Here is a 57,671-nt window from a genome sequence, read left to right as displayed (position 1 = left end):
AGGGCTAAAGATTATGCTATGCGAATGGAAGGTAAAACCTACCTGGAGATAGCGCAATCGGGTGGTGGCATCTGGGATTCAGTAACACAAACCCGCGCGGCTGATGTGGCCACGCTAACTGGTCTGTTAATAAAACGGGTACAACGCCATGTGGCCGAGGGGGTTACCACTATTGAGATTAAAAGTGGGTATGGTTTAAACATCGATGCGGAATTAAAACAGTTGCGGGCTATAAAGGCCGCGGCAGATATGACGCAGGCCAGCCTGGTATCAACCTGTTTGGCGGCACATATGTTACCTAAAGATTTTGATGGCGATCAACAAGCGTATCTTAACCATGTACTGCATGATCTGCTCCCTGTTATCAAACAAAAGGGACTTGCCAACAGGGTTGATATTTTTATTGAACAAAGCGCTTTTAACACAAGCGATGCACTCAACTACCTGGCTAAGGCCAAGCAAATGGGTTTCGAGGTAACTATACATGCTGATCAGTTTACAACCGGTGGCAGCGATGTGGCCGTTAAAGCACGTGCATCATCTGCAGATCATTTAGAAGCAAGCGGTGATTATGAGATAAAATTATTGGCCGGTTCTGATACCGTAGCTGTAACTTTACCCGGTGCCTCGATGGGGTTGGGTATGCCATATGCTCCTGCCCGTAAATTGCTTGATGCAGGTGCCTGCCTGGCAATTGCCAGTGATTGGAACCCAGGATCGGCACCAATGGGCGATTTGCTATTGCAAGCTGCTGTAATGGCCGTTTCAGAAAAGCTATGCGCCGCCGAGGTTTTTGCAGGATTAACGGGCAGAGCCGCGCAGGTCTTAAAACTAAACGACCGGGGCATGTTATCAAAAGGTAAGCTTGCCGATATGCAGGCGTACCCATGTGATGATTACCGGGAGATATTATACCACCAGGGGAAATTGAAACCTGAAAAGGTATGGATTGCCGGATCATAAAGAAATAAAAAGCGGGGATGGTGCGATTCCCTTCACACGAGGGAAACTTGAAATGTTAATACCAATGAACTAATAAACGTTGAACTAATGAACCAACTAATAGAATGCGTACCCAATTTTAGCGAAGGAGTAAACTTTGATATCATTAAACAGATCACCGATGAGGTGGAATCGGTGGAGGGAGTAAGGCTATTGAATGTTGACCCCGGTAAGGCGACAAACCGCACTGTGGTAACTTTTGTTGGTGAGCCATCAAGCGTGATTGAGGCTGCATTCCTCGCCATAAAGAAAGCCGGTGAACTAATTGATATGAGTAAGCAAAAGGGCGAGCATCCAAGAATGGGGGCAACGGATGTGTGTCCGCTGATACCCATTAGCAATATCAGTATGGAAGAGACTGCCGGGTACGCCCGTCAGCTGGCTAAGCGGGTGGGTGAAGAATTGCAGATCCCCGTTTATTTATATGAGAACGCGCAGCCAGATAAAACCCGTAGCAACCTGTCTGTAATAAGGGCCGGGGAATACGAAGGCTTTTTTAAGAAGATAAAACTACCGGGATGGGCGCCTGATTTTGGTCCGGCGGAGAATGATGTAAGGCGTGGTGCTACGGTAATAGGAACCCGTGATTTCCTGGTAGCTTACAATGTAAACCTCAATACCACCTCAACCCGCAGGGCAAATGCCATTGCCTTTGATGTACGGGAGGCCGGGCGTGTATTGCGGGAGGGTGACGCCACTACAGGTAAAATTATACCGGATGAAAATGGTAAACCCAAATCCATCCCCGGTTCACTGAAGGCAGTAAAGGCCATTGGCTGGTATATTGAGGAATACGGCGTGGCCCAGATTTCCATGAATCTTACCAATATTGAAATTACCCCGGTACATAAAGCCTTTGATGAGGTTTGTATAAAAGCCAATGAACGCGGTATTCGTGTTACAGGCAGCGAACTGGTGGGGTTGATACCACTAAAAGCCATGCTGGAAGCCGGTAAGTATTTCCTTCGCAAGCAACAGCGTTCTGTTGGGGTAAGTGAAAAGGAGCTGATCAAGATCGCGGTGAAATCGATGGGATTGGATGAGCTTTCGCCTTTTAAACCCGAAGAGCGAATTATAGAATACCTGTTGAAAGATAAGGCCGATAGTAAACTGATTAGCATGAGCCTTACCGATTTTGCCGACGAAACGGCCAGCGAAAGCCCTGCTCCAGGTGGTGGCTCTATTTCTGCATATATAGGTTCTTTGGGTGCTTCATTGGCTGGCATGGTTGCCAACCTCAGTTCGCATAAAAAGGGGTGGGATAGCCGTTGGCAGGAATTTAGCGATTGGGCGGAGAAAGCGCAGCTGTACAAAAATGAACTATTGCGTTTAGTTGATCTGGATACAACTGCATTTAATAAGATCATGGAATCTTTTGGTTTGCCAAAATCAACAGATGACGAAAAATCTGCCAGAAATCAAGCTATACAGGATGCCACCAAATATGCTATTGAAATTCCCTTTAAGGTAATGCAGACCGCGCTGGATAGTATGGAAGTAATTATGGCGATGGTGAAGATTGGCAACCCCAATTCTGTAACCGATGCCGGCGTTGCAGCACTTTGTGCCCGCACGGCGGTTTTAGGCGCTTTTATGAATGTGAAAATCAACGCTTCGGGTTATAAGGATAAGGATTTTGTGGTAGATGTTATTTACCGGGGTAATGAGATTGAGCGGAAAGCTATTGCTTTAGAAACAGAGATTATCGAGCTGGTGAATGAGAAGATAGGGTTGTAAAATCTGCACTGTATTGATAGCTGGGGTGTTGCACCGGAACGGGTGGAACATGTGGATCGGGTCGAACACTATTTGTGTTGATAGTGAATGCTTTAAGCTTTGTTAAAAATATAGGGTGGAACATTGTTTGTGCTGATAATCAAATGCTTGGAATTTTGCTTGTAAGAAGCTCTACACATCCCTGAGGCATAAAATCCGGAGAACACTAAAGGTGAAATGACGTTTGGAAAATTTGTCATCCTGAACGGAGTGAAGGATCTATTCGCAGACTTTACAGGGCGAAGAAGCATGGCGAATAACAGATCCTTCACTACGTTCAGGATGACAAAAAGTTTTTTTGAAGACACGTCATTGCTTCGTGCCAATGACGGTCGTGGTTATTCATTCATTTTTAGACAGCTTCTAAGTGAATGTTCTGACGATGGCGTCCACTTTAAAACATCAATGCTTTTTTCCAAGTTACAGACTCAATCGCGGTTTTCCAAACCTTTAAACTTTTTCCTGAATTACATGTTTCTTTGCAGATTGTTCAAGTCTGCGGGTATAAATTATTAGCATATAACGTTAAAATAAAAAAGGCGATGAGTTTTTACGCCCACCGCCTTCAAAGTCCATAGACTAATATTAGAATCGGTATCTTACAAACGCTTCCATCGCTTCATATTCAGCTAAACCTAAACGGTCATAACGCTGGGCGGTATCGCGTGTTCTGTCTTCAGCCCTCACCCAAAACTCGCGTGCATCATCACCCGGGAACACCGGGCGGTCCTTTTGCGACTGGTGTTTGAAGATGGCGTTCCGCTTGCGGATCACCTCCTCGGGTGATAAAGGCACCGACATTTCAATCTCGTGGGTCTCAAACTCGTGCCATGCCCCGCGATACATCCACAGCCAGCAATCCTTTACCCAGTCCTCGGTTGCTTTCAGGCGGTTAAGGGCGGCCAGGATAATGTTGAAACACACCAGGTGCGTACCATTCGGATCGGCAAAATCACCGGCAGCAAAGATCTGCTGCGGTTTTATCTTTTGAAGCAGGTCGATGGTTAACTGAATATCTTCCTCGCCAACCGTGTTTTTCTTGGTTTTGCCCGTTTCATAAAAAGGCAGGGCCATAAAATGAATATGGTCATCACTTAAACCCGCATAACGGGCACCCGAGATGGCCTCTGTTTTGCGGATAAAGCCTTTCACATCCCGGATCTCGCGGGTATCGATCTGGTTAGGCTGTTTCTGCGGGAAAAAGGCGCGCATCTCTTCGTATAAGGAAGTCAGATGACCGTTATCCTCGCCAATGCTATGGGTAAAGTCGATAGCGAATTCCATGTAACGCAGTACATCATCATCCCAAACGGCGGTATTGCCCGATGTCTGGTAAGCCACATGCACATCATGCCCCTGGTCCACCAGGCGGATAAAGGTACCCCCCATGGAGATCACATCATCATCGGGATGCGGGGAAAAGATGACCGAGCGTTTCTTGGCCGGCAAGGCCCTTTCCGGGCGCTGGGAATCATCCGCATCCGGTTTGCCACCCGGCCAGCCGGTAATGGTATGCTGGATCTGGTTAAAAATATCAATGTTGATGTTGTAAACGGGTCCCTGCTCCACGGCAAGCTGTGCCATGCCATGGTTATTGTAATCCTCTTCGGTGAGTTTCAATACCGGTTTGCCGATGGTATCGGCCAGCCAGATCACCGCTTTTTTCCTCAGAACTTTATCATCCCAGGAACAATCTTTCACCAGCCATGGGGTATCAAAACGGGTAAGTTCCGAAGCAGCGGCCTCGTCCAATACAAACTCCACATGATCAGAGAGCTGCAGGTAGGTAGCCGGTACTTCGCCCGAGATTTCGCCTTCCACGGCTTTTTTGATGATGGGCGCTTTCTTGGCGCTCCAGGCCATCAGGATGATCTCGCGGGCTTTAAAAATGGTACCAATGCCCATGGTGATGGCTTTGGTAGGCACATTGGCCTTGCCGCCAAAATCACGGGAAGCATCATTCCGGGTCAGGTCATCCAGGGTAACCAAACGGGTGCCCGAGTTGGGGGCAGAGCCCGGCTCGTTAAAACCGATGTGGCCGGTACGGCCAATCCCCAGGATCTGGAGGTCCAGGCCACCCAGTTCCTCAATCTGGTGCTCATAAGCCAGGCAGAAAGCGGCCACGGCATCTTTATTCAGCGTACCATCGGGAATATGCACATTGGCGGGCTCAATATCCACATGGCTAAATAAATTCTCGTACATGAAAGTAACATAGCTTTGGGCGGCATTGGGCTTCATGGGATAGTACTCATCCAGGTTAAAGGTGATGACATCCTTGAATGATAAACCTTCCTGCTGGTGCAAGCGCACCAGTTCGGCATACACGCGCACGGGGGTTACCCCGGTAGCCAAACCCAGCACCGCTTTTTCGCCTTTGCTTTGCTTGTCGCGGATCAGCTTTGCTATCCTTGATGCTACCGCAATTGATGCTTCCTGCTGGTTGCCATAAACGGTTACCGGCAGCTTCTCGTACCGGGTTTCTTCCAATAAATTTAATCGAGCCATAATTTTTTAAAGAACCTTTGTTATATATATGTTGAATTAAAAAGATCACAATACAAAAAACCCCCGCCGAAGCGAGGATTCTATCAAACCAATTAACAAAACCGTTTTAACCTCACCGACATAAGGCTAAAATTAATTCCATTTAATAACAAGTTGTGCATTACTGGTACAAACATAATAAAACTAATTTTCAAATAAAAGAACTTTTTAAATTATTTTAATAAGTTATTTTAATGTTTCCAAAAGGTTAACTGCAAATAAAAAAAGAGCTCCTGATGGGCAGGAACTCTAATTTAACCAATTATAAAACATAAATATGAGAAGAGAAGATGCAGGGGATGGAATCGAACCATCCCGCTTTGCTGCCAAATCAGCGCCCTGCGTTATAGTTGTTAAATGAACCCCATTTGCAAACTATCTGCCACAAATATATAATTAATTCTATTATGTCTATGTATTTAGTAGAATAAATATAAATTTATTTTTATTGTATCAATCGCCGGTTACTCAGAAATCATCATCTGCACTTATGGTACGTTCGTCGATACAAAACTACTCTCTGTCGATACACGTTTTATTAGCTACAATTTAAGCTGAAAACTTGCCGTTAAGCTGGTAATTAATTAAAAGTTTAACATTCAACCTGCTTAACGCTTGCCCAACTAAAAATTAATTTTTATGATCATACTACTTTGTGGACTATCCGGCGCCGGAAAAACAACCCTTGCTATAAAGGTTAAAGAATGGCTTGGCCGGGCCCAAATTTTAACAGAGGTAATTGATGCCGACGAATACAGACAGGAACTTTTTCCTGATCTGAAATATTCAAAAGACGATCGCTTTGAAAACATCAGGCGGCTGGGTTTTATAGCAAGTAAATTCAGCGTGCTAGGTATTGTTCCCATCATTAGCGCCATAACGCCTTATGAAGCCATGCGCCAGGGTTTGGTTAATGCATATGACGATGTTAAAGTAGTGCATGTAGATTGCCCGATGAGCGTTTTAAAGCTTCGCGATACCAAAGGGCTATACCATAGGGCGCAACTACCCCAGAACGATCCTCAGCGGGTTTGTAATTTAACAGGGGTAAATGATCCCTTCGAGGTGCCGCAGGCCCCCGACCTATATATCAATACCCATACTTATGATATTGCCAGATGTACAGACAGGCTCTTCGCCTTCATAGAATATCAACACTTTTTATCGCGCCAAAAATCCATATTTTTTGTTAAACAGCCCCCGGTTAAATCACAATTAAACTAACACTCATGCAACATCAAACATTAATAATAGCCGGTATGCACCGCTCCGGTACCTCGTTAATAACTAACTGGCTTAACCGTTGCGGCCTGGAAATAGGCGAACGCCTTTTGGGGAGCGGTACTGGCAATGTAGATGGGCATTTTGAGGATATAGAGTTTTTAAGGCTTCATAAAGATATATTAGATAACAACAGCCTCGATGTATCTGGCCTGGTTGATGCTAAAAAGATCGAACTTTCGGCATATCAGTTGGGCAAACTGGAAACTATTATTAAAATAAAACAACAACTGTATGAGCAATGGGGCTGGAAAGACCCGCGTACCTGCCTGTTCCTGGATACTTATAACAAACTACTGCCCGAGGCCAAATACCTGGTTATTATGCGCGATTATAACGCGGTGATCAATTCGTTGCTTAAACGGGATTTTGCTGTTATTGATAAAAAATACCTGGCCCGCAATTATTTTTCAAGGCAAGTGTGGGTATACCTGAGGCGTAAACGTAGGGTAGCAAAATTTTATGCAGAACATGCCGAAACCTATTTAAGGGTGTGGATAAATTATAATGAAGAAATATTAAGAACGCTTAAAAAACTGTCTGTTGATGATTACCTTGTGGTTAACTACGAGTTGTTACTGGAAAAGGATGAGCAGATCATTAATTTTTTGAAAGAAAAATGGCAGTTTAACTTAAGCTATTTTGATTTTAACCAGGTATATAAAGGCGATTTAATGAGCCGCGCAAATGATGTCGATCCCTTTATCAATACCAAAACTTTACTGATAAAGGCGCAATACCTGCAGCTGCGTTTAAATCATTTTGTAAAGCTGGGATAGGGGGGATTTCGATGTGCAGATTACAGATGTGCAGATTTTAAATTATTTTCTGAACCGGAATGAAGCGGATTTTTGAGATTTTGATTTTTCAACTTACCGCGGTCATCCAGGTAATCCCTTAATCAGACAAATCCAGGTTCAGACAATCATCTGCACAACTGTAATCTGAAATCTGCACATTAATTTTTATCTTTACCCATCCAAAAGTTTTTTAGCATATAATGAGTGAAGATCTGAATCAAAACGAGATACCAGCCGATAATAACGAAACATTACATAACGTTACCTCACTCGACGGTTTATACGAAAACTGGTTTCTTGATTATGCCTCCTACGTAATTCTTGATCGTGCGGTACCGCACATCAACGATGGTTTAAAGCCCGTACAACGCCGTATCCTGCATTCCCTAAAAGAAATGGACGATGGGCGTTTTAATAAGGCAGCCAACGTAATTGGTAATACCATGAAATACCACCCGCATGGTGATGCATCCATTGGGGATGCCATGGTACAGATAGGCCAGAAGAACCTGCTGATTGATTGCCAGGGAAACTGGGGCGACCCTGTAACTGGCGACTCGGCAGCGGCACCCCGTTATATCGAGGCCCGTTTATCCAAATTTGCTTTGGATGTTGTTTTTAATGCCGATACCACCGTTTGGCAGGCCAGCTATGATGGCCGTAACAAAGAGCCTATAACGCTGCCTGTAAAATTCCCTTTACTACTGGCCCAAGGGGCCGAGGGTATTGCCGTAGGTTTGGCTACTAAAATATTGCCGCATAATTTTATTGAGCTGATTGATGCATCAATAGCTGTATTAAAAGGCGAGCGACCTAATTTATTACCCGATTTCCCTACCGGGGGTATGGCCGATGCTTCGGCTTATAATGAGGGACAACGCGGCGGTAAGGTAAGGGTAAGGGCTAAAATTATGGAGCGTGATAAAAAAACGCTGGCCATTACCGAAATACCTTTTACTACCACAACCGGAGGCTTGATTGATAGTGTGATATCGGCCAATGATAAGGGTAAGATCAAGATTAAAAAAATTGAAGATAATACGGCGCAAAATGTGGAGATCATTATCCACCTGGCGCCGGGCATCTCTCCCGATGTAACTATCGATGCGCTTTATGCCTTTACCGATTGCGAGGTTTCCATATCACCCAATACCTGCGTAATTCAGTCTGATAAACCGCGCTTTATGAGCGTGAATGATATGCTTACCGAGAGCACATTTTTTACCAAAGAATTGCTTAAGCAGGAGCTGGATATCAGGCTTAAAGAATTGATGGAGAAGATATTTTTTAGTTCGTTATTAAAAATATTTATCCAGGAAGGGATGTATAAAAATCCCGAGTACGAAACCTCCGGTAATTTTGAAACGGTACTGGAAGTACTTAACCGTTTGTTTGAACCCTTCTTTCCGCTGTTTTACAGGGTGATTTTGCCCGAAGATTATAAGAAGCTGATTGATAAGCCGATGAGCAGCATCACCCGTTTTGATGTTAAAAAAGCGGATGAGCAGATGAAGACGCTTGAAAACGAAATTAAAGAAGTAAAACATCACCTTAAACACCTTACCGATTACACCATTGCCTGGTTTAATAAACTGAAGGAAAAGTATGGTAAGGACAGGCATCGTAAAACCGAATTGCGCACGTTTGATAAGGTAGAAGCTGCCCAGGTAGCATTGGCCAACATCAAATTGTACGTGAACAGGGTGGATGGCTTTGTTGGCTCGGGCCTTAAAAAGGATGAGCAGGTGGAGTATGTTGGCGATTGCTCTGATATTGATGAGATCATCGTTTTTCGATCAGACGGTAGGTGCCTGATCACTAAAGTACAGGATAAGGTTTTTGTAGGTAAGGATATTATCCACGTAGCCGTATTTAAAAAGAACGACGAGCGTACCGTTTATAACATGATTTACAAGGATGGCGAAAGCGGTATCGCCTATATCAAACGATTCTCGGTAGTGGGGGTAACCCGCGATAAGGAGTATGATCTTACCAAAGGCACCAAGGGAACCAGGGTGTTGTATTTTACAGCTAACTCCAATGGTGAGGCCGAAATAGTAAATGTGCAGCTTAAGCCGCATTCTAAATTGAAGAAGCTTCAGTTTGATGAGGATTTTGCCATGATAGCCATTAAAGGCCGTGGATCGATGGGTAATATCATCACCAAATACCCGGTTAAAAAGATAATGCTGAAAAGCAAGGGCGTATCTACCCTGGCCGGAAGAAAGATCTGGTATGATGACATCCTGAAAAGACTGAATGCCGATAGCCGTGGTAAATACCTGGGCGAATTTGATGGCGACGACCGCATCCTGAACGTACTGAGTAACGGTGTTTATGAACTCACCAATTTTGATTTAAATAATCATTTTGATGATAAAATGATCCTGATTGAAAAGTATGATCCTAAAAAGGTTTATTCGGTTATCCACCTGGATGGAAAATCGAAAAACTATATGGTAAAGCGTTTCATTTTCGAGAATATCGCTATCGGTAAACAGATCAGCATCATCAGTGATGAACCTGGCTCAAAACTGGTATATATTGCTAAAGCAAACCAGCTGGTTCAAATAGTGCAGCTGAGAGGCAAAGAACAAACCCCCGAAACAATTGAAGTAAATCTTGCCGATTTAATAGATGTAAAAGGCATGAAGGCTATGGGTAATCGCCTGTCGCAATTACCTATAAAATCTGTTGAGCTTATTGTTACCGAGGATGTTGTTGAGGAGCCTGAGGAAGAGGTAACGGAGGCAGAATCAGATGAAACTGTGAATACTGAGGAGGAAACAACTACTACAGTTGATGAAATTGAACCTGCCGATTCGCAGGAAGCTGAATCAGTGAAACCTAAAGCTGAACCGGTAGAACCGCCTGCTAAGCCGGCGCAATCCCCACCAAAGAAAGTGGATTTCGAGATCACCAATCCCGACGATATTGATATTGACGATAAAGGTCAGATAGGGTTATTTTAATATTCGAAGCCACCAGGAACGCTAAACCCTGGTGGCTTTTTGCTTATACATCAATCAATAAAAATGAAACGAATTATTATTGCCTGCCTTATGCTGATGGCAGCTTTTACATCATTAAACGCCCAAACAGCTAAACATACCTTTGCCCTGGGCGATTCTGCCTTTATGCTGGATGGAAACCCCCTGCAGTTAATTTCGGGCGAGATGCATTGCTACCGTGTGCCCCGCGAGTACTGGCGCTCGCGCATGAAGATGGCTAAAGCGATGGGCTTAAATACCATTGGCACCTACGTTTTTTGGAACGCGCATGAGCCTGTACAGGGTACCTATGATTTTACGGGTAATAATGATATAGCCGAGTTTGTTAAAATAGCTAAAGAAGAAGGTCTTTGGGTAGTGATGCGCCCAAGCCCGTACGCCTGCGCCGAGTGGGAGTTTGGCGGCTACCCCTGGTGGTTGCTCAAGGATAAGGATTTGAAGGTGCGTGGTAAGGATCCTAAATTTTTGCAGGCCTACAAAAACTATGTGATGCAGGTAGGTAAGCAGCTTAGTCCGTACCTGGTAACCAATGGCGGTAATATTTTAATGGTGCAGATTGAGAACGAATATGGCTCATACAGCAACGATAAAGAATACCTGGATATTAACCGCAAAATATTCCGCGAGGCGGGGTTTGATGGTGTATTGTTTACCTGCGATGGTCCATCGCAATTGCCTGCCGGTTATTTGCCGGGTTACTTACCTGCGGTAAATGGGCTGGATAACCCTAAAGAGGTAAAAGCGCTCATTAATAAATATCATGATGGCAAAGGCCCATATTACATTGCCGAGTGGTACCCGGGTTGGTTTGATAGTTGGGGCACGCCGCATGCTACCACAAAGGCAGATGAGGATGCTAAAAAGCTGGATGAAGTTTTAGCGGCAGGGATCTCTATCAACATGTACATGTTTCATGGTGGTACTACAAGGGCTTTTATGAATGGGGCAAACATGAGCAAAAAGGATCCATACTCGCCGCAAACATCAAGTTATGATTATGACGCGCCACTTGATGAATCAGGTAATCCTACGGCTAAGTTCTACAAGTTTAGGGAGGTGATACAAAAGCATTTACCCGCAGGTGTAACATTGCCACCTGTGCCTGCGAGTAGTAAAACTATCGCTATCCCAAACATAGCCCTATGGGATAGAACGCCGTTATTCGCCAATTTAGGTAAACCTGTGATAAACGAAAAGCCACTTTGTTTTGAGGATTTAAACCAAGGTTATGGTTTTGTTTTATACCGAACGACGCTTAAAAGTGCTGCCGAAGGTTTGCTAAAGGTTAAAGAAATGCGTGATTATGCAACTGTTTATTTAAACAACAAACGTATTGGGGTTTTAGACAGGCATCTTCGTTTAGATTCATTACAACTAAATGCTGCTAAGAAAGGTGATGTGCTTGATATACTGGTTGAAAACAATGGCCGCATCAATTACGGCCCTTACTTAACTGATAATCGCCAGGGAATAACAGAAACGGTAACGCTGAACGGTGAGGAATTGTTAGGTTGGAAAATGTATAAGTTTCCGTTTGAGTCAACTGCCGGGTTTAAATACGCTAACAATAAAGATATTTATGAACTGGAACCTGCTTTATATAAGGGCAGGTTCATGCTAACCAAAACCGGCGATACCTATTTAGACCTAAGCAAATTTGGTAAAGGCTTCGTGTTTTTAAATGGGCGTAATATTGGCAAATATTGGAACGTTGGTCCGCAGCAAACCTTGTACATACCAGCCGGCTGGTTAAAAAAAGGATTGAATGAGATAGTGGTTTTTGATGAATTGAAAAACGGCCATACCCAAATTGTTGCGCTTGATCATCCTATCTTAAACCAGGTTGTAAAAGATTGATTTTTGAAATAATAAAATACCATCAAAAGCGGTATTTTATTATTTTTGGATTACATATATAATCCTATATCTTTTTACAATATGAATATGCTTTTCGGCGGCGGCGGTTTGTATTATATCCCACTTATTTTGGAAGCTATTTGCGCTATCCATTGCCTGCGCAGGGGTACACAGCAAAAGTGGCTGTGGATCATCATATTTTTACCTGTTATTGGCAGCCTTATTTATATTTATTCCGAAATATTAACCAATCGCTCTGCTTTGCGGGTACCAAAGCTTAATGTAGGCGCTGTACTCAATCCGGGGGCTAAACTCAAAAAGCTGGAAGAGGACCTTCGCTTTACAGATACCTTTGCCAATAAAGTAAAGCTGGCTGATGCCTACCTTGAGGCTGGTTTTACCGATAAAGCTGTGGACCTGTATGAAACCAGTCTTACAGGGGCATTTGCCGAGAACGAACACGTAATGGCCCAGCTTATTATGGCTTACTCCAACCAGGGCAGATACGAAGAGATTATTCCTATTGCCAAAAAACTGTATAAGTTGCCCCAGTTCGCCCGTTCAAAAGCGCATATAGGTTATGCTATAGCTTTGGAAAATACCGGGCAGGTTGAGTTAGCCGAGGCTGAGTTTAAAGCCATGAAGGGTCGCTATTCGTACTTTGGGCCACGTTATGAGTATGGTATGTTTTTGGTGAGGCAGGGCCGCGATGATGATGCTCACCAGGTTTTTAACGATATCCTGAACGAAGTGCCGCAGCTTAGCGCCATGGAACGTAAAGCAAGCAAAATTTGGTTTGCTAAAACCAAAGATGAGGTAAAGAAGCTATCGGTACAGAAAGCAGTTTAGGGAGATTTCTTTTATGCCCCATGTCATGCTGAGTGGTAAAATCTGGTGGCCTCTGAAGGGGAAGTGGCGTTAAAAAGGTTTGTCATCCTGAGGAACGAAGGATCTATTTGCAAACTGTACAGGGCGAAGAAGCATGGTGGAGAGTAGATCCTTCGTTCCTCAGGATGACAAGAGAAATACGTCAGGCTGAACTTGTTTCAGCACCCCACATGCTAGGTGTACTTCAAGCAGTCCACCTGTCCTGTGGGATCCTGAAACAAGTTCAGGACGACTTCAGTTTTATAACTTGTCATACGAGGCACTCGTTGTTATTGGGTGTCCGTCCGTCCGTAGGTGTCCGTTACCTGTCCGCCCGTTAAAGGCTTATAAAAAACGGCGCTTCAAACACATGGCCTGCATGTAACTTTTGGATCAATTCTTTTTTGCTGATGTCTTTTTGCTCACCTTGTGTATCGGCACAGCCCAGCCATGGTTCAATACACACAAAATCGGCGCCGGGTTTGGCCCAGATGCCCAGGTAAGCAAAATGAGGGAACTCAACCGATAGGGTTTGATCGTGTTTGTTGCTTTTAATGGTTACCATTCTTGACGATAGTTTTTTTAGTACCAGCGCGTCGGCATCAAAAAGGTGACGGGTTAAATGCAGTTTATTGCCCGGAGTAGGCACCGGATGACTTTCGCCGGTGAAAAAACCATCGCCCGATAAAAGCTCCGTTTCCAGGTGTTCGTCCGTTTCAAACTCTATGTAGTAATCCTCATAATTTTCGCCCTTGTTAAAGGGGATATTAAAGGCCGGATGCGCACCTACCGAAAAGTAGATGGTTTTCTTATCCAGGTTGATCACTTTGTAGGTAATTCTGAGGGAGTTATCAATAAGGGTGTATAATACCTGGTAGTCAAACTTGTAGGGGTAAACCTGCAATGTTTTATCGCAGTAAGGCAACGAAAAACTGGCCGAAACATCATCTGCATTCAGTAAAACAAATTCCGACTGCCGCGCAAAGCCGTGCCTGCTCATGGGATATTTTTGCCCATCAACCACAAGCTCGTTATTAATTAAACCACCCACAACCGGGAATAAATTTGGCGCATGCCATGGCCAGATGGATTCATCGGCCTGCCACATATGTTCAGTTCCGGTTGCCTTGTCAATTAATGAGCTTAGCTGTGCGCCTTTAGCATCAATTTGGGCTATCAGGTATTCATTTTCAATGGTAGTCATAGAAATTATGGTTATGCTGAACCGAATTTATGGAATTATGTGAATTTCACGAATTTTTATCTCAAAAGCACATATTCCCTAAATTAAAGAAGCATATAAATTCCTTAATTTGACAAATTCAGTTCAGACAATAGTAATTCCGGTTCAGACAAAATCAATCGTCATCCTGTTCTTTTTTCTGCTCTAAAATTACAAAAGCGCTGCGTTTTGGTGCAGGCATTACAGCAGTTTCGCCTTTAACAAATTTCCATATTACTTCGTTAAGGTCGATATCAGGTGCAGCGTCTTCTTTAGCGAAATTAAACAGTTCAGATCGTTTACTGCTTTCGTTTACCGCCATGTTGCGTTGCTCCAGGTCAACCTGGGCTTGTTTAGCTATGTAAGGTGTAAGATCGGGTTTGCTGGTAAAGCAATCATACAATGGCATAGCGGCGGCATCATACTGGCTCATCGGCGGGAGGCCTAATATCAGCTCGATGGTGCGCAATACGCCCGATGTGGAATACATACCATGGATAACCGCATTACGCTTTACATAAGGCCCTGCAACAAATACCGGCGAACGGTGTGCATCAATATGGTCGGGACCATTCTGGGCATCATCTTCTAAAATAAACACTACCGATTCTTTCCAGATTGGGCTTTTTGAAAGGTGCTCGATGAACTGGCCTATAGCCAAATCATTATCGCCGACGGCGGCTGTAGGTGATATGGCACCCTTCCTTTGTCCGCTGGTATGGTCATTGGAGATGCGTACACTGTTAAACCTTGGTACAGCATTTATAGTTAACAGGGAGTCGAAATCATGGGCCCAGATAGCAACCCGTTTCACGTCCTTCACGTTGAGGTCAAAGCCGGGAGCTTGTTTACAATAGTGCCCTTCCAGCGATTTTAAGTTCGCTTTGCCGGAGTTGCCGTCACTCACAAACTCACCATAAGTGCGATAGCTTATACCGGCACGTTTACAATAATCCCATATAAAGCCGTCACGCGGGTAGGCTGCCTTGCGGGTTCCTTCAAAATCATAATTACCACCGCGACTGCCATAGCTGGTTGGCCAGGTTTTCTCCACAAAATCGGTAGCGTAGGCTGCCATGCTCCAGTTATGGCCATCGGCACTTACTTCGGCATCTACATAAAAGTTATCCAGTAAAACAAACTCATTGGCTATAGCATGGTGGTTTGGCGTAGTTTTTTTACCGAAAATGCACAATGAAGTATCGCCGTTACCTTGTGGCATATCGCCTAAAACCTGGTCGTAAGTGCGGTTTTCTTTGATGATATAGAACACATATTTAATAGGCGATTTTTCGCCCATACGCCTCGGGATAGGGTTACCCTGCTCGCCGTGAGCTGTTTTAGCAATTTTATTACTGAAGGGCGTGTTGGCATAAACCTGTTTGGTATAGGCCTTAAGCTGCTCTGCTCCGGGTGTGTTGATTAATGATAACGCACCTTTAAACAGCCCGCCGATATATTGCTCACGGCTGTTTGTTGCTCCCTGCTTGTAACCGCTATTGTCGGTTTTAAGGATGGGTTGAGGGCCTTTAGGGTTCGGCATTGATGTAAAACCCTTGCCATTGGCAACCAGTATTTTTTTGCCCAGCACTTTTACATTGGTAGGGTACCAGCCTACCGGGATAAAGCCCATACTGCGGCTGCTGCCGGGTTTAGTAACGTCAAATACTGCCAGGCAATTATTATCGGCATTGGCAATGTACAGCGTTTTTTGATCGGTTGATAAAGCCAGTCCGTTGGTTGTGGAGCCGGTTAGGCGGGTAGGGTATAAGGCTGCTGCTATGGTTTCTATTATTTTATGACTGGCGGTATTTACTACCGAAACAGAATTATCATTCGCATTGGCCACATACAGGTAATTGCCCTTTTTGTTCAAAAGCAGTTCGTTAGGGTGGCTTTCGGTTTTTATGGTACTAAGGGTTTGGGTTGCAATGTTGTAAAAGCCTAGTTCATCGCCGCCCCATAAAGAAATGTAAAGCGTTTTTTCGTCGGGAGATAACAGGCAGCTATAGGCTTCGGCCGGGAGTTTTACCTGTTTTACAATTTTCTTTGCTGCCGGGTCTACAATGTATAAAGTGCTGTCCTCTTTTGTAACGGTATACAGGCGGGTATCACTTTTATTAATAGCCATCCCGGTTGGGCATACCTTATTGTTAGGCCATGACTGGGCCGCCAGCTTAATGGTATCCGGTGTGCCAAGCTTATTATTGTTTATATTGAAAACGTAGATCCAGTTATCATTACCACCTGATGCGTACAGTTTCTTTTCATCGTGACTAAAAGTGAGACCATACCATGATTTGCGTACTACCTTTTCGTCCAATAGCTTTTCGTTCTTTGGATCGATAAGTTGAACCGACTGCGTGCTTTGGCCGTTATTGGTAACCGCCAGCAGCTTGCCAGATGTGGATAGCTGGATGTTTAAAGGCAGATCGCCAAGGGGTAAAGAGGTGCCTGCGGGGCTAAGTTTCCAGCCGTTGGGTAATAATACCTGCCCGGTTTGGGCTATTTTACCCGGCGTTTGGGCGTAGGTAGTTAATGAGGTTGCTAATATTGCTAAGCAAATGAGTAGCTTTTGTTTCATGATAGTAATGATTGTAGTCAAAATTACATAATCATTTACTGTTGATGGAGTTGTTAACAAAAACTTAATATAAAAAAGACCCGCTGGTGGGGCGGGCCGTTATATTGTAATAGCTTTTTTACTTCAATAGGTTTCTCCAGCTCACCTGGTCGCCAATGATCTTATCCAGATCGGCAGATGCTACACGCTCCTGGGCCATGGTATCGCGATAACGGATGGTTACGGTATCGTCTTCCAAAGTCTGGTGATCAACCGTGATACAGAAAGGTGTACCAATAGCATCCTGGCGACGGTAACGTTTACCAATAGCATCTTTCTCTTCATACTGTATGTTGAAATCAATCTTCAGCCTATCCATAATTTCGCGGGCTTTCTCTGGCAAACCATCTTTTTTGGTTAGTGGGAAAATAGCAGCTTTAACCGGTGCAAGGCAAGGGTGCAGGCGCAGTACGGTACGGCTATCCTGTTTCTCTTCGGTGCTCAGGTCTTCCTCCTCAAACGCGCTGATCATGGTTAACAGGAACATCCTGTCTAAACCTATAGAGGTTTCAATTACGTAGGGGATATAGTTACCATAAGGTTTGCCCGTTTCAGGATCAACCTCTGGATCAAAATATTGCAGCTTTTTACCCGAGAATTTCTGGTGCTGGCTCAGGTCGAAATCTGTACGGCTATGTATTCCTTCTACTTCTTTAAAGCCAAACGGAAAGTTAAACTCAATATCAAAAGCAGCATCGGCATAGTGGGCCAGTTTTACGTGTTCGTGGTAGCGGTATTTGGCAGCATCGGTACCCAGGGCAAGGTGCCATTTTAAACGGGCTTCTTTCCATTGGTTAAACCATTCTTTTTGCGTGCCAGGGCGTACAAAGTATTGCATCTCCATTTGTTCAAACTCGCGCATGCGGATAATGAACTGGCGGGCAATAACCTCGTTACGGAAAGCCTTACCTATTTGCGCAATACCGAAAGGGATTTTCATCCTGCCCGATTTTTGCACGTTAAGGTAGTTTACAAAGATACCCTGAGCAGTCTCCGGGCGAAGGTAAACCACATCCGCATCATCAGCTACAGCGCCCATTTGGGTGCTAAACATCAGGTTAAACTGGCGTACATCTGTCCAGTTGCGGGTACCGCTTACGGGGCAGGCAATGTCATGCTCAATAATAAGTTCTTTTAAACGGGGCAGATCCTCATTTTTAAGGGCCTCATCCATATCGTGCTGTAAAGCTTCGGCTTTATCAGTCTTGCCATCTTTATCGTAGCGGTCAATCTTATCTTCCAAAAGCTGATCGGCACGGTAACGTTTTTTTGAATCCTTGTTATCGATCATCGGGTCGCTGAAACCATCAACGTGGCCGCTGGCTTTCCAAATTTTGGGGTGCATAAATATGGCACTATCAATACCAACAATGTTATCATGCATTTGCACCATGGCTTTCCACCAGTAGGTTTTAATGTTGTTCTTTAATTCGGCGCCATTCTGGCCGTAATCATAAACAGCGCTTAAACCATCATAGATCTCGCTGGAAGGGAAAACAAAGCCATATTCTTTGGCGTGCGATATAACATTTTTAAAAAGTTCGTCGGTTGATTTGCTCATAATAGCTGCAAAGATACAATTTAGGCGGAAAGGTAAAAGGTAAAAGGCGAAAGGTGTGTTTTGGGGGTTTAGCTCAATATGTCATTGCCTCCTGTAGAGACGCATAATTGCGTCTCCGGCATGCAAATCATCCTTGAAAATTATGAATGTCCTGCGGGAGACGCAATTATGCGTCTCTACAGAAAGAACTCAGCTGCGGTTATCGACCCAAAGTGTCCGTCCGTCCGGTTCCAGGTGACCATGTTTTGCGGACGCTTTGCGGACACCGCTATCTATATAAATTACAGCCCAAAATATCAGCTTATGATACACTGATTTTTTGAAGGCGCTTAAATATGCGTGGTAATATAATGCTGAACATTTTAAAGCAAAGCAGCAGTAGTATTATAAACACAAATGTTAAGGTTATACCTATCGGATTAAGGCCGATAACCCGTTGTCTAGGAATTGTAAAGCGTGATGTTAACACAAATATGATGAGTTGCAATATCGCTGATACCAGTACGTAACTAAATATTAAATTATAAACAATCAGTACCCATTTCGGGATCGTTTTTTTCATATTATTAAGCTTCAGCCTAAGATATTCAATATCGGGAAATATAAAAGTCATCCATGAAATATTTTGGGCAATGTCATATTTTTAAATTGATTTTATTCTTTATTTTAAAGAAATTTCTGTATATTTGAAAGGGTGTTGTATGTTTTATACAAAGCCAGGTGTCCACAAAGTGTCCGGTTACATGGGCTTCCCCGGACGGACGGACAGGCAGACAAACAGATGGAAAGGAACTCAACCCTGTCCGCAAGGTGTCCGAAACTGTCTCACTCCCCTTTGCGGACGGACACCCAAACAAACCAACATATTCTACAGGCAGGGTGCATCCGTACACAGTCAAGGTCACATATATATATACTAATATATATATAGGCTATTGGATAAGTATTTTTAAAAAACGCGGTTTTTAAAAATTACATCAGCAAAAAAAAATAAGGCAGACTATTCAATTATTTTATTTAGCATTTCTCTTGCTATACTTCGTAGTGTAACTATGTTTATAGATATGGCAATAATATAAAATGCAACAAAAAACAATGGGGCATAGTATTCACCCTCGTGTATTAAGGTGATTGATAGGGCAGTCAGTATCAACACTGTTGCCATTAAGTTTTTGTACCAGGTAAAGGTTATCAATGCCTCGTTGTTTAACATGCTGATTTCAAATTTGCCACCATCTAATCGTTTCGCTGCCTCAAAATTCCACATCAATTTCCAGGGGTTTTCATCAAATTCAACGCTGCTATCGGTTACGTGGTTAACCCTGTATTTACCATCATCCAACAGCGATACTATTTTGCCGGTTATAATTTGAGGATGGAGGTTAGTTGATTGGCTTATTTTAAACTTTAATTTCATTTGCGGTAAGGGTAGGGTGAAGTTAATAAAGATAGTCTCATTAACGGCATCGATGTTTCTTTACCAAACTCCCAATTTCCAACTCCCAAATCTCACAAACCTGTCCGTCCGTCCGCAGGTGTCCAAGCACTACTGAACGGACGGACACCTGCATGTTTGCCAAACTAAAATGATCAAATCCCAAATCCCAACTCCGAAATCCCAAATCCAACAAAGGGTGTCAGTCCGTCCGCAGGTGTCCAACACCTCCAGACGGACGGACACCTGCATGATCAATCTCCAATCCATTAAAAGAGTTAAAACTAATTGATAAAAACACACTTTTATTAGTTAGCTTTAAATAACTGATAAGCCCTATGGAAACCATTGTAAAGATTATCTCAACCCGGTACGTAACCCATAATGTTAAACAATTCCGGCTGGAAAAGCCCGCTGGTTTTACCTTTACACCGGGGCAGGCAACAGAGCTATCCATAAATCAGGATGGCTGGAAGGATAAAAAGAACCCCTTCACCTTTACCTGCCTTACTGATGACCCATACCTCGAGTTCACCATAAAAATATACCCCGATAGCGACGAAGGCGTAACCAACCAGTTGAGCAAATTAGCTGTTGGTGATGAATTGATCCTGCGTGATGCCTGGGGTGCTATAGAATACAAGGGCCCGGGTTACTTTATTGCCGGCGGTGCTGGTATTACCCCCTTTATAGCCATTTTAAGGCATTTAAATAAAGAGGGGAAGCTTACAGGCAACAAGTTATTTTTCAGTAACAAAACAGATGAGGATATTATTTTGGCCGATGAACTCAAAAGCATGCTTGGCCCCGATGCGCTGTTTTTAATAAGCGCCCAAAAGGATAGCATTCACGATACCCGCCGCATCAACGAAGCCTTTTTAAAAGCTGAAGTAAGCGATTTTACCAAACACTTCTACATCTGCGGTCCCGACCCAATGGTGGAAGCCATTAACGTTATTTTAACCGGCCTGGGTGCAAGTGCAGATTCGGTTGTGTTTGAGCGGTAGGGGCGGCAATAACATCGCCACAAATAATATCGGTTTGTTGTGAAAATAACCTACTTTTGGCGCACTTTATCACATGGTTAGGTTATTTATGCGGTCGTTTATTTCTGCTTGGTTTTCAGCTGTATTACTGGTTGTTTTATTKATATTTAATACACAGTACATATATGCCCAGGCGCCGTCAATAAAGTATACAACTCCGCATGTTTATGTAATTAACAAGCCCATAACGCCTTTGGCACCTGCAAATACAGGCGGCGCAGTCCCTGCAGTAGCTTATGGTCTGGTAAGTACCCTGGCCGAAAGGGGGGGATCTGGTTCCAATAACGGCTCCATATCAATAACTCCTCTTAACGTCACCAAGGATGTGGCTGTCGATGCACTTGGCAATATTTATTTAGTAGGAGATAGTAGAATTTGGAAAATTACCCCGGCAGGTAAATTAGTACCTGTTGCTGGCGTTAACGGCGCTGGTTTTGTGGATGGGGTAGGCACGGATGTTGGATTTAATAATCCATGGAGAATAGCTGTTGACGTTTCGAACAATGTTTATGTTTGTGATAATTATAATAATGCGATAAGAAAAATTACCCCGGAGGGATCCGTAACTACGGTCGCCGGGCACCGTATTCCTGGCTTTTTGGACGGCAGAGGTGTGGCTGCTGCTTTTTATACCCCGTGTGGAATTACTGTTGATGCCAATGGAATTGTTTATGTGGTAGATCAGTATAATTTTAGTATTCGTAAAATTGATCAGTCGGGGCTTGTCACAACGTTGGCCGGTACGGGATTTTTCGGGCCAAAAGATGGCCAAGGGAAGGCTGCATCATTTAGTGAGATGTATGATATTGCCGTAGATGCAGCCGGCAACTTATATGTTGCTGATGGTGGAAATTGTAAAATAAGAAAGATTACCCCAGCCGGTTTGGTTACTACTTTTGCTGGCAAAGGTTCGCCGGGCTTTGCTGATGGGGTTGGCAAAGCTGCTGTATTTGAGTTTCCAACCGGTATAGTTATTGATAAAATTGGTAATCTATACGTTGCTGATGGTTACTTCAATCAGCGTATCAGAAAAATAACGCCGACGGGGGTGGTTACTACCCTAGCCGGAAATGGAAACATCGGGTTCAATAACGGTATTGGTACCGAAGCAACTTTTTCAGATCCTATAGGTATAGGTATTGACAATGCCGGATATGTATATGTTGCTGATTATGGAAATCATGCATTTAGAAAGATAAGCATATGGGGATATGCCATTGATAAAGCCTTGCCGGCCGGTCTTAGTTTCGACGGCAGAACTGGAGTCGTTTCCGGCAGTTCCACCCAACTTTCGCCGGCAACAGACTACATTGTAACAGCCTATAATGGTGATGGTAGCAGTAGTACTGTTGTAAATATTGAGGTAGCACTGAGCATTGTGCAAAAACCATCGGTAATTACCTTCCCCCCTCCGGTAAAAATTAAAATTGATGCTGATAATATTTTACATCCCGAGGCTACCAGTACCAATAACGAAACCCCAATAACTTATACCAGCAGTAATCCAGCGGTTGCTTATTTAGGGGCAGACGGACAGATTCATGTAATTGCACCGGGAATTACAATTATTACAGCAAACCAGCAAGGTAACGAGAATTATAGTGATGCCGCCCCTGTATCGGTGCCCTATACTATAACTCAGGACCAGGTTATCGTGTTTCCGGCTATAGCCATTAAAAAGGTATGTGATGCTGATTTTTTTGCTGGTGCTGTAAGCTCAAATTCAACTATTCCACTTACCTATATTAGTAGTAATCCTGCTGTTGCTACCGTTTCACAAGTAGGGGATATTCATATTGCGGGCCCTGGTAGTGCTACTATCACTGTTTCGCAAGGTGGGAGTAATTTATATAATGAAGCTTTACCGGTTTCGCAAACGTTAACGGTAAACCCTCTGATAACGCCATCGGTAAAAATCAGCCCCGATTTTTATAGTAGTTGCGATGGGCTATTGCTAGCCTATACCGCAACGCCCACAAACGGCGGCAATAACCCAACTTATCAATGGAGGCTGAACGGTAATAACAGCGGCGATAACAGTGCGGTTTACACCAGTACCACCTTAAAAACCGGCGACGTGATTACCTGTATAGTTACCAATAATGATCAATGTACGCCGGTTTCATCGCCGGTATCAAACCCGGGTTCGCTCAGTGCCGATCCTAATGTTACTACAGAGTTGGTTATCACATCATCGGCAACAACGGTTGATATAGGTACACCTATCACCTTTAAGGCAACGGCGTCTGCCAATGTTCCGATTGTACCGGCATATACCTGGATGGTGAATGGGCAAATAGCAGGCACCAACAGTGACACTTTTACTTCTAACACCTTATCAGATGGCGATGTGGTTACCTGTGGTATTCTTATTGAAGGCAAATGTATTGTTAACCCATCGGTTACATCCAATAGCATAACCGTTTCTGTATTAATACCCGTAAAAATAATTGTACCTAATGCCTTTACCCCAAACGGCGATGGAAGTAACGATACCTGGAATATTGCAGCATTACTATCTTATCCTAATTGCACGGTAAGTATCTACAATCGCTATGGCGCGGCTGTTTATCAATCTAAAGGGTACCAATACCCCTGGGATGGAAGAATGAACGGTAAGCAACTACCAGCCGGCACCTATTATTACATTATAGACACCCAAAAGGATAACCAAAAGCTGTCGGGGCCGGTAACTATATTGAGGTAGTTGTTAATTGCCACTGTCCCGCGGTAACGGACACCTGCGGACGGACGGACACCCCCAATCTAAAATAAATCCGAAATCGAAATTCCGAAATCCGAAATACTCTTCTAATTTTACGGCATGAGTATCCGGGTAGAAGCATTGACAAAAGTTTACGGCGATCAAAAAGCAGTTGATGGTATTAGTTTTACTGCCGGGCCCGGCGTGCTGGGTTTCCTGGGGCCAAATGGCGCGGGTAAATCAACCACCATGAAGATACTTACCTGCTTTATACCACAAACATCGGGTACGGCATCTGTATGTGGGTTTGATGTAGTGAGCCAGTCGCTTGATGTACGCAGGCATATTGGCTACCTGCCAGAGAGTAACCCGCTTTACCTGGATATGTATGTAAAAGAGTCGATGGCGTTTATTGCAGGCATCCATAAAATGCAGGAGCCCGAAAAACGCATAGCCGAAGTTATTGAGCAAACCGGCCTGGGGCCCGAGCAGCATAAAAAAATAGGGCAGCTATCTAAAGGCTATCGCCAGCGTGTGGGGCTTGCCCAGGCAATTCTGCACAATCCCGATGTGCTGATACTGGATGAACCCACATCCGGCCTGGATCCTAATCAGCTTATCGGCATTCGCCAGTTAATTACCGATCTGGGTAAAACCAAAACCATTATCCTATCTACCCATATCATGCAGGAAGTTGAAGCTGTATGCGATAAAGTGATCATTATTAACAAGGGAAAAATAGTAGCCGATGATACCCTGAAAGGCTTGCTGGGTAAAAATAATAAAAGTACGCTTGAAGGTATTTTTATTAGTCTTACCAATTGATAAATGAATTTAATCAGCTAAGTTTGCGCCACTTAACCTTATTATAATCATATGAAAAAAAACTTACTTGCATTAGTTGTTTTATTATGCGCTGTAGTTAGCGCCAACGCCCAATCTTTTGGAGGCGATGCAGACCGTACACCCAGATTAAGCGCTGGTTTTGGAGCCGGTGGCACAATAGGATCACACTCCGGCGATTATCCCGCAGCGGGCAGTGTAGATGTAAAGCTTGAATTTCCTATAGCATCAAGCCCGGTAAGTATCACCGCTTCGGCAGCTTATACTTTTTTTGTATCAAAAGATGGTTACTATTTTGGCTACAATAGCAATGAAGGTAATTATAGCAGCGGTTCACTGGCATCATTTGCTCCCGTTATGCTGGGTGCCCGTGTATACGCCGGTAAACTGTTTTTTGAAGGTGCAGCCGGCGCTTCCTTTAACCTTAACTCCAACCACAGCGATTATACCAGCAAAACTGTTGCATTGGTTCTTTCGCCAAGCATAGGGTATGGTTTCAGGTTTGGCTCGTCTCAAAAATTTGGTTTAGATCTTAGCCTGGCCTATGAAACCCGTTTGGAAAGCAACAAAAGTATTATTTTATATAACGATGGCATGGGTAACTCCTACACTGCGGGTGGTTATGGTAATTACAACCAGATTGCTTGCCATGTGGCTTTTAGCCTTGGTTTGTAACCAAATTAAAAAAGTATTGATGAACCCTGGTATTACATACCGGGGTTTTTTATTAAATATTTACAAGGCACATATTATTTTACCCGGTTTGTTGCATTTGTAAACTTGTTAACGTAAAGATTTTAAAAGCCTTAACCATGAATAACCTTATCACTTATATGAAGAAATTATTGCTTGCAATGGCAATTTTAACTGGCTTTGCAGTTGATGCCCATGCGCAAACAAACTACAACACACAGCCACGCGTTAGCGCTGGTTTTATATATGGAGGAGCATTAGGCGCTGCCGCCGACAACTATACCTACGCCAGCGGATTTTTAGTAAAGTATGAATTACCTGTTAAATCTATTCCACTAAGCCTTACGCTTACATCAGGGTACAGCTTTTTTATTCCCCAAACAAGGTTCTACTCTTACATTAATCCTGGCAATGGTGGTGGTACGCATGTTAGTTATTCGGCCGCTGCCTTTGTTCCGTTAGAAATAGGTGCAAGGGTTTATGTAGCCAACAAGCTATACTTTGAGGGTAATATCGGGGCATCACTAAATGTAAACTCACCCCATGAGTATTATACCGATAAAACGGTTGCGTTACTGGTTTCGCCTAACCTGGGGTATTCTTTTCGCTTTGGCTCATCGGGTAAAGCAGGCTTAGATTTAAGTTTAGGCTACGAAAATCGTTTCGAGAGCGCGAGCTTAAATTATTACCAGGGCAATTATGGCAGGCTTGCATTAAGCGCTGCATTTAGTTTGGGGTTGTAATTTCATTAAACCTAAATACCAGGGCTCCGGGCATTTTCCGGGGCTTTTTTTATTGCGATGATTTTTTATTGCGATAAAAACGGTTAGGTTGATACCAGCACCTTCCTGATGATATTTTAGTAAAACTAAAGGCGTCAAAGACCACTTTGAGAAAGGGAAAGTCAGCCCACTAAATAATTTATGAAAATAATTAATATCCTGTAATACAGATCATTGTAATCAGATGTAATTATCACTACATTTATCTACTATTACAATCTGCTATTTCATTTTATAGCTAATAATCCCGGTTTTGATGATAAGTTTAAAGCCTGGAAAATGTTGCCAGGCCTTTAAATAACCTAAAAATAAAATATCATGAAAACATTATTAATTGTATTAGCAAGCATTAATGGTTTGATGTCATTATGCAGCTGCAGTAAACAAATCCATTCCCATAAACAGGTTATGGTAAGCTACCACACCAAAGATGATGTTATGAAACAATTTGGCGTTCCCGACGAAAAACGAGAAGCAAACCATCTTACCGAATGGCTTTACAATTGTGATACTTCATCCAACCTTTATCATTCACAAACAAAAGTGGGAATCGATGGAACATATAATACCGTTTACGGCAGTTTAAATCATAATACGGTAACTACTGATAAATTTACACCCTTTAACAAATACGTAAAATTCACCTTTGATGAGCAGGGTAAGGTTGTAAATTGGGATTCAGATCATGTAAATTTTGAGGAGCGAAAAAAGAAACCCGGCGCTACAATAGCATTGGTAGTGGGTTGTGTAGCGGCGGCAACTCTTTTTGTTGTTAGTTTGGTTGCTGTAAATGATTTTAGTAATTGGGGATATTAAGTTTTATTAAAAAAAATAAAGTAAATATCCTTGCATGAGGTCCCGGTATTATTTAGCGGGACTTTTTTGTTATGGCGATTTTTAAGTTTTATAATTCAAAAGTACACCTTTGCTTTAGTGTATTATTGTTGTAATTTCGGCGTTTCAGCATAAATATACGGCAGTGCTTAGCATCTTAAAAAAAGAAATAATATCATACCTCAGTTCGCTGGTAGCCTATGTAACCATTGGCGTATTTTTATTGGTGCTGGGTTTATTCCTGTGGGTGTTTCCAGATTCCAGCATCCTGGATTATGGCTATGCCGGGCTCGAAAGCCTTTTCAGTACCGCTCCATACCTGTTCATGTTCCTGATACCGGCTATTACCATGAGGTCCTTAGCTGAGGAACGTAAGGAGGGTACTTTCGAGTTGCTGTTTACACGCCCCTTAAAAGATTGGGAAATAGTGCTGGGCAAATACTTTGCCTGCCTGCTTATTGTACTTTTTGCGCTGCTGCCTACATTGGTCTATTATTTTTCGGTAAGTACACTGGGCACTCCGCAGGGTAATATTGATAGTGGAGCAGTTATAGGATCATACATCGGCTTGTTTTTATTAGGCGCGGCATTTGCTGCTATTGGTCTGTTTGCCTCATCTATCACCAAAAATCAAATCATAGCTTTTACTGTAGCTGTTTTCCTGTGTTTCTTTTTCTATAGCGGTTTTGATTCTTTAAGTCAGCTATTATCACTGCAGGAGCTTGGTTTGCAGAGTTTGGGCATAACGCAGCATTACCAGTCTGTAAGCCGCGGTGTACTTGATACCCGCGACCTGGTTTATTTTATCCTGTTAGCGGGGATATTTACCTGGCTCACCTTATTTGTGCTTATAAAGCAGCGGCAAAAAGAATTGCGCGGTACAATCATGATCGGTCTGTTAGCGGTGTTTATTGCCCTGGGTGTACTATCGCAATATGCCTTTACCCGGATTGATTTTACTACCGAGAAGCGTTTTACCATATCATCAGTAAGCAGGCAGATCATGGATGGCCTGCCGAAGCCGGTAAAGGTTACTGTTTACCTGCAGGGCAATGGTTTGCCTGGCGGGATGAAACGCCTGCAAAATGCCACAAAGGATATGCTTAGTGATTTAAGCGCCTATAGTCATCATCGCCTGCAATTTGAATTTGTGGACCTAATTGCATCTATCAAAAACTTATCTCCCGATCAGCAAAAACAAACCTACGAGGATTTAGGAGCAAAAGGTGTGGTGGGACAAAAGCTAAGTTTTAAAACTGATGACGGCGTATCTGAAAAATTGATATTCCCGGAAGCTGTTGTAAAAACGGGCGACAAGGAAGTAGTAGTAAATTTAATACAAACCCGGATAGGTTCATCAGAAGAAGAACAATTAAATAATTCTATTCAGAATTTAGAATACGCCTTTTCATCGGCTATAAAAAAAGCGGTAAGCGGTGGCAAGCAACAAATTGGTTTTACCGAAGGGCATCATGAATTAACCGATCTGCAATTGAATGATGCTATGAAAGCTTTATCAGATGGGTTTGAGGTTGGCAGGCTAAACCTGGCAACTATTCCATTTAAAGCATTACAAAACATCAAGCTACTGGTGATCCCTAAACCCGACAGGAGATTTACCGAACTGGAGAAGTTTAAGCTCGACCAATATATTATGCGTGGTGGCCGTGTACTATGGACTATTGACCAGGTAAGTGCCGAACTGGATAGCCTGCGCGGGCATGGCGGCGAGCAACTGGCCTTTGCAAAACAATTGAATCTTGATGATCAGCTTTTCAGGTACGGGGTACGGATCAATTATGACCTTATAGCAGATATGAACTGTTCGCCAATACCGGTAAGTACCGGTAATGTTGGTGGGCAGGCACAGATCCAGATGCTGCCCTGGTTATTTAACCCCTTGTTTATGCCGGTTTCAAAGCATCCCATAGTAAAAAACCTGGATGCTATTCACAGTGAATTTGTAAGCACAATTGATCTGCTCGAAACCAAAGACATTAAGAAAACAATCCTGTTAACATCATCTCCTTATAATAAAAAGATGAGTGCGCCCCATGTGCTGTCCTTACAGGCGCTGGAGCAGGAACCAAATCCTAAGGATTTTCAAAGTACACCAAAAACTGTTGGTGTGCTTTTGGAAGGTAAATTTATATCAAACTGGCGCAATCGCCCATTACCTGATAGTTTAAAGGAGCAGGTGAGTATACTGCCAGAAAGCAAGCCCACAAAGATGGTAGTGATAAGCGATGGCGATATTTTAAAGAACCAGGTAGGAGGGGATGGCTCGCCTTTTCCGTTGGGATATGACCGTTATACACAACAAACCTACGGCAATAGAAATTTGCTGCTCAATATTGCCGATTATATGACCGACGATTCTGGCCTTATTGCGCTGCGTACCAAAGAGATAAAGATTCGCCTGCTGAACAGGGCACGTATCCGTAACGAAAAATTGTACTGGCAACTGGTAAATACAGCAGGCCCACTTGCTTTAGTGTTAATATGTGCTATTTTTCAACATTATATCCGCAAGCGAAAGTATGCCCATTAAATTTTATATTTTTGATAGATTAATTAGACCCATATGAGATTTATTGTTTCTACCACAACCTTACTCAAACAACTGCAAGCGGTAAGCGGCGCGTTAAGTAACAGCACCGTATTGCCTATATTGGAAAACTTTTTGTTTGAGATAAAGGAAGGAAACTTAACCATTTCTGCTACCGATCTGCAAACCAGCATGACCACCTCCTTAACTGTTGAAGCAAAAGAGAATGGCCGAATAGCTATACCATCGCGTATTTTGTTAGAGACCCTAAAATCATTACCAGAGCAGCCTGTAGCTTTCTCTGTTGATGATACTACCTTCGCCATTGAAATAAATGCCGGCGACGGTAAATACAAGCTGAGCGGCGAGAATGGTGAAGATTTTCCGAAAATACCTGTTGTTGAAAATGCATCATCAGTAAACTTACCTGCATCGGTTTTAGCCGAGGCGATTAATAAAACCATTTTCGCTGTAAGTAATGATGAATTGCGCCCTGCCATGACAGGCGTTTTTTGCCAGTTAAGCCAGCAACATCTAACATTTGTGGCTACTGATGCGCATAAGCTGGTACGTTACCGTCGTAAGGATGCTAAGGCTGCAAGTGCAACATCATTCATATTACCTAAAAAGGCATTAACGCTGCTTAAATCATCGTTACCAAGTGATGATGTAAATGTATCTGTGGAGTATAATTCAACCAGCGCATTCTTTAAGTTTGGTAATATCAACCTGGTTTGCCGTTTAATTGACGAGCGTTACCCTGATTATGAGGCTGTTATTCCACAAAATAACCCTAATAAATTAATAATAGACAGGCTTACTTTCCTGGGATCGTTAAACCGTGTGGCTATTTATGCCAACAAAACAACCCACCAGGTAAGGCTTAAAATTAACGGCAGCGAGCTGAACATATCATCAGAAGATATTGACTTTGCTAACGAAGCGCACGAGCGTTTAAGCTGCCAGTATGAGGGCGAAGACATGGAAATTGGCTTCAATGCACGTTTTTTAATAGAAATGTTGAAGAATTTAAGTTGCGAAGAAGTATCTTTGGAGATGTCAACACCTAATCGTGCGGGCTTATTGCTGCCACAGGGTGGTGATGAAAATGAAGATGTGCTGATGCTGGTTATGCCGGTTATGCTCAATAGTTATGCTTAAGTGTTAACTTAAATTATAAATCCAAAATCGAGTCCGGCTTTAAAAACCGGACTTTTTTGTTCGCCGGTGATAACAAAAATTACGGTAAACAGTTATATAGCTTATAATTAATATGGATACCAGGATAAAAGCTTTGTTTATGATTGTGGCTGTGGCATGTTGGGCATCCTGTAAAAAAAATAGCGATGCACCCACCGCAACAACCGCCACCCGGGTTAATCTGATAAACGCATCAAACAATAATATTAATTTTTATTTGAACGGCACCCGCATTAATAATACCACCACCTATTACCCCGGCGGAACATTGGGTTATGTTGCTGTTTTGGCCGGAGCGCAAAATTACTCGGTTAAGATTGGTGGTAGTTCGGTGCCGTCGTTTAGTAAATCGCTTAATTTTAGTAAAGATTCGGTTTACTCATTGTACGTATCGGGCACAACCGAAAATGATATATTTAAAACTGCCGATGTATTGGTTGCTGATACCAGTGGTTTGGCAAAAGTGCGGTTTGTAAATGCCTCACCCGATGCTGTCGCGCTTAATTTGAAATTTGAGGGTACATTAAACGAGGTGAAATTTACCGGCGTAAGTTATAAAACAACTACTCCTTACGTATTGGTTAAGGCAGGCATAGTTGATTTGGCTATTTATCAGTCATCGGTGCCGTTAACCCCGGTAGTACGGGATACGGTTACGCTTACAGCGGGGGGCATATATACCTATTATGGCTATGGCAGTATAAAAAATGCAGCAAGCTTTGGTACCGGCTTTATAACAAACAAATAAAAGTACATTAATGGTTAATCAAAATAAAAGCGGTTTATTGGTTTCATTATTTACGTTTGCCGTAGTAATTATGTTGCTTCCTTTTATAGCATCGTGCGGTAAATCAACTAACATATCGAACTCAAACACGCAGATACAGATCATCAATTTAAGCTCAGATGTGCAGCCATTAAATTTATATCAAAACTCTTTAAAGCAGGGTAATGGAGTCACTTATACTTATCCCACTAATTCTGGTTACTTTTTTTTGTCAACCATTACCCCTCCATTACAATTCAGAACAGCTACGGCGGCGGCATTAAATATTCCTTTTCAAATTGATACGGTATTAAGAGCCAACGCCAAATACACGCTTTTTTTGACAGGTTTCCTGAAAGATAGTACCATTAAAAATTCTTTACTATCATTAGATACCGCAACCCTGCCACCAATTGGAAGGGCTAAAGTGAGGTTTGTACACACATCACCCACATCGCCAACGCTTGATTTGCGGGCTAATGACACACTGGCATTTAGCAATCGGTCGTTTAATACCATTTCGCCATATATCAGTATACCTACAGGTAATTATAATTTTACCATAAACGTGCATAGCACCCCATCAAAAGTAGAATATACGCTAAAAAATGTGACGCTTTTGGATGGTCGTGCGTATACTATTTACACCCAGGGTATTGTGGGGCGTACAGATTCTGTTGCCTTTGGCGCAGCGGTTTTAACTAATAATTTATTGATAAAAGCTACCCAATAGTGGCAATTCTTTTTATATTTCTATTTTTGGGCAAAATTTAAAAAAGTGGAAGTAATAAAAAGTATCATCGATTTTATACTGCATATTGATAAGCACCTGGTACAAATAACCAGTGCATACCAGGGTTGGACGTACCTGATATTGTTTGCCATCATTTTTGCGGAAACCGGTTTTGTTGTTACTCCTTTTTTACCCGGCGACTCATTGTTGTTTGCAGCAGGCGCCCTTATAGCCGGCGAAAAATCGGGCCTGGATATTTATTTATTGACTATTATATTGATTGTAGCCGCGTTTGCCGGCAATACGGTGAATTATTTGTTGGGCAACTTTTTGGGCCCAAAAGTATTTAAGGAACACAATAAGATATTAAAGCTGGATTACTACTTAAAAACTAAGGCCTTTTTTGATAAGCATGGTGCAAAGGCTGTTATTTTTAGCCGGTTTATGCCTATCATCCGTACCATTGCTCCATTTGTGGCGGGTGTTGGCCGGATGCCGTTTTTAAAGTACAGCTTGTATAACATTGTTGGCGGGGCTTCATGGATAGTTGTTTTCTTGTTTGCGGGATTATGGTTGGGCAAGGTTCCGTTTTTTGAAAAGAATTTCTCACTGGTTGGCGTAGCCATCATCCTGATATCTATTATTCCGCCAATTTATGCAGCTGTAAAAAGCCGTACTGTTAAACGTAAAAGGCAAACAGCATAATATTAAACTTTATTAAAAAAAACCTACTCTTTTGCCGCTGTTGGTAAACGGGGTGGTGTTTTAATACTGATGGTAACCGAAGGGAGATCGGGCTGCCCGGCATCAACCCATGCCGAATACCAAAAACTACCAACCGAGAGGATTGACGCCCGCATTCGCCGTTCAACCATGCCTTTCAATATTTTTTGATAGGCCAGGGTATAGGCTGGCGAATAATCTTTGATCTCTTTTTTGCCATGCAGTACCATGCTGTATTTCTTATCAGCCGGGAAACTTCTGGTCAAAATTCTTTCAAAACGCAATACGGTATCCACACTTTTAAAGGATGTGCGGCAGATCCTGAAGGCCTCGGCCAGTGGATTTTCAATGTAATGCGCCTTCCCAACCTTTAAATTATACTTATCTCCGCAAAGCTCGGGTATACGGCTTTCCCATAAAGCATGTATGCCGGTTTGAGCGCTTAACTGGCCGTTATAGTTTTGGGTAAGATGCAGCGGCACATGAGCATCGGCAATGTAATGACCAAGGTTGGCTGATGTGTTGAGAATGGCGGTGGTATCATGAGCCTTAAACGCCCGCACCAGTTAATAATACTGGTATTGTATGGTCCATGGAACGGTGCCATACTTATCCAATGTATCTGCCGAATATTTGGCTGCCGCATCGGTCCATTTCTGGGGCATCGCCGCCCATGGGTGTTTGCCATAGTGGTCGGCATCAAAAAAATGTCTGGGGGCTTCTGTAGAATCAACGTAACGGCGTTTATCGGCGCTTACGGCATGCTCAACAATGTAGTTGATGTTGGCCTTGTAAAAAGGCGCCATGCCCTTGGGGAGGGTGTAAACGGCCATGCGGTTGATGCGATAATGGGCAAAGAAACCCCATGACGAGCAGAGTATAATTAAACCGATGCCTGATAAACCTAAAACGATACTCCGCTTCATGAAGTAAATATGGGTTTAAGTTTTGAGTTTTAGGGCAGAGGAACTATAATTTTCCTACATAAAGCTTGGTATCATAATTAATGGTGATCATATCATTTTGTTGGTGTTTATTAAAAAGATTTTTTAAGTGGGTCATCATTGATTCATACCCTGTTTCATCTTTTGCGGGCATATACGACGAAGAAAGTAACCGACCGGCCAATCCATCAAAATCAAATATCTGCTTGTTTTGAAATACTTCCAGTTTAACTGGTTCGGGAGCAAAAAAAGCACCGATATGTTCCTTATCAATATTACGATGGTCAACTTTAACATAATCCTTACCATGTTTTATAATGAGTTGATCATACTCTTTTTCAAAATCCGATGCTGTTTTTCGTTCATTCCATATCAGGGCTATAAAACCACCAGGCTTTAATATTCTTTTAAACTCAGTCCGTGTTTTTACAGCATCAAACCAATGGAACGCCTGCCCGGCTATAACCGCATCCAAACTGCCCGATTCGAGGCATGTATTTTCGGCAGTGCCATTTATCGCTTTAAATCCGGGAAAAAGATTCAACAGTTCTATTGATTTTTTCCTCATCTCCAGGTTGGGCTCAACGGCTATTACTTTATAGCCGGCAGTAAGGAATAGTGCTGTGGATATCCCCGTGCCTGCCCCGATATCCGCAATTAGTTTATCTCTGGTCAGAGCATAATTATCCTCCAAAAATTCAACAATTGTTTTGGGATAGTGGGGCCTGTACTTCACATAATCATCCACCCGATTACTGAACCTGGTTGTGCTGTTGCTTGTCATGTTGCGTTGGTTGACTATTGAAAAAAGCAGCATTAGGTTAAATTTGTTTTCAATAATTTAACCCGATGGGTTTAATAGTTCCCAAAACGAGCTAAGCAACTGAATTTAACTTAAAAACTAAAATTAAAAACAACTTGCATATTTAAATTTATCGCCCTATATTTGCAGTCCTTAAAATAAGTAGAAAAAGAATAACAAAGCTATACGATGGCAAATCATAAATCATCTTTAAAAAGAATCAGATCAAACGCTGCGAAGCGTCTGCGCAACAGGTACCAGGCTAAAACAACCAGGAACGCTATTAAAAAATTAAGAGGCACTACCAGCAAAGCTGATGCAAGCGCTCTATTAACTAAAGTGATCTCTATGCTGGACCGTTTAGCTAAAAAGAACGTTATTCACAAAAACAAAGCTTCAAACAATAAATCGAAGCTTACTAAATTTGTAAATACTTTAAGCTAACATTAGCTTCTAAAAATATTAAAAGGGATTTTACCATTGGTATCATCCCTTTTTTTGTTTGCAAGGTTTTTCATACTTTAATGCCGTGGAAAACTACGATAACAAGATCGGTATAAAATCATGGGCCGAAGAAGATCGCCCGCGCGAAAAACTGAGCGGACAGGGTAGACGGGCCTTAACCGATGCCGAACTGATTGCCATCCTCATAGGCTCGGGCAGCCGAAACGAAACTGCTGTTGAGCTCAGCAAGCGCATCCTGCACCATTACGAGAATGATTTGAATAAGCTGGGCAAAGCCTCCATTAGCGAATTATCTAAATTTAAAGGAATAGGAGAGGCCAAAGCCATATCCATTATTGCCGCATTGGAGATCGGCCGCAGGCGTAACGACAGCGAAACTAAAGCGGTAGATACCATTGGCAGTAGCCGCGATGCTTATAATATCATGCGCCGGCACCTGGTGGATCTGAATCACGAAGAGTTCTGGATCATCTTACTGGGCCGCTCGCAAAAAGTGTTAGGCCGAGAACTCATCAGCAAGGGGGGCTTAGCTGCCACGATATGTGATCCTAAAATTATTTTTCACGCCGCCTTACAGCACCAGGCCAGTGGTATTATATTGGTACATAACCATCCATCGGGCAATTTAAAGCCCAGCCAGGAAGATCTTACACTCACCAAAAAATTGATTGCAGCCGGCAGGGTGCTTGATATCAGCATCTTTGATCACCTCATTATCACCGACAATGGCTTTACCAGTTTGGCCGATGCCGATTTGATGTGAGGGCGGATGTGCAGATTTCAGATTGCAAATGTGCAGATGGTTTGATTCGATATTAGCTAAAAATTTACTCCAAAAAATGAAATTCAATCTGATAAATAAATTTTTCAAAGGAAACCAGGATGGATCTTTTGAACTTCCGGATGGTTTTGCGGCTGATGAAAAGCAGAAAGAGCTCATTAAGGAAATTTCGTTAATGAAACCTGAAAAGAGAATGGGAAAAGTTATTTTCTATGGTGACTCTGCCGATCCGCAATATTACCCGCTCATAAAATGGACCTTACTTTACGATAGTGATATCAGTGTTAAGTTTTCGGCTTTGAAAAGAATTCACTTATTTAAGGCTGATCCAGATGTTGTTAAAACCCTGGAATTATTGGGCCAACAAGGTAATAGTAAGAATCTTGAACCTTATTATTCAATGGCAATGAGCAGAGTAGGAATAATTTCAAAAGAGGAATTTGAAAAACGGATAAATCAATAAAGTTAATCTTCATTTGCGTAATGTGCTAAAACTTCATCTGCACATCTGAAATCTGCATATCAGCACATCACTATTCACCCTAAATTGTATCTTTGCCGATTATCATTTCTGAATAATGAAGATATCGTATAACTGGCTTAAAGAATTTATTGATACCGATAAAAATCCCCAGGAAATTTCAATCATCCTTACCGGTACCGGTTTGGAGGTAGAAAGCCTGGAAAAAGTGCAACCCATCCCCGGCGGATTAGAAGGCCTGGTGATAGGTTTTGTAAAAGAGTGTGTTCAACACCCCAATGCTGACAGGCTACGGATCACCAAAGTTGATGTAGGTGGCCCTGAAGACCTCCAAATTGTTTGCGGAGCTGCTAATGTGGCTGCCGGGCAAAAAGTGGTTGTAGCTACTGTGGGCACTACTGTATACCCAACTGCAGGTGAACCATTCAAGATCAATAAATCAAAGATCCGCGGTGAGGTATCTGAAGGAATGATCTGCGCCGAGGATGAGATAGGCCTGGGAACCGATCATGCCGGTATCATGGTGCTTGATGCTGATGCTGTAGTTGGCACATTAGCAAAAAACTACTTCAAGCTACATGACGACTTTATGTACGAAATAGGCTTAACGCCTAACCGTGCGGATGCGACATCGCATTTAGGTACAGCCCGTGATATTGCCGCGTTTTTAAAGATCGGCATAAAAAAACCTGATGTGAGCGAGTTTAAGGTTGATAATACCAGCCGGACTATTGAGGTTGTGGTGGAGAACGAGCAGGCAAGTCCGCGGTATTCTGGTTTAACAATTAGTGGTGTTGAGGTTAAGGAATCGCCAAAATGGTTAAAAGAGAGGCTGGCTGTTATCGGCATCCGTTCTATCAATAATATTGTGGATGTTACCAACTATGTGCTGCATGAACTTGGGCAGCCATTGCATGCTTTTGATGCCGATGAGATAAAAGGGGATAAGGTACTGGTTAAAAACTACGCCGAAGGAACTGTTTTTAAAACGCTGGACGACGTTGATCGCAAATTATCAGAGAACGATTTGATGATTGGTAATGCCGAAGAGCCAATGTGTATTGCCGGTGTTTTTGGCGGCGCGCAATCCGGGGTTAAATCGACTACTAAAAATATATTCCTGGAGAGTGCTTATTTCAATTCGGTATCGGTACGTAAAACATCTAAACGCCATGGTTTAAAAACCGACGCATCATTTAGGTTTGAGCGTGGTACAGATCCGGATATGACTGTTTTTGCTTTGAAGCGTGCGGCGTTGTTAATACAGCAGGTTGCAGGTGGTAAGGTATCGTCACAAATTTCTGATCATTATCCTGCTCCGGTTGCACCTTTTGCTTTCGATGTTACTTATAAAAATATTGATAGGCTAATTGGCCAGGAAATTACACATGGCGAGATCAAGGCGATCATCGAGGCGCTTGATATCAGGATAGTGAATGAAACTGCGGATTCGCTGTCGTTACAAGTGCCCCCATATCGTGTTGATGTAACCAGGGAGGTTGATATTGTTGAAGAGCTCCTGCGGATTTATGGCTACAACAATATTCATATACCTACACAGATCAGGGCTTCGTTGAACACTTCGCAAAAGGCGGAGAAGGATACCGTTCAAAACCAGATTTCGGATTTATTGACAGCTAATGGCTTTAACGAGATCTTATCTAATTCGTTAACAAAGTCTGCCTATTCAGATAATCTGGATGTTGCTGTAAAGATTTTGAACCCCTTAAGCAGCGATCTGGACGTAATGCGCCAAACCCTACTGTATTCTGGTTTGGAAGCCATTGCTTATAATCAAAACCGCCGCAGTGCCGATTTGAAGTTTTACGAATTTGGTAAAGTGTACAGCGTGAAGGATGATAAATACAGCGAGGTTCAGCGTTTTTCTATTTTCATTACGGGTGCAGATGTGGCCGAGCAATGGAATCAAAAGCAAAAGCCCGTTTCATTTTACAACCTGAAAGCTATTGTTGACGGTATTTTGAAAAGGTTAAGCATTACCGATTTTGTTGTTGAAGATGCTACCTGCAGTAAACTGGCTTTCGGGCTGCAATACATGTTAAATGGAAAGCAGCTGGTGAAGTTTGGTACCGCAGGCGCAAACGCGCTGAAAAAGGTAGACGTAGACAAAGAAGTATTTTATGCTGACTTTAACTTCGATATGGTATTGGCAGCGGTACGTAAAAACGTAATAGTTTACCAGGAGGTTTCTAAATTCCCGGCCGTTCGTCGTGACTTGTCTATGTTGGTTGATAAAGCTGTTTCATTTGGCCAGCTTAAACAAATAGCGCAGCGAACAGAACGCAAGCTATTGCAGGAAGTTAGTGTATTTGATGTTTACCAGGGCGATAAATTGCCGGCGGGTAAAAAATCATATGCGCTAAGCTTTATTATACAGGACAGCGAAAAAACGCTTACCGATAAAGCCATTGATTCCATAATGCAGAAATTAATTTATAATTTAGGAAAAGAAGCAGGAGCGGAGATTAGGAAGTAATTATTGAATTATTGAGTTAGTGAATTAGTGATTTTTCGCTTTTTTATTAAGTCGGTAAATAAATTGAATAATTCCGAAATTTAGTAAATCAATAATTAAAAATGCCTTCAGTAGCAGAACAGTTAAATAAGATAGTTGAGAAAACCGAAAGGTTAATTGAGCTCTGCGCTGCTCTGCAGGAGGAAAATGATTTGTTGAAACTGGAGAGTGAGGCCCTTACTGTTGCACTTGATGCAAGCAAAAATAAGACGAAAGACCTGGAAGAAAAGCTTCGTGTATTGAAACTTGCAAAATCATTTTCAGAAACAAATGAAAAAAGTGTTGACATTAAGCAAAAAATTAACGACTTTGTGCAAGAAATAGATAAGTGTATTGTATTATTGAAAAAATAGTACAAAAAGTGAAAAGCTCAATGGGAGAAATCTCAATAAAAATAAATATTGCTGACAGAGTTTACCCCTTAAAGGTGAACATGGAAGAAGAAGAGATAATACGCAGAGCGGCCAAACTAATTAACGACCGGATAAAAGAATATCAGGAAAATTATGCGGTGAGGGATAAGCAGGATCTGCTTTCGATGTGTGTGCTGCATTACGCAACATCATCATTAAAAGCCGAGAAGAAGGTTAACGTTGAGGATACTGACGTTGCTGAAAGGGTTTACAAGTTGGACCACATGCTGGACGAATTTTTTTCGAAGTAATAAACGTTCTTTAAATATATACAGAGCACATTTAAGATTTAACCGCAGTTAAATTTTGGGTTTCACTATTAAAAACTTAACGCTTCAATATGAGCGGATCAAAGAGGCATGCGTTACTATATGTACTAACGTAACCCATGATTCCAATATCCGAAATGAAGTTTTTAAATACATGATACTCGAAAATTAGTTGCGGTTTTTTTATATACATACATACCAATAAAACCTAAAATGGACATATTACTATACGGAATAATCGGGCTTTTACTCGGTACCTTTGCTGGTATCGGTATTGGCCGCTTCCTCTTACGGAAGCTTTTTAAAGACCAGGAGACATCGGCACAAAATAAAGTGAAAAAGATTTTGAAAGATGCCGAAAACAATGCCGAGATCCTGAAGAAAAATAAGTTACTGGAAGCCAAAGAGAAGTTTTTACAAATGAAAGCTGAGCATGAGCAGGAAGTAACCAACAAAAACAACAACATTAATCAACGTGAAAATGGTGTTAAACAAAAGGAGCAATCATTAAACCAGCGCCTGGAGAACATGAACCGCAAGGAGAATGAGCTGGATAATACGCGCAAAAACCTGGAGAAACAAACCGAAATTGTTGTTAAAAAACAAGAGGAAGTTGAAGTTTTGAAAAACTCACACGTACAGCAATTGGAAACCATCGCAGGTTTATCTGCCGATGATGCCAAGAACCAATTGGTTGATACTTTACGTGAAGAAGCCCGCTCAAAAGCCATGATCCAGATTAAGGATATTGTTGACGAGGCTAAACTTACCGCTACCAAAGAGGCTAAAAAGATAGTTATCCAAACTATCCAGCGTACTGCTACCGAGAGTGCTATTGAGAACACAGTTTCTATTTTTAATATAGAGAATGATGAGATCAAAGGCCGTATCATCGGTCGCGAAGGTCGCAACATACGGGCTTTAGAGGCTGCAACCGGGATTGAAATCATTGTTGATGATACCCCTGAGGCGATCATTCTTTCGGGATTTGACCCTGTAAGGCGCGAAATTGCAAGGCTTGCCATGCACCGTTTGGTAACCGACGGCCGTATTCACCCTGCCCGTATTGAGGAGGTGGTTGCTAAAACTAAGAAGCAAATTGAAGAAGAAATTGTAGAAATAGGCGAGCGTACCGTAATTGACCTGGGTATTCATGGTTTACACCCCGAGCTGATCCGTATGGTTGGCCGTATGCGTTACCGCTCATCTTACGGGCAAAATCTGTTACAGCACTCACGCGAGGTAGCCAACTTCTGCGCTACTATGGCTGCCGAATTGGGACTTAACGTGAAGATGGCAAAACGTGCCGGCTTATTACATGATATTGGTAAAGTGCCTGATGATAACCCCGAACTGCCACACGCTATTTTGGGTATGCAATTAGCCGAAAAATATAAAGAGCATCCAGAGGTTTGTAACGCGATTGGTGCTCACCATGATGAGATCGAAATGACCTCGATGTTATCGCCGATAATTCAGGCTTGTGATGCTATCTCAGGTGCCCGTCCGGGTGCCCGCCGCGAGGTTGTTGAAAGCTACATTAAACGCTTGAAAGAACTGGAAGAGCTGGCTATGTCATATCCTGGTGTGGAGAAAACTTTTGCGATACAGGCTGGCCGTGAATTGCGGGTTGTGGTTGAAAGCGAAAAGATTAGCGATGCTCAATCAGAAGTATTGGCTGCCGATATATCAAACCGTATTCAAACAGAAATGACCTATCCGGGCCAGATAAAGGTTACCGTGATCAGGGAAACCAGGTCTGTAGCCTTCGCAAAATAATTAGCGAAAAAAAATTAATGCAAACCCTTTCGGCTATTAGCCGGAAGGGTTTTATATTTACAGTAAAATGGCTTCAAGTAAAACATCAAACAACAAAAAAAGTGACATGCCGGGGAAAACAACGGATGCTGATGGCACCCGTGCGGTTGATGTTTATTTTGCCAAATATGCCGAGAGTCACCAAAACTCAACAAATGAGTTGATTCATTTTATTTGTATCCCGCTTATTGTATTTAGCCTGCTTGGATTAGTATGGTCTATTCCGTTCCCTAATCTTAGCTTTTTAGGGGCCTACAATGGGGTGTTTAACTGGGCATCGTTTTTAATAGCTTTTAGCATTTACTATTATCTTAAGCTATCACCCATGTTATCGTACCTGATGCTATTTATATTGTTTGGCTTTAGTTACGCTATCATTGGGATAGAGCATTGGCACAAAACAGGTGGCCCTGCACTGTGGCAGGTGAGTTTGATCATTTTCCTGGTATCATGGGTTGGGCAATTTATAGGGCACAAAATTGAAGGGAAGAAACCGTCTTTCCTTGATGATATTAAATTTTTGCTCATCGGCCCCATATACCTGCTTCACCTGGTACTTAAAAAGCTTTCTATTAAGTATTAGATTAAAGCGAAAATCCTCATCCTCATGAGGATTTTAAAAGACGACTAATCTTGTAAATCAGGCGCTAAACTATTTACTCCGCGAAATAGTGATGCAAACCTGCTTGCCATTTGGTTAAACAAACCTTCATCAACGCAATACCTGATATTGCCTTTATGCCCGGCAACTTTTATTATTCCCAGGGTTTTTAATTCAGCAATATGCTTGTTAATTGTTTCATGGTTAAATGGAATAGTGTGGAAATTTTCTTTCGTTATTGAATTGCCATTGGTTATTATAAGGCGGATGATTGCCACCCGTACAGGTAGTGCTAAAGCTTTGGCAAAGTTGGCAAGTTCGTTATCAGTGTTTGAAAATTTAGAATCAATAAAAGGCATAATTATTCAACGATGTTAATGAAAATTGGTGCTGCGACAAATGAACTTATAACGCAAATTCGTCGCGATTAAAATAAATGGTTAATGAAGGGGGCTTTATGAGCAATTGTCACTAAAAAAACATGCTAGGTCCCTGCTGAAGGTTTCTACAATCAATAAATGAAAGTTTTCTAAATTTTCAAATTTTCCAGGTACGGATGAGGGAAAAGATATTGTCTGAATAAATAGTCTTAAAATTCCGGAAGAAGTTTTTTGTAATAGACTGGTTTTGGGCAAAAAATAAGCGCGTTTGAGCAAATCTAAGAAAGGGTGTGGCAAAAAGGATAAGGTTTTTACCGGAAATTACTCTTGGCCGCGATAAAAGAACAAAAGGGACCGATTTATTACCATCGTAATGGGAAATTGTACTGTGGTAAATTTTGGCGCCGCTTTTATTTAAAATGGAATATGCTTGTTTGTTGCTTGTATTGTGGTCTTTTGCACACCTTGTAACATAAACGCATGAAAAAAAGAGGTATAACACCGCTATAAATAAAGATAAAATCTTTTTGCTTACAGTGGCTGTGTTCATATTATACCGCAGGATGGATTTAAAATGCCAAATGTATGCGCCTGATATTAGCCCCGGGTTAATAAATGATTAACATAACATCACTGAGAAGTAGTATTTGTTAGATATGAGGAAATTATCGCTCAAATATGCTGTGGAGGTGTAATTTGTAATTTTGCTAATGCTCTTTTGTTGCGACTTAGCTAACCGGATTATTGATTGCATTAAGCATATCTTCAAACGCTTCGGTATATTCATTCCAACGTTGCTGGTTTACATCATATAATGATTTTTTGCCATCAATGGTAAATGTAATGAGATGTGCGTCTAATAATTCCTTTAAGTGATGAGATACTGTTGGCTGCGCGAGAGGCAATATTTCAACTATCTCGCCACAGGTAAGATGAGGGTGTTGCGCCAAAATACGTAATATAGCTATCCTTGCAGGATGAGAAAGCGCTTTCGCTATCATTGATATATCCTGATCTATTAAGGAAAATTCAGCTTTTTTGTGATTAGCCATATTAAAATTGTGCTGCAAAGATATAATTGAAACCAAACAGTGGATGCATTTAACTTAAATCTTCATCTAATCTTCATTTATCTGCAATCTAAATTCAATATAAATTTAATATCTAAGATATTCGATTTGATAATTTTGAGTTAACATGAAATTAATACGCCCCGGGTAGTTTTGCAGCTGATTAAAATTAGCACGTGAAAAAATTACTCATCCTTTCGTTAATATTTACTTTTTATACCAGTTTACTATTTGCGCAGGGAACTGGCAAAATTGCCGGTAAAGTAATAGACCAAAAAACAAGCGAAACTCTTATTGGTGCATCTATTGGCATCCAAGGCTCAACTAACGGTGCATCTACCAATGTTGACGGCCACTATATATTAGCAGCGCTTCAGCCCGGTAAGTACATTATCATTGTACGGTATATAGGTTATCAAAGCAAATCGATATCCGATGTTGAGGTGAAAGCCGGAGTTGTAACTAATCTTGATGTGGCCTTGCAGGAAGCCACTACCCAGGCGCTTAAAGAGGTTGTTGTAAAGGCCACCTTTCGCCAGGCTTCTGTTGCCTCGTTATATGCGGTTCAAAAAAACAGCGCATCTATATCGGATGGTATATCATCGGAAACTATCAGGAAATCACCAGACAGGAGTACGGCCGATGTGTTAAAAAGGGTAAGCGGAGCAACCATACAGGATAACAAGTTTGTTGTTATCAGAGGATTAAGTGACCGATATAATACAGCACTGCTGGATGGAGCTCAACTACCCAGTACAGAGCCTAACAGAAAAGCATTCTCATTCGATATTGTACCTTCTAATCTTGTAGAAAATATCGTCATCAGTAAAACCGGAACTCCTGATTTGCCTGCTGATTTTACAGGTGGTGCGATTCAAATCACCACTAAAGACCTTCCTGATCAGAATTTTGTTACACTGGGAATTGGCGGCGGTTACAATACCGCGTCTACTTTTAAGGATTTTAAAAGTGGAACAAGGAACGCTACTGATTACTTGGGATTTGATAATGGCGACAAAAGTTTAGCTGCTGGTTTTCCTTCATCCACCAGGATAATAAATGGCCTTACAACAGAACAGAATATATCGGCCCTTAAAAAATTACCACAGGATTGGAATATCTATAATAATAAAGCCTTGCCTACTCAAAACTACCAGTTTACTATTGGCAGGGTAAAAAACTTTGAAAAAAGCGGAAACAGGTTTGGTGCTATTATTTCATTAACATACCGTAATTCGCAAAATATTTACAACGATGTAGTGCGTGATTATTATGATTACGATTACAAGGATAATATTTACAAGTTCTCGACCAATATAGGCGCGTTAGCTAATTTTGGTTACACTTTTGGCAAGAATAAAATAACCTTTAAAAATACCTACAACAGGATATATGACGACCAGTTCTTATCCAGGACAGGTACAAACGCTGCAACATCAAGTGATGTAAAGTTTTTTGCCTTTGACTTATTGCAAAAATCTTTACTAAAATCTACTATTGAAGGTAATCATCCTATAGGAGACAATAATGCTAAAATTAACTGGTCATTAAGTTATAGTAATGTATTGAATGATCAGCCAGATCAGCGTAAAGTTAGTTACACAAGGCTTATTGCAGATAGAAATAATCCGGACGTTGGCTTTGGAGCCAATTTATCAACATTAGGAAAAGACAATGCAAGGCAATATTCAAAGTTGAATGAAAACGCATATTCTGCAGCCGTTAATTATTCGCAGCCAATAAAAATGTTTAATAAAACGGCAACATTAAAAACCGGGTTAAACTCTTTTTATCGCGACAGGAATTTCGACATCAGGTTTATAGGCGTCTTGTTAAGAAATGATGATCCGGAAGTGAGAGAAAGACCTTTAAGTACCCTTTTTGGCAAAGACCTTATCAACAATAATATTTACAAAATTGATGAGATTAATCCTAAGCCTGATTCTTATTCGGCAAATTCACTTACAAATGCCGGCTATGCAATGCTGGATAATAAGATAGGTGAAAATTTCAGGGTAGTTTGGGGAGCCAGGGTTGAGCAGTTTAAACTGGATCTGACATCAAAAGACAATTTAAATAAAGTAAAACAAAATTATGTTGACGTACTTCCATCAGCTAATTTCACCTATAGCTTAACAGAAAAAATTAACTTAAGAGCATCCTATTACCGCACATTGGCCCGCCCGGAATTCAGGGAGTTAGCTACATCAGCCATTAATGATTATGAATTATTGGCATCGCTGCAAGGTAATCCTAATCTTAAAAGAGCCCTTATCAATAATGCCGATCTTCGTTTTGAGTTTTATCCATCAGCCGGTCAGATAATCTCAGTTTCCGTTTTCTACAAAAGATTCAAGGACGCGATTGAAACATATAACCAGGATGCAGGTTCACAACGTATTATCACTTATTTTAATACAGATAAAGCTACTGTTTATGGGGCTGAGTTTGAAGTGCGGAAATCATTAGATTTTATTGCTTCCGGCAATTTTTTCAAAAATACTACAGCTTACGCCAATGTCGCTATAATCAAATCAGAAGTATTTAACCCATCTGATGGAAGTATAAACTTTCTTGAAGCCAAGCGTCCGCTTGTAGGGCAAGCGCCTTACGTAATCAATGCAGGTTTACAGCATAGCTTCCTGAACAATAAATTAAACTTTAATGCTTTGTACAACAAAGTTGGCAGAAGGCTTTCTATAGCAGCCGGCGCGGCCTTCCCAAGCGTTTGGGAAGCTCCGAGAGACGTAATTGATTTGCAATTGGGTGTTAAAGTTTTAAAAGGTAAAGGTGAGATAAAGTTTAATGCGGGCGATATTTTAAACCAGCAAAGCACTTTATACTATGACAATAACACGAGCAAAAAATATGAAGCGAATGCAGATCAAACCCTGAGCCGCTTTAAATCAGGAAGCAATTATTCATTTGCTTTTAACTATACATTCTAAAATAAACTTAAACCCTGTTATCTATTAAAAACTATTTGAAAATTAATTTATCACACCCAATTAATTACCCAATTAACAATAAATAATAAAAAACGAAAATGAAAAAAATCTTATTAATGGCTGCGTTAAGCCTAAGTGTACTTATATCAGGTTGTTCAAAAAGCAGCCCTGATGATGGGGCTGTTAATCCTCCCGTAACCAGCAATGTTGTTGAAGTTAGTGCCGATGTTACTGCTAATACCACATGGACGGCCAGTAAAATTTACCTTTTGAAAGGCAATGTTTACGTTACCAACAATGTTACGCTGACTATAGAGCCAGGAACAATAATTAAAGGCGACAAAGCAACAAAGGGTGCATTAATTATTACACGTGGCTCAAAAATAAACGCCACAGGAACAGTGGATAAACCAATTGTATTTACTTCAAACATTGCCGCAGGCGGCCGTTCACAGGGTGACTGGGGTGGATTAGTTTTATTAGGTAAAGCACCTAATAACCTTGGTACTTCAGTGGCTATTGAAGGTATATCTGATGCTACAGATAAAGCCAAGCATGGTGGTACTGATGCAGCTGATAACTCAGGTGTATTAAAGTATGTACGTATTGAGTACGCAGGTATTCCATTAGGCCCTGATAACGAATTAAATGGTTTGTCATTAGGTAGCGTTGGCTCTGGTACTACAATTGAGTATGTAGAGGTTTACCGTTCAGGAGATGATGCTTATGAGTGGTTTGGTGGTACTGTAAATGCAAAACACTTACTTGCAATTGATAGCTGGGATGATGATTTTGATACAGACAATGGTTTTTCAGGTAAAATACAATTTGGTTTAGCACAGCGTTTAGCTGCAACTGCCGACGTTTCTGGATCAAACGGATTTGAATCTGATAACCTAAGTTCAGGTACTAATGTTACCCCACAAACAAATGCAGTATTTTCAAATATGACCATATTAGGTCCTAAAGAATCTGCAACTTTTACTTCTATAAACGCAAACTTTCAACATGGTGCTCAAATCCGTCGTAATTCAGCAATCAGCATATTAAATTCAGTTATTGCAGGTTACACAGAAGGTATTTTTTATGATGATGCATTACCGGCTGGTGGTACTGAGAATGCTTCTGCCAACTATATTGCAGGTAAATCAGTATTTGCTAATAACCTTATTATAGGCAGCAATGTTAAAAATAACCAGATAAAAGCATCTAATGCAACAACTCTAGCATTGATTACACCTAAAATCACTTTAAACAATATATTTACTGTTGATGCTTATGCTTCTTCGGTTTATACAGATCCGTATAAATTTGCAGCAGATTTAGCTCCTGCAGCAAGAGCAGGTGTACCAAACTTTATCCAAACTGCTACATCTGCAGCATTAACCGGTGCATTATATACTGATGCAAAAGTTGCTGATGCCTTCTTTGAGAAAGTTGCTTACAAAGGCGCATTTGGAACAACTGATTGGAGTGCTGGTTGGGCTAATTTTAACCCGCAAGTATTGCCTTACACTACACCAGGTGCAGTAAAATAATTCAAAATAATATAATAAAAGAGAGGGGAGCGTTTGCAACGCCCCCTTTCTTTTTAAATTAAAATAAAGAAATTGCTTACATTTATAGCTAATAGCTTATTACATTAAACAGATGTTAATATAATAATACAGTGTTAATCTTAAGTTAACATTAGGGGCTGACTTTTGTGTTCAAAATAAACACAAATGAAAAAGCTCTACTTTATCCTTTTATCACTGCTGATCATCGGGGTTGCTAATGTCGCTAATGCGCAGATTACCACCTCTTTAGTTAGTGGAAAAGTTACCGATCAAAAAGGTGTAACCTTGCCAGGTGTAACTATTACCGTACTTAATACAAGTACCGGTACACGTTACGGTTCGCAAACCAACTCCGATGGTCGTTACACAATTGCCAACGTTAACCCGGGTGGTCCTTATACCATCACTGCTACTTTTGTCGGATTTAAAAAAGATGAAAGATCAGATATCACTTTAAGTTTAGGTACAGCTACCTATAACTTCGCGCTTGCCGATGAAACTACAACTTTATCTGAAGTGAAGATTAAAGGTACTGCCGGTGGTACAAAAACAGGTGCAAGTACCCGCATCAACCAAAATCAAATCAAAAACCTGCCAACTATCAACCGCAGCTTACAGGATTTGACAAGGTTAACACCTCAAAGTAACAACAACTCTTTCCAGGGAACCAACTACCGTTACAATAACGTAACACTGGATGGTGCCATCAATAATGATGCGATTGGTTTTAGCCCATCATTAGGCGGTCAAAACAACGCTTCTGGTCAGGTTGGTAGCAGTACACGTACAAGCCCGGTATCATTAGATGCTATACAAGACGTACAGGTATTGGTTGCACCTTACGATATTAAAATTGGTAACGTATTGGGTGGTAGTATAAATGCTGTAACCCGTAGCGGTACAAATGATTTTTCGGGTTCAATTTATGGTTACGGTCGTGGTGCTTTCTTAGTAGGCCCCAATAACGCATCTGCCGCTGCAGGTGGCGATGGTTCAAAAATACCTTCTACATTTCATGATTACCAAACCGGTATCCGTTTAGGTTTCCCAATCATTAAGAATAAATTATTCTTCTTCACCAACGAGGAGATTGCCCGTCGTCAGGATCCTGTTATCCGTGGTGCAGATGCAAGTGGCTCAAGCCAGATCCTTAGCTTACAGGATGCTAATAAACTTGTTGCCGCGTTTAAAACATTTACAACCAGTGCGGCCAATCCAAATGGTATTGATCCGGGTACTTATTCAAATACTTCAATCTATTCGCACTCAAATAAATTCTTTAACAGGTTAGATTGGAATATAAACGATAATAACCAGTTAACCATCCGTAACAATACCATCAGCTCAACAGCTACAAACTTAGAGCGTGATCAACAAAACTTCCGTTTTGGTGGTATTGATTATGTATCTCATAACAACTCAACATCAACGGTTGCTGAGTTAAAATCAAGGTTTTCAAATAGCGCGAGTAACAGTTTAGTTATTGGTTACTCAAACGTACATGATTACCGTGATCCTACTTCAGATCCTTCTTTGCCGCAAATTGAAATAACAGGCCGTACCCCGGGTACTACCATATTTATGGGTACCGACCGTGAGGCTGCTATATTTGATATGCACCAAAAAACTACTGAGTTTACCGACAACTTTACTTTAACAAAAGGTAGACACACATTTACGTTTGGTACACACAACGAGTTTTATAACATCACTTACAACTTTGTAAACGCATGGAATGGTCGTGTTGCTTACAGCAGTATCGAGAATTTTATAGCAAACTCACCTTCACGTGTACGTGCTAACTTTAACTATACTGATAACACTCGTGATTATATAATAGCTCACCCATCAGCTAAATTTAACGTTAACTTGTTAAGCTTATACGGTCAGGACGAGATACAGCTTACTGATAATTTCAAATTAACTGCAGCTTTACGTTTGGATTATGCAGGCGTACCTAACAAACAGCCATTGAGCAGCAAAACAACAAATGCTCCTGTTGATCCTAACTACGGCAATACATTTACCTACACTAAGCCACGCGACATCAAACAAAATTATTTGAACAATGTTGAGTTTAACCCACGTTTATCATTCAATTATGATGTAAATGGCGATCAAAGCTTAATTGTACGTGGTGGTAGCGGTTTATTCACCGGCCGTGTACCTTTTGCATGGTTTGGTTATGCGTTTTACAACAACGGTGCTACTTATGGCGCTTATGATAATAAATCTGCTCAAAAAGTTGGTACTAACCCAGTTCAAACATCTCCAACAGGAGGTTTAAACTATGTTAATCAGCAAGGTTTCAATACTGCAGCTACAGGCCCAACCCAGGTAGATTTAATTGACAATAAATTTAAAATGCCACAGGTTTGGAGAAGCAGTTTAGCGTTTGATTATACAACTGATGACCAATGGAAATTTACTTTGGAAGGTATTTATACTAAAACCGTTCATGATTTGAAATTCCAGCAGGTAAATACTAAGGATAGTGTAACTTATTATTCTTACGATACCCAACACCAACAGCCAATATTTGTAAATCAAAAAGTTAACTCATCATATACTAATGCTTATGAGTTATCAAACACAAGCCTTGGCTACCGTTATAGCTTAACAGCGCAGGTAGGTAAAACATTCCCTTTTGGTTTAAGTGGTAACGTTGCCTATACTTATGGCCATTCAAAAGATGTTACCAATGGTATCCGTAACTCAATGGAATCAAACTGGCAGTTAAACCAGGCTTTAAATCCTAATAATCCAGGTTTAGCCAACTCAAACTTTGATATCCGTCACCGCATCGTTTCAAACGTAAACATCCGTCATGACTGGGATGCTGCCAAAAACTACACTGCAAACTTTAGCTTCTTCTTTAGCGCGCAATCTGGTAACCCATATACTTATGGTTTTTATCCAAGTTCAATTGACGGAACAGGCCAACAAGTTAGTTTAGCTTACATTCCTAAACAAGGCGAAACAGCTAACTTCTTTACTGATATAGTAGGTGGACAAACTGCTGCACAACAAGCAGCTGCATTTGATGCCTTTATTGATAAAAGCAGCTACTTATCATCACGTCGTGGTAACTTTACTCAACGTAATGGAGGGTTTACGCCATGGAATAATCAACTTGATTTCCGTTTTGCTCAAGACTTTAAATTCGGTAGCGGTAAACACAAACAAGTGATCACTTTCACTTATGATATTGTTAACCTTACTAACTTGCTGAACAAAAAATGGGGTCAGTATTACTTCTCAGCTAATACTTTCAACTCAACTTCAAGCATTGGTTTAGCTCCAGCTAAAAACGGCACACCAAGTTTTGGTAATGCAGCAACAAGCTATCCAAAATATACCTTTGCAGATCCAGGATTACCATATTCTGTTGATTTATTTGCTTCACGCTGGCAAATGCAGTTTGGTATACGTTACGCTTTCTAACATTACTAAACACACCATAATAGTAAGTCCCTGCAGGTTTATCCGGCAGGGACTTTTTTAGTTTGTATGGTCAATCAGTAATGGCCTGTTTATACTTATTCTTAAAATATAAGTAAAACGGAATTCCGCTTAAAATTAAAAACAGGCCGATAATGGATGCCTGGGTTTGGGTAACAATGGTATTTATCACCAGGATAACGCAGAATAAAATAATGATGATGGGAATTACAGGGTAGCCAATAACTTTGGCTGTTACAATGCCTTTCATCTTCATCCGTATCAGTCCCAGCGTAGTTAAGCCGAAAAACGCGTACGATGCAAATATAACCAGGTTAGTAATTTGATCGAAAGTGCCGCTGCAAACAAGTATCACGCTCCACACAGCCGAATAAAGCAGCGCGATATGCGGGGTGCTGAATGATGGATGAACTACAGCTGCCTTTTTAAAGAAAACGCTCTCCTGCGCCATCCTAAAATAAACTCTTGGATACGATATAATGCAGCCGTTAAGTGCGCCAAAGGTACATACCATAATAAGTATAGCTATAATTACAGCACCGGCTTTACCCATTAATATGCGGGCAACTTCGGCAGCCGCTATCTTATCGGCACCCAGCACGGCCAATTGTGATACCGGCAATACTTTCATATAGGTATAGTTAAGCAATACATACAGCGTCATGGCGATGCCTACGCCGCCGATAATAGCCAATGGTATATTGCGTTTAGGGTTTTTGATTTCGCCGGTAACAAAAGTAATATTAGCCCAACCATCATAAGCCCATAGCGCGCTAAGCATGGCGCCAAATAAGCCACTAAATAAGGCTGCGCCCTGCGGATGAGTTACAGTAGATGTTGTCGCCTGGCTTGCGACAGAGTGATTGCTGTACATTAACCCCGAAACGATAAGCAGTAAGATGCCCAGTATTTTGGCTGCCGTTACAATATTGTTTAAGATCCCTGCCTTATTTACGCCCCTGTAGTTTACCCAGGTTAGCAACATAATGGTAAGTACGGCCAGTATTTTAATTCCCGAATCGGCAAATGGATATATGGATTGCGAGATGCCGACATCTTTAAATGTATTAAGTGGGTTGGGTAACGGAATAAGCGTATTGACAGACTGTGCAAATACAAATGATAAAGCCGCGATGGCGCCACTACCAACTATGCTGAAGATTGTCCACCCGAACAAAAAGGCAACAAAGTCTCCATAAATAAGGCGCAAGTACTCATAAACTCCACCTGTTTGGGTGGTCATGGAGGCAAGGCCTGCATAGGTAAACGCGCCAAATATGGTAATAATGCCCGCTATTACCCAGGCCATTAAAATATAAGGCTCGCTGCCCAGCGTTTGCGACATGGGCACAATTTTTTTAAACACGCCCGAACCGATCATGATGCCCGCTACCAGCAAAATGCCGGTGGGCAGGCCAAGTACCTGTTTTAAATGGCTGCCATTTTGAGTATTGGGTTTGTTTTCCTGCATGATCTTTTGGGGATTTTGAAATGATCAAACAATATAAGTTAATTCGGGAGATAATATTGTGACAGTGTAGATAGGTATAAAAACAAAAATACTCCACCGGGCAGGCCGATGGAGTATTTTTGTTATGGGGGGATATTTAAAATGCTATTCTATAAATTTTTACCCAGTTTATCTAAAATATCCTGTGGTACCTGCTCCAGATCAAGCACCAGGAAACCATCCAGGCAATCGGCAAATTTAGGATCGATATTAAAGCTGATAATTTTCGCGTTAAGGGCGATGTATTGGCGCAGCAATACAGGTACTTTCATATTGCGTGTTTCTACTTCTGATATCAGGTTATCCAGGCCTTTAAAGCTATCCTCGCCAGCCATTAATAAATCGGTATCAATACTTGAAAAATCAACCTTGAACTTTTTACGCGGCTTTACATATTGTGCCAGTTCATGATCAAAGTGATTCCGGTTTATATAATCAACTATGAGAGATTTGGAGAATTTTGAAAACGAGTTGCTGATACTTACCGGCCCAATCAAGTACCTGTATCTTGGGTTATCTATCAAAAATTTAAGAATGCCTTTCCATAGCAGGAATAGCGGCAGCGGCTTGGTTTGGTATTCCTTGCGGATCCATGACCGGCCAAGCTCTAAACTTTTACGCAATACGGGGGTAAACTGGGTTTTAAGTTTAAAAAGCTCGGTAATGTAAAAGCCCTTTTTACCTACGCTATAAAATATCTCATCGCCCAAACCAATACGGTAGGCGCCTACAATCATTTTAGCCTCAAAATCCCAGATGAAAAGGTGGTTATAATAAATATCGTATTCATCAAGATCGATACTTTTGTTGGTGCCTTCTCCAATCTCCCTGAAAGTTACTTCGCGCAGGCGCCCAATCTCGCGTATTACATTTGGGATAACCGATGTAGGTACTATAAATACCTCATAGTTTTTTTCGGTCCATACCTTATAATTCTCCCTCAGGGGGGCAATTTCCTTTTCAAGTGTTACCGCATCAATTTCGGGAACAATATCGGTTGGCAGTCTTTTTATCTTAAACAGGTTGCGCGGGTTGAATATCTTTTTTTCTTCCTCTAAACCTGTACCTAAAGCATAAGTGCGGGCGCGTAAAAAGTTAAGCAGCTTAGCGCTGTTATTATAATCAGGAATCTCCAGCACGTTAATGGGTTTACCAATACGCAACTTAATGGTATGCCCATGCTTGTTAAATAACTCAGAAGGCAGCTTAGCCGTACGCAGGGCAGGGTGGATAAGACTTAATAAATTAAATAGTAAGCCATTATTGCCATGGAAATAAATAGGTACAACAGGTACTTTAGCCTTGGCTATTATTTTACCAACCACCGGGTGCCAAAGACGATCAGTCACCTGCTGTTGCTCCACTTTAAAGGTTGATACTTCGCCGGCCGGAAAAATACCTATTGGCGTACCGTTATTCAAAAGCTCGAGCGTGTTTTTTAAACCGCTGATGCTTGAAGAGTGCTCTACGTTTTCAAATGGATTTACAGCAATAAAAAAGTCGGTAAGGTTAGGGATCTTTTTTAGCAGGAAGTTGGCCATCAGTTTGGCATCAGGCCTTACTGTTAATAACAGTTTTAAAAGTACCAGGCCCTCAATACCACCATAGGGATGGTTGGCAATAGCAATAAAACTGCCTGTTTTGGGTATGTGCCTCAAGTCGCGTTCATCAAATTCAATGTCAATACCGCAACCGGCCAAAATTGCATCAATAAATTCGATGCCTTGTTTGGGCTGTGCCTGGGCAAACAAATCGTTTACCTGGTTAATTTTCATGATTTCCATCAACAAAGCGGCCAGGCCAGGCATTTTCAGCTTATCAAGTTTAGTGGCTTTGGCAAACTCTTCGGTGGTTATTACTTTCATTTTTAAATAACAATGTATTTTATTAATAAATAATATTCTGAAATTTCATTTACTTTAAGGCCTGATAGTTCATAATGATGAAGACGCATATTAAAACTTACCTATCCATAACTAAAAAAGAATGGAACGGAATGGTAGTGTTAATTATTTTAACTGCATTGGTTTTGGCAGCTCCATATATTTATCAGGCAAACCGCAAAGATAATACAATAAATTTTAATGATTTTAATAAAGCGGCTGCGATACTTGCCAAAGCTAAAGGTATAGAATTGGATGACGATCTGGCTAAAAAAACTGATAGACACGTAAAAATCAACCTGTTTGCCTTTAATCCTAATAATTTACCGGTGGCCGATTGGGAAAAACTGGGGCTAACAGCGCATCAGGCAAACGTCATAAAAAACTATGAGGCTAAAGGCGGCAGGTTTTACTCAAAAGCAGATGTTAAAAAAATCTACTCTATTACTGATACTGACTATATACGCCTGGAACCTTATATCAACTTACCGGCAAATGATCATTACACAAAGAAAGCTGCTCCCGGCGAGGTTATAGAAGTTAATGGCGCCGATTCTGCAAGGCTCATTATGATCAGGGGGGTAGGGCCAGCATTCGCCAGGCGTATTATAAGATACCGGGAGCGTTTAGGTGGCTTTTACAAAAAGGAACAATTGAAAGAGGTGTTTGGTATCGATGATATTAAATTTGCCGAAATTAAGGATGGTATAGCTGTAGATGGGAAAAACGTTAGAAAACTTAACGTAAATACGGCCACCTTTAACCAATTACAACGTTTCCCTTATTTGAGCTTTAAGCAGATGAATGCCATTTTGGAATATCATACCCAGCACGGCGATTATGAATCAATTGACGATATGAAAAATATTGCCATACTGGATGACGGAATTTTGCGTAAAATTGGGCCTTATTTAGTTTTTAAATGATTACCGAGCAAATAAAGAAAGCCATACGCGATATTCCTGATTTCCCTAAGCCAGGGATAGTTTTTAAGGATATTACTCCGATATTAAAAGATCCCATTTTGTGCGATAATATTATCAATGCCTTTGTGGAACAATTGAAGGGTACCCGGATTGATGTTATAGCAGGTATAGAAAGCAGGGGATTTTTATTTGGACTTACGCTGGCCACCAAATTGGGTATCCCGTTTGTGCCTATCCGCAAAGCGGGCAAGCTGCCATTTACTATAAAACAGAAAGCATACAAATTGGAGTATGGCGATGCGATAATAGAATGCCATACAGATGCCTTTGAACCCGGGCAGCATGTCCTGATTCATGATGATCTGCTGGCTACCGGCGGCACAGTAACTGCCGCCAGTGAACTCATTGCAGAAATGGGCGGCATAGTAGCCGGTTTCTCCTTTGTGGTTGAGCTTGGCTTTTTAAAAGGCCGCGAAAGGATAGCATCTATCAGCGATACGCTGGTGGTATTAGCTGAGTATTAGCTTTGCAGTATCAAGTAGCAAGATTTTTGATGTTCAGATGATTCTGTCTGAACCAGAATTTTCGGAATTAAAGAATTAATAGAACTTAATTCAGAAAATCTCAATAGTTCGACAAAATCCGGTTTGACTTGATTTTTTGCGTTAGGGATCGGCGCGGATACCGGCCCATGTGGATAAGGCCTGTGTAGTATGAGCATAGAGCCCGGCCGCAGGCAACGCCAGTAGCAGTATCAAGTAGTTAATATCAGTATCAAGACTATGCCCTAAGTGGCAATTAACCTGCGATCAGCAATTTTTTTAAAAATATTTTTCACTCCTTTTCTTACCCAAAAATAACCCTATTCAAACTAAACCTGTTTTTCATACCAGATACCATTTTGTACTTCTATTCAGGTGCATTTTTGGTGAAACCAAGCTGATAATTAAATCGTTAATTTGTATAACCAGTTATATAAATTAGTATGGAAACTTTACTTACAGACGGTCCGACAATAGGCGGATTCGACTTTTCTATGAACGAAAATCAGCACATGGTAGGTCAAATGGCAAGGGATTTTGCCGAGCGGAATATTAAACCTCATGTAATGGAATGGGATGAAGCCCAGGTTTTTCCTGTTGAACTTTTTAAGAAATTGGGCGAGTTGGGTATGATGGGTGTATTTGTGCCCGAACAATACGGTGGCTCGGGCTTTGGTTATTTTGAATATGTTACCGTTATTGTGGAGATAGCCAAAGTTTGCGGCTCAATTGGTTTATCGGTTGCAGCTCATAACTCGCTATGTACCGGTCATATCCTGGCTTTTGGCAACGAGGAGCAAAAAATGAAATGGCTGCCCAAACTGGCTACAGCTGAGTGGCTTGGTGCCTGGGGATTAACGGAAGCCAACACCGGATCTGATGCTTTGGGGATGAACACCACTGCGGTATTGGATGGCGATCATTATATAGTTAACGGTTCAAAAAACTGGATTACGCATGGTAAATCGGGCAATGTTGCCGTAGTCATGGTGCGCACCGGGGCAAAAGGCGATTCGCACGGCATCTCGGCACTGGTTATTGAAAAGGGAACTCCTGGCTTTACCCATGGTAAAAAAGAAAACAAACTGGGCATGCGTGCTTCAGAAACTACTGAATTGATCTTTGATAACTGCCGCGTACCCAAAGAGAACCTGCTGGGTGTAGAAGGCGAAGGCTTTAAACAGGCGATGAAGGTGCTGGATGGCGGTCGAATTTCTATAGCTGCATTATCATTGGGGATAGCTAAGGGAGCCTTTGAGGCTGCAGTGTCATACTCTAAAGAGCGTAAGCAGTTTGGCCAATCTATCAGTAACTTCCAGGGCATAGCTTTTAAGCTGGCTGATATGGCAACCGAGATAGAGGCATCAGAACTCTTGATCATGCAGGCTGCCGACCTCAAAAATCGTCACCAGCCGGTAACCAAACAA

Annotated in this window: 44 protein-coding genes (2 of these 44 running past the window's edge); 32 read left to right on the top strand and 12 right to left on the bottom strand. The window is 41.6% G+C overall.

The annotated features are described in order from the left end of the window. Together hutI and ftcD are read left to right on the top strand one after the other, a co-directional pair. A protein-coding gene (gene hutI, locus AC1D0K_RS10575; protein ID WP_477395813.1) for an imidazolonepropionase crosses the window boundary here: on the top strand, positions 1-963 show its 3' portion. 258 nt of this gene lie to the left of the window's left edge; the window shows 963 of its 1,221 coding nt (coding positions 259-1,221); the start codon falls outside the window, past its left edge; it ends in the stop codon at positions 961-963. 87 nt (positions 964-1,050) lie between these two features. Next, positions 1,051-2,739, top strand: a complete 1,689-nt coding sequence (gene ftcD, locus AC1D0K_RS10570) for a glutamate formimidoyltransferase (protein WP_477395811.1) — start codon at positions 1,051-1,053, stop codon at positions 2,737-2,739. Positions 2,740-3,363: 624 nt separating this feature from the next. On the opposite strand, the gene nagB is transcribed toward ftcD, so the two are convergent. After that, on the bottom strand, positions 3,364-5,286 hold the full coding sequence (nagB, locus tag AC1D0K_RS10565; RefSeq protein ID WP_477440589.1) for a glucosamine-6-phosphate deaminase: 1,923 nt from the start codon (positions 5,284-5,286) through the stop codon (positions 3,364-3,366). A gap of 678 nt (positions 5,287-5,964) precedes the next feature. On the opposite strand from nagB, the gene AC1D0K_RS10560 reads away from it, so the two are divergent. From AC1D0K_RS10560 to AC1D0K_RS10540, 5 genes are all read left to right on the top strand, one after another. Further along, positions 5,965-6,549: an adenylyl-sulfate kinase gene (locus tag AC1D0K_RS10560; RefSeq protein ID WP_477394995.1), complete on the top strand. Its 585-nt coding sequence runs from the start codon at positions 5,965-5,967 to the stop codon at positions 6,547-6,549. A 5-nt stretch (positions 6,550-6,554) separates the two neighbouring features. Then, on the top strand, positions 6,555-7,385 hold the full coding sequence (locus AC1D0K_RS10555; protein WP_295717899.1) for a sulfotransferase: 831 nt from the start codon (positions 6,555-6,557) through the stop codon (positions 7,383-7,385). A gap of 221 nt (positions 7,386-7,606) precedes the next feature. Next, positions 7,607-10,378 (top strand): DNA gyrase/topoisomerase IV subunit A, encoded by a 2,772-nt coding sequence (locus AC1D0K_RS10550; protein WP_477394997.1) that lies wholly within the window; start codon positions 7,607-7,609, stop codon positions 10,376-10,378. A 63-nt stretch (positions 10,379-10,441) separates the two neighbouring features. Next, positions 10,442-12,274: a glycoside hydrolase family 35 protein gene (locus tag AC1D0K_RS10545; protein WP_477394999.1), complete on the top strand. Its 1,833-nt coding sequence runs from the start codon at positions 10,442-10,444 to the stop codon at positions 12,272-12,274. Between the two features lie 81 nt (positions 12,275-12,355). Further along, entirely contained in the window at positions 12,356-13,123 is a 768-nt protein-coding gene (locus AC1D0K_RS10540) for a PLDc N-terminal domain-containing protein (RefSeq protein WP_477395001.1), read from the top strand. Positions 13,124-13,478: 355 nt separating this feature from the next. Here AC1D0K_RS10540 and AC1D0K_RS10535 read toward each other — a convergent pair whose 3' ends face one another. The 4 genes from AC1D0K_RS10535 to AC1D0K_RS10520 all read right to left on the bottom strand — a co-directional run bounded on the left by AC1D0K_RS10535 (position 13,479) and on the right by AC1D0K_RS10520 (position 19,964). After that, positions 13,479-14,345, bottom strand: a complete 867-nt coding sequence (locus tag AC1D0K_RS10535; protein WP_477395003.1) for an aldose 1-epimerase family protein — start codon at positions 14,343-14,345, stop codon at positions 13,479-13,481. A 154-nt stretch (positions 14,346-14,499) separates the two neighbouring features. After that, a complete protein-coding gene (locus AC1D0K_RS10530) occupies positions 14,500-16,947 on the bottom strand; it encodes a bifunctional YncE family protein/alkaline phosphatase family protein (protein WP_477395005.1) in 2,448 nt (815 codons plus the stop codon). Between the two features lie 118 nt (positions 16,948-17,065). Continuing rightward, positions 17,066-18,547 carry a glycine--tRNA ligase gene (locus AC1D0K_RS10525; protein ID WP_295717197.1) on the bottom strand — a complete coding sequence of 494 codons (1,482 nt, stop codon included), beginning with the start codon at positions 18,545-18,547 and terminating at the stop codon, positions 17,066-17,068. Between the two features lie 1,000 nt (positions 18,548-19,547). After that, complete coding sequence (locus tag AC1D0K_RS10520) at positions 19,548-19,964, bottom strand: hypothetical protein (protein ID WP_477395007.1); 417 nt, start codon at positions 19,962-19,964, stop codon at positions 19,548-19,550. Positions 19,965-20,320: 356 nt separating this feature from the next. On the opposite strand from AC1D0K_RS10520, the gene AC1D0K_RS10515 reads away from it, so the two are divergent. From AC1D0K_RS10515 to AC1D0K_RS10465, 11 genes are all read left to right on the top strand, one after another. Further along, complete coding sequence (locus AC1D0K_RS10515) at positions 20,321-20,989, top strand: flavodoxin reductase (protein ID WP_477395009.1); 669 nt, start codon at positions 20,321-20,323, stop codon at positions 20,987-20,989. A gap of 73 nt (positions 20,990-21,062) precedes the next feature. Then, positions 21,063-23,735 carry a T9SS type B sorting domain-containing protein gene (locus tag AC1D0K_RS10510; RefSeq protein WP_477463054.1) on the top strand — a complete coding sequence of 891 codons (2,673 nt, stop codon included), beginning with the start codon at positions 21,063-21,065 and terminating at the stop codon, positions 23,733-23,735. 117 nt (positions 23,736-23,852) lie between these two features. Further along, a complete protein-coding gene (locus AC1D0K_RS10505; RefSeq protein ID WP_477395013.1) occupies positions 23,853-24,557 on the top strand; it encodes an ATP-binding cassette domain-containing protein in 705 nt (234 codons plus the stop codon). A gap of 51 nt (positions 24,558-24,608) precedes the next feature. Beyond that, positions 24,609-25,250: a hypothetical protein gene (locus AC1D0K_RS10500; protein ID WP_295717206.1), complete on the top strand. Its 642-nt coding sequence runs from the start codon at positions 24,609-24,611 to the stop codon at positions 25,248-25,250. A gap of 137 nt (positions 25,251-25,387) precedes the next feature. Next, positions 25,388-26,011, top strand: a complete 624-nt coding sequence (locus tag AC1D0K_RS10495; protein ID WP_477395016.1) for a hypothetical protein — start codon at positions 25,388-25,390, stop codon at positions 26,009-26,011. Positions 26,012-26,368: 357 nt separating this feature from the next. Beyond that, entirely contained in the window at positions 26,369-26,866 is a 498-nt protein-coding gene (locus tag AC1D0K_RS10490; protein WP_477395018.1) for a hypothetical protein, read from the top strand. A gap of 163 nt (positions 26,867-27,029) precedes the next feature. Beyond that, entirely contained in the window at positions 27,030-29,435 is a 2,406-nt protein-coding gene (gene gldG, locus AC1D0K_RS10485; protein WP_477395020.1) for a gliding motility-associated ABC transporter substrate-binding protein GldG, read from the top strand. A gap of 33 nt (positions 29,436-29,468) precedes the next feature. After that, positions 29,469-30,593, top strand: a complete 1,125-nt coding sequence (gene dnaN / locus AC1D0K_RS10480) for a DNA polymerase III subunit beta (protein WP_295717212.1) — start codon at positions 29,469-29,471, stop codon at positions 30,591-30,593. 112 nt (positions 30,594-30,705) lie between these two features. Next, on the top strand, positions 30,706-31,380 hold the full coding sequence (locus AC1D0K_RS10475) for a DUF4397 domain-containing protein (protein WP_477395023.1): 675 nt from the start codon (positions 30,706-30,708) through the stop codon (positions 31,378-31,380). Between the two features lie 10 nt (positions 31,381-31,390). Continuing rightward, positions 31,391-32,131, top strand: a complete 741-nt coding sequence (locus tag AC1D0K_RS10470) for a DUF4397 domain-containing protein (RefSeq protein ID WP_295717216.1) — start codon at positions 31,391-31,393, stop codon at positions 32,129-32,131. Positions 32,132-32,176: 45 nt separating this feature from the next. Beyond that, positions 32,177-32,836 (top strand): VTT domain-containing protein, encoded by a 660-nt coding sequence (locus AC1D0K_RS10465; RefSeq protein WP_477395025.1) that lies wholly within the window; start codon positions 32,177-32,179, stop codon positions 32,834-32,836. A gap of 23 nt (positions 32,837-32,859) precedes the next feature. Here the strand turns inward: AC1D0K_RS10465 and AC1D0K_RS10460 are convergent, their stop codons facing one another. The 3 genes from AC1D0K_RS10460 to AC1D0K_RS10450 are packed head-to-tail and all read right to left on the bottom strand — an operon-like array spanning position 32,860 to position 34,615. Further along, complete coding sequence (locus AC1D0K_RS10460; protein WP_477395027.1) at positions 32,860-33,417, bottom strand: phospholipase C/P1 nuclease family protein; 558 nt, start codon at positions 33,415-33,417, stop codon at positions 32,860-32,862. A gap of 3 nt (positions 33,418-33,420) precedes the next feature. Beyond that, positions 33,421-33,780 carry a phospholipase C/P1 nuclease family protein gene (locus tag AC1D0K_RS10455; protein ID WP_477395029.1) on the bottom strand — a complete coding sequence of 120 codons (360 nt, stop codon included), beginning with the start codon at positions 33,778-33,780 and terminating at the stop codon, positions 33,421-33,423. Positions 33,781-33,823: 43 nt separating this feature from the next. Beyond that, positions 33,824-34,615: a class I SAM-dependent methyltransferase gene (locus AC1D0K_RS10450; protein ID WP_477463053.1), complete on the bottom strand. Its 792-nt coding sequence runs from the start codon at positions 34,613-34,615 to the stop codon at positions 33,824-33,826. 174 nt (positions 34,616-34,789) lie between these two features. On the opposite strand from AC1D0K_RS10450, the gene rpsT reads away from it, so the two are divergent. The 8 genes from rpsT to AC1D0K_RS10410 all read left to right on the top strand — a co-directional run bounded on the left by rpsT (position 34,790) and on the right by AC1D0K_RS10410 (position 41,946). Then, positions 34,790-35,044 carry a 30S ribosomal protein S20 gene (gene rpsT, locus AC1D0K_RS10445; protein ID WP_295717223.1) on the top strand — a complete coding sequence of 85 codons (255 nt, stop codon included), beginning with the start codon at positions 34,790-34,792 and terminating at the stop codon, positions 35,042-35,044. An 85-nt stretch (positions 35,045-35,129) separates the two neighbouring features. Continuing rightward, positions 35,130-35,828 (top strand): RadC family protein, encoded by a 699-nt coding sequence (gene radC, locus AC1D0K_RS10440; protein ID WP_477395034.1) that lies wholly within the window; start codon positions 35,130-35,132, stop codon positions 35,826-35,828. Positions 35,829-35,904: 76 nt separating this feature from the next. Next, positions 35,905-36,309, top strand: coding sequence for a hypothetical protein (locus AC1D0K_RS10435; RefSeq protein WP_477395036.1), 405 nt, complete (start codon positions 35,905-35,907; stop codon positions 36,307-36,309). A 115-nt stretch (positions 36,310-36,424) separates the two neighbouring features. Beyond that, positions 36,425-38,824, top strand: coding sequence for a phenylalanine--tRNA ligase subunit beta (pheT, locus tag AC1D0K_RS10430; RefSeq protein WP_477395038.1), 2,400 nt, complete (start codon positions 36,425-36,427; stop codon positions 38,822-38,824). A 101-nt stretch (positions 38,825-38,925) separates the two neighbouring features. Next, on the top strand, positions 38,926-39,216 hold the full coding sequence (locus tag AC1D0K_RS10425; RefSeq protein ID WP_295717229.1) for a hypothetical protein: 291 nt from the start codon (positions 38,926-38,928) through the stop codon (positions 39,214-39,216). Positions 39,217-39,236: 20 nt separating this feature from the next. Next, positions 39,237-39,527, top strand: coding sequence for a cell division protein ZapA (locus AC1D0K_RS10420; RefSeq protein ID WP_295717230.1), 291 nt, complete (start codon positions 39,237-39,239; stop codon positions 39,525-39,527). A gap of 231 nt (positions 39,528-39,758) precedes the next feature. Next, a complete protein-coding gene (rny, locus tag AC1D0K_RS10415) occupies positions 39,759-41,324 on the top strand; it encodes a ribonuclease Y (protein ID WP_477394993.1) in 1,566 nt (521 codons plus the stop codon). 67 nt (positions 41,325-41,391) lie between these two features. Then, positions 41,392-41,946, top strand: coding sequence for an Mpo1 family 2-hydroxy fatty acid dioxygenase (locus tag AC1D0K_RS10410; RefSeq protein ID WP_477441917.1), 555 nt, complete (start codon positions 41,392-41,394; stop codon positions 41,944-41,946). A gap of 44 nt (positions 41,947-41,990) precedes the next feature. On the opposite strand, the gene AC1D0K_RS10405 is transcribed toward AC1D0K_RS10410, so the two are convergent. After that, entirely contained in the window at positions 41,991-42,323 is a 333-nt protein-coding gene (locus AC1D0K_RS10405) for an arginine repressor (RefSeq protein ID WP_295717236.1), read from the bottom strand. Positions 42,324-43,072: 749 nt separating this feature from the next. After that, positions 43,073-43,396, bottom strand: a complete 324-nt coding sequence (locus AC1D0K_RS10400; RefSeq protein ID WP_477441914.1) for an ArsR/SmtB family transcription factor — start codon at positions 43,394-43,396, stop codon at positions 43,073-43,075. 194 nt (positions 43,397-43,590) lie between these two features. On the opposite strand from AC1D0K_RS10400, the gene AC1D0K_RS10395 reads away from it, so the two are divergent. The 3 genes from AC1D0K_RS10395 (at position 43,591) to AC1D0K_RS10385 (ending at position 51,365) form a co-directional block, all read left to right on the top strand. Then, the gene (locus tag AC1D0K_RS10395; RefSeq protein ID WP_477394985.1) at positions 43,591-46,362 is read left to right on the top strand and encodes a TonB-dependent receptor; all 2,772 of its coding nucleotides are present in this window, start codon (positions 43,591-43,593) and stop codon (positions 46,360-46,362) included. A gap of 98 nt (positions 46,363-46,460) precedes the next feature. Further along, a complete protein-coding gene (locus AC1D0K_RS10390; protein WP_477394983.1) occupies positions 46,461-47,900 on the top strand; it encodes a hypothetical protein in 1,440 nt (479 codons plus the stop codon). 186 nt (positions 47,901-48,086) lie between these two features. Further along, positions 48,087-51,365 carry a TonB-dependent receptor gene (locus AC1D0K_RS10385; protein ID WP_477441912.1) on the top strand — a complete coding sequence of 1,093 codons (3,279 nt, stop codon included), beginning with the start codon at positions 48,087-48,089 and terminating at the stop codon, positions 51,363-51,365. 70 nt (positions 51,366-51,435) lie between these two features. On the opposite strand, the gene AC1D0K_RS10380 is transcribed toward AC1D0K_RS10385, so the two are convergent. Both AC1D0K_RS10380 and AC1D0K_RS10375 read right to left on the bottom strand, forming a co-directional pair. Further along, positions 51,436-52,854 (bottom strand): APC family permease, encoded by a 1,419-nt coding sequence (locus tag AC1D0K_RS10380; RefSeq protein ID WP_477394979.1) that lies wholly within the window; start codon positions 52,852-52,854, stop codon positions 51,436-51,438. Between the two features lie 149 nt (positions 52,855-53,003). Then, complete coding sequence (locus tag AC1D0K_RS10375) at positions 53,004-54,758, bottom strand: lysophospholipid acyltransferase family protein (RefSeq protein ID WP_295717248.1); 1,755 nt, start codon at positions 54,756-54,758, stop codon at positions 53,004-53,006. A 74-nt stretch (positions 54,759-54,832) separates the two neighbouring features. Here AC1D0K_RS10375 and AC1D0K_RS10370 point away from each other — a divergent pair, with 74 nt between their 5' ends. The 3 genes from AC1D0K_RS10370 to AC1D0K_RS10360 all read left to right on the top strand — a co-directional run. After that, complete coding sequence (locus AC1D0K_RS10370) at positions 54,833-55,702, top strand: ComEA family DNA-binding protein (protein ID WP_477394975.1); 870 nt, start codon at positions 54,833-54,835, stop codon at positions 55,700-55,702. Beyond that, entirely contained in the window at positions 55,699-56,226 is a 528-nt protein-coding gene (locus tag AC1D0K_RS10365) for an adenine phosphoribosyltransferase (protein ID WP_295717250.1), read from the top strand. Before AC1D0K_RS10370 ends, AC1D0K_RS10365 begins: the two co-directional genes overlap by 4 nt. Positions 56,227-56,687: 461 nt before the next feature. Then, a protein-coding gene (locus tag AC1D0K_RS10360) for an acyl-CoA dehydrogenase (RefSeq protein ID WP_477394972.1) crosses the window boundary here: on the top strand, positions 56,688-57,671 show its 5' portion. Its footprint extends 195 nt past the window's final position; 984 of the gene's 1,179 nt are visible here — the first part of the coding sequence; the start codon lies at positions 56,688-56,690; its stop codon lies beyond the right edge, outside the window.

It is taken from the genome of Mucilaginibacter sp. P1_A3, from assembly GCF_056406855.1.
Note: the sequence above shows the minus strand (reverse complement) of the source record. Positions and strands in the feature narration are given on the sequence as shown.

Coding starts and splice junctions, on each gene's coding strand:
- AC1D0K_RS10530 (WP_477395005.1), bottom strand. CDS start 16,947: ATGAAACAAAAGCTACTCATTTGCTTAGCAATATTAGCAACCTCATTA.
- AC1D0K_RS10545 (WP_477394999.1), top strand. CDS start 10,442: ATGAAACGAATTATTATTGCCTGCCTTATGCTGATGGCAGCTTTTACA.
- AC1D0K_RS10365 (WP_295717250.1), top strand. CDS start 55,699: ATGATTACCGAGCAAATAAAGAAAGCCATACGCGATATTCCTGATTTC.
- AC1D0K_RS10505 (WP_477395013.1), top strand. CDS start 23,853: ATGAGTATCCGGGTAGAAGCATTGACAAAAGTTTACGGCGATCAAAAA.
- AC1D0K_RS10500 (WP_295717206.1), top strand. CDS start 24,609: ATGAAAAAAAACTTACTTGCATTAGTTGTTTTATTATGCGCTGTAGTT.
- AC1D0K_RS10540 (WP_477395001.1), top strand. CDS start 12,356: ATGAATATGCTTTTCGGCGGCGGCGGTTTGTATTATATCCCACTTATT.
- ftcD (WP_477395811.1), top strand. CDS start 1,051: ATGAACCAACTAATAGAATGCGTACCCAATTTTAGCGAAGGAGTAAAC.
- AC1D0K_RS10420 (WP_295717230.1), top strand. CDS start 39,237: ATGGGAGAAATCTCAATAAAAATAAATATTGCTGACAGAGTTTACCCC.
- nagB (WP_477440589.1), bottom strand. CDS start 5,286: ATGGCTCGATTAAATTTATTGGAAGAAACCCGGTACGAGAAGCTGCCG.
- AC1D0K_RS10375 (WP_295717248.1), bottom strand. CDS start 54,758: ATGAAAGTAATAACCACCGAAGAGTTTGCCAAAGCCACTAAACTTGAT.
- AC1D0K_RS10495 (WP_477395016.1), top strand. CDS start 25,388: ATGAATAACCTTATCACTTATATGAAGAAATTATTGCTTGCAATGGCA.
- AC1D0K_RS10550 (WP_477394997.1), top strand. CDS start 7,607: ATGAGTGAAGATCTGAATCAAAACGAGATACCAGCCGATAATAACGAA.
- dnaN (WP_295717212.1), top strand. CDS start 29,469: ATGAGATTTATTGTTTCTACCACAACCTTACTCAAACAACTGCAAGCG.
- AC1D0K_RS10475 (WP_477395023.1), top strand. CDS start 30,706: ATGGATACCAGGATAAAAGCTTTGTTTATGATTGTGGCTGTGGCATGT.
- AC1D0K_RS10385 (WP_477441912.1), top strand. CDS start 48,087: ATGAAAAAGCTCTACTTTATCCTTTTATCACTGCTGATCATCGGGGTT.
- AC1D0K_RS10450 (WP_477463053.1), bottom strand. CDS start 34,615: ATGCTGCTTTTTTCAATAGTCAACCAACGCAACATGACAAGCAACAGC.
- AC1D0K_RS10410 (WP_477441917.1), top strand. CDS start 41,392: ATGGCTTCAAGTAAAACATCAAACAACAAAAAAAGTGACATGCCGGGG.
- AC1D0K_RS10455 (WP_477395029.1), bottom strand. CDS start 33,780: ATGAAGCGGAGTATCGTTTTAGGTTTATCAGGCATCGGTTTAATTATA.
- AC1D0K_RS10560 (WP_477394995.1), top strand. CDS start 5,965: ATGATCATACTACTTTGTGGACTATCCGGCGCCGGAAAAACAACCCTT.
- AC1D0K_RS10525 (WP_295717197.1), bottom strand. CDS start 18,547: ATGAGCAAATCAACCGACGAACTTTTTAAAAATGTTATATCGCACGCC.
- AC1D0K_RS10520 (WP_477395007.1), bottom strand. CDS start 19,964: ATGAAATTAAAGTTTAAAATAAGCCAATCAACTAACCTCCATCCTCAA.
- AC1D0K_RS10535 (WP_477395003.1), bottom strand. CDS start 14,345: ATGACTACCATTGAAAATGAATACCTGATAGCCCAAATTGATGCTAAA.
- AC1D0K_RS10435 (WP_477395036.1), top strand. CDS start 35,905: ATGAAATTCAATCTGATAAATAAATTTTTCAAAGGAAACCAGGATGGA.
- AC1D0K_RS10370 (WP_477394975.1), top strand. CDS start 54,833: ATGATGAAGACGCATATTAAAACTTACCTATCCATAACTAAAAAAGAA.
- AC1D0K_RS10470 (WP_295717216.1), top strand. CDS start 31,391: ATGGTTAATCAAAATAAAAGCGGTTTATTGGTTTCATTATTTACGTTT.
- AC1D0K_RS10380 (WP_477394979.1), bottom strand. CDS start 52,854: ATGCAGGAAAACAAACCCAATACTCAAAATGGCAGCCATTTAAAACAG.
- rny (WP_477394993.1), top strand. CDS start 39,759: ATGGACATATTACTATACGGAATAATCGGGCTTTTACTCGGTACCTTT.
- AC1D0K_RS10405 (WP_295717236.1), bottom strand. CDS start 42,323: ATGCCTTTTATTGATTCTAAATTTTCAAACACTGATAACGAACTTGCC.
- AC1D0K_RS10555 (WP_295717899.1), top strand. CDS start 6,555: ATGCAACATCAAACATTAATAATAGCCGGTATGCACCGCTCCGGTACC.
- AC1D0K_RS10515 (WP_477395009.1), top strand. CDS start 20,321: ATGGAAACCATTGTAAAGATTATCTCAACCCGGTACGTAACCCATAAT.
- pheT (WP_477395038.1), top strand. CDS start 36,425: ATGAAGATATCGTATAACTGGCTTAAAGAATTTATTGATACCGATAAA.
- rpsT (WP_295717223.1), top strand. CDS start 34,790: ATGGCAAATCATAAATCATCTTTAAAAAGAATCAGATCAAACGCTGCG.
- AC1D0K_RS10390 (WP_477394983.1), top strand. CDS start 46,461: ATGAAAAAAATCTTATTAATGGCTGCGTTAAGCCTAAGTGTACTTATA.
- AC1D0K_RS10490 (WP_477395018.1), top strand. CDS start 26,369: ATGAAAACATTATTAATTGTATTAGCAAGCATTAATGGTTTGATGTCA.
- AC1D0K_RS10400 (WP_477441914.1), bottom strand. CDS start 43,396: ATGGCTAATCACAAAAAAGCTGAATTTTCCTTAATAGATCAGGATATA.
- AC1D0K_RS10425 (WP_295717229.1), top strand. CDS start 38,926: ATGCCTTCAGTAGCAGAACAGTTAAATAAGATAGTTGAGAAAACCGAA.